The sequence below is a fragment of the Streptomyces sp. NPDC045778 genome, from assembly GCF_056431945.1.
The window spans coordinates 1-46,210 of sequence record NZ_JBWKJZ010000049.1; the positions used below are offsets into that span (position 1 = coordinate 1).

45 protein-coding genes are annotated in these 46,210 nt (G+C 70.5%); 17 read left to right on the plus strand and 28 right to left on the minus strand.

Annotation, left to right across the window (positions count from 1 at the left end; all coding sequences use genetic code 11):
• Positions 1-770 precede the first annotated feature (770 nt).
• Positions 771-1,466, plus strand: a complete 696-nt coding sequence (locus tag AC07GB_RS36955; protein ID WP_478853435.1) for a TetR/AcrR family transcriptional regulator — start codon at positions 771-773, stop codon at positions 1,464-1,466.
• 41 nt (positions 1,467-1,507) lie between these two features.
• Here the strand turns inward: AC07GB_RS36955 and AC07GB_RS36960 are convergent, their stop codons facing one another.
• Entirely contained in the window at positions 1,508-1,897 is a 390-nt protein-coding gene (locus AC07GB_RS36960; RefSeq protein WP_478853437.1) for a cupin domain-containing protein, read from the minus strand.
• Positions 1,898-1,977: 80 nt separating this feature from the next.
• A complete protein-coding gene (locus tag AC07GB_RS36965; protein ID WP_478853439.1) occupies positions 1,978-3,096 on the minus strand; it encodes a serine hydrolase domain-containing protein in 1,119 nt (372 codons plus the stop codon).
• 188 nt (positions 3,097-3,284) lie between these two features.
• Between AC07GB_RS36965 and AC07GB_RS36970 the strand changes: the two genes are divergently transcribed.
• Complete coding sequence (locus AC07GB_RS36970; protein ID WP_478853441.1) at positions 3,285-3,944, plus strand: TetR/AcrR family transcriptional regulator; 660 nt, start codon at positions 3,285-3,287, stop codon at positions 3,942-3,944.
• A gap of 90 nt (positions 3,945-4,034) precedes the next feature.
• Here the strand turns inward: AC07GB_RS36970 and AC07GB_RS36975 are convergent, their stop codons facing one another.
• The 4 genes from AC07GB_RS36975 to AC07GB_RS36990 all read right to left on the minus strand — a co-directional run bounded on the left by AC07GB_RS36975 (position 4,035) and on the right by AC07GB_RS36990 (position 9,322).
• On the minus strand, positions 4,035-6,011 hold the full coding sequence (locus AC07GB_RS36975; RefSeq protein ID WP_478853443.1) for an ABC transporter ATP-binding protein: 1,977 nt from the start codon (positions 6,009-6,011) through the stop codon (positions 4,035-4,037).
• 193 nt (positions 6,012-6,204) lie between these two features.
• Complete coding sequence (locus tag AC07GB_RS36980; protein ID WP_478853445.1) at positions 6,205-7,821, minus strand: NUDIX domain-containing protein; 1,617 nt, start codon at positions 7,819-7,821, stop codon at positions 6,205-6,207.
• A 62-nt stretch (positions 7,822-7,883) separates the two neighbouring features.
• Positions 7,884-8,348 carry an NUDIX domain-containing protein gene (locus tag AC07GB_RS36985; RefSeq protein WP_478853447.1) on the minus strand — a complete coding sequence of 155 codons (465 nt, stop codon included), beginning with the start codon at positions 8,346-8,348 and terminating at the stop codon, positions 7,884-7,886.
• Positions 8,349-9,127: 779 nt separating this feature from the next.
• A complete protein-coding gene (locus tag AC07GB_RS36990; protein ID WP_478853449.1) occupies positions 9,128-9,322 on the minus strand; it encodes an SH3 domain-containing protein in 195 nt (64 codons plus the stop codon).
• A 432-nt stretch (positions 9,323-9,754) separates the two neighbouring features.
• Here AC07GB_RS36990 and AC07GB_RS36995 point away from each other — a divergent pair, with 432 nt between their 5' ends.
• Positions 9,755-10,447 (plus strand): VOC family protein, encoded by a 693-nt coding sequence (locus AC07GB_RS36995; protein WP_478853451.1) that lies wholly within the window; start codon positions 9,755-9,757, stop codon positions 10,445-10,447.
• Positions 10,448-10,680: 233 nt separating this feature from the next.
• Here AC07GB_RS36995 and AC07GB_RS37000 read toward each other — a convergent pair whose 3' ends face one another.
• Both AC07GB_RS37000 and AC07GB_RS37005 read right to left on the minus strand, forming a co-directional pair.
• Positions 10,681-11,016 (minus strand): histone-like nucleoid-structuring protein Lsr2, encoded by a 336-nt coding sequence (locus AC07GB_RS37000; protein ID WP_478853453.1) that lies wholly within the window; start codon positions 11,014-11,016, stop codon positions 10,681-10,683.
• Positions 11,017-11,309: 293 nt separating this feature from the next.
• Positions 11,310-11,612, minus strand: a complete 303-nt coding sequence (locus tag AC07GB_RS37005; protein ID WP_478853455.1) for a hypothetical protein — start codon at positions 11,610-11,612, stop codon at positions 11,310-11,312.
• A gap of 939 nt (positions 11,613-12,551) precedes the next feature.
• Between AC07GB_RS37005 and AC07GB_RS37010 the strand changes: the two genes are divergently transcribed.
• Entirely contained in the window at positions 12,552-12,905 is a 354-nt protein-coding gene (locus tag AC07GB_RS37010) for a hypothetical protein (RefSeq protein ID WP_478853457.1), read from the plus strand.
• Between the two features lie 597 nt (positions 12,906-13,502).
• Positions 13,503-13,916: a hypothetical protein gene (locus tag AC07GB_RS37015; protein ID WP_478853458.1), complete on the plus strand. Its 414-nt coding sequence runs from the start codon at positions 13,503-13,505 to the stop codon at positions 13,914-13,916.
• Between the two features lie 104 nt (positions 13,917-14,020).
• Here AC07GB_RS37015 and AC07GB_RS37020 read toward each other — a convergent pair whose 3' ends face one another.
• From AC07GB_RS37020 to AC07GB_RS37035, 4 genes are all read right to left on the minus strand, one after another.
• Positions 14,021-14,647 carry a LysE family translocator gene (locus AC07GB_RS37020; RefSeq protein WP_478853459.1) on the minus strand — a complete coding sequence of 209 codons (627 nt, stop codon included), beginning with the start codon at positions 14,645-14,647 and terminating at the stop codon, positions 14,021-14,023.
• A 44-nt stretch (positions 14,648-14,691) separates the two neighbouring features.
• Positions 14,692-15,180, minus strand: a complete 489-nt coding sequence (locus AC07GB_RS37025) for a hypothetical protein (RefSeq protein WP_478853461.1) — start codon at positions 15,178-15,180, stop codon at positions 14,692-14,694.
• A 129-nt stretch (positions 15,181-15,309) separates the two neighbouring features.
• Complete coding sequence (locus AC07GB_RS37030; protein WP_478853463.1) at positions 15,310-15,768, minus strand: NUDIX hydrolase; 459 nt, start codon at positions 15,766-15,768, stop codon at positions 15,310-15,312.
• 110 nt (positions 15,769-15,878) lie between these two features.
• Positions 15,879-16,757 carry an alpha/beta fold hydrolase gene (locus AC07GB_RS37035; RefSeq protein WP_478853465.1) on the minus strand — a complete coding sequence of 293 codons (879 nt, stop codon included), beginning with the start codon at positions 16,755-16,757 and terminating at the stop codon, positions 15,879-15,881.
• A 303-nt stretch (positions 16,758-17,060) separates the two neighbouring features.
• On the opposite strand from AC07GB_RS37035, the gene AC07GB_RS37040 reads away from it, so the two are divergent.
• Positions 17,061-18,239 (plus strand): acyl-CoA dehydrogenase family protein, encoded by a 1,179-nt coding sequence (locus tag AC07GB_RS37040; RefSeq protein WP_478853467.1) that lies wholly within the window; start codon positions 17,061-17,063, stop codon positions 18,237-18,239.
• 55 nt (positions 18,240-18,294) lie between these two features.
• On the opposite strand, the gene AC07GB_RS37045 is transcribed toward AC07GB_RS37040, so the two are convergent.
• Together AC07GB_RS37045 and AC07GB_RS37050 are read right to left on the minus strand one after the other, a co-directional pair.
• The gene (locus AC07GB_RS37045; RefSeq protein ID WP_478853469.1) at positions 18,295-18,510 is read right to left on the minus strand and encodes a hypothetical protein; all 216 of its coding nucleotides are present in this window, start codon (positions 18,508-18,510) and stop codon (positions 18,295-18,297) included.
• 131 nt (positions 18,511-18,641) lie between these two features.
• Positions 18,642-19,562, minus strand: coding sequence for an RNA polymerase sigma-70 factor (locus tag AC07GB_RS37050; RefSeq protein WP_478853471.1), 921 nt, complete (start codon positions 19,560-19,562; stop codon positions 18,642-18,644).
• A 180-nt stretch (positions 19,563-19,742) separates the two neighbouring features.
• Between AC07GB_RS37050 and AC07GB_RS37055 the strand changes: the two genes are divergently transcribed.
• On the plus strand, positions 19,743-20,228 hold the full coding sequence (locus AC07GB_RS37055; RefSeq protein ID WP_478853473.1) for a carboxymuconolactone decarboxylase family protein: 486 nt from the start codon (positions 19,743-19,745) through the stop codon (positions 20,226-20,228).
• A 508-nt stretch (positions 20,229-20,736) separates the two neighbouring features.
• Here the strand turns inward: AC07GB_RS37055 and AC07GB_RS37060 are convergent.
• Positions 20,737-20,937 (minus strand): hypothetical protein, encoded by a 201-nt coding sequence (locus tag AC07GB_RS37060; protein ID WP_478853475.1) that lies wholly within the window; start codon positions 20,935-20,937, stop codon positions 20,737-20,739.
• A 115-nt stretch (positions 20,938-21,052) separates the two neighbouring features.
• Here AC07GB_RS37060 and AC07GB_RS37065 point away from each other — a divergent pair, with 115 nt between their 5' ends.
• The 3 genes from AC07GB_RS37065 (at position 21,053) to AC07GB_RS37075 (ending at position 22,672) form a co-directional block, all read left to right on the plus strand.
• Positions 21,053-21,418, plus strand: coding sequence for a VOC family protein (locus AC07GB_RS37065; protein ID WP_478853477.1), 366 nt, complete (start codon positions 21,053-21,055; stop codon positions 21,416-21,418).
• A gap of 16 nt (positions 21,419-21,434) precedes the next feature.
• The gene (locus AC07GB_RS37070) at positions 21,435-21,704 is read left to right on the plus strand and encodes a DUF1905 domain-containing protein (protein ID WP_478853479.1); all 270 of its coding nucleotides are present in this window, start codon (positions 21,435-21,437) and stop codon (positions 21,702-21,704) included.
• A 233-nt stretch (positions 21,705-21,937) separates the two neighbouring features.
• Positions 21,938-22,672, plus strand: a complete 735-nt coding sequence (locus AC07GB_RS37075; RefSeq protein ID WP_478853481.1) for a dienelactone hydrolase family protein — start codon at positions 21,938-21,940, stop codon at positions 22,670-22,672.
• Between the two features lie 114 nt (positions 22,673-22,786).
• Here the strand turns inward: AC07GB_RS37075 and AC07GB_RS37080 are convergent, their stop codons facing one another.
• The 4 genes from AC07GB_RS37080 to AC07GB_RS37095 form a co-directional block, all read right to left on the minus strand.
• Positions 22,787-23,314: a DinB family protein gene (locus tag AC07GB_RS37080; protein WP_478853482.1), complete on the minus strand. Its 528-nt coding sequence runs from the start codon at positions 23,312-23,314 to the stop codon at positions 22,787-22,789.
• Between the two features lie 256 nt (positions 23,315-23,570).
• Positions 23,571-24,332, minus strand: coding sequence for a MerR family transcriptional regulator (locus tag AC07GB_RS37085; protein ID WP_478853484.1), 762 nt, complete (start codon positions 24,330-24,332; stop codon positions 23,571-23,573).
• Between the two features lie 149 nt (positions 24,333-24,481).
• The gene (locus tag AC07GB_RS37090) at positions 24,482-25,483 is read right to left on the minus strand and encodes a lysostaphin resistance A-like protein (protein WP_478853486.1); all 1,002 of its coding nucleotides are present in this window, start codon (positions 25,481-25,483) and stop codon (positions 24,482-24,484) included.
• A 266-nt stretch (positions 25,484-25,749) separates the two neighbouring features.
• Positions 25,750-26,673, minus strand: coding sequence for an endo-beta-N-acetylglucosaminidase H (locus AC07GB_RS37095; protein ID WP_478853488.1), 924 nt, complete (start codon positions 26,671-26,673; stop codon positions 25,750-25,752).
• 307 nt (positions 26,674-26,980) lie between these two features.
• Here AC07GB_RS37095 and AC07GB_RS37100 point away from each other — a divergent pair, with 307 nt between their 5' ends.
• Entirely contained in the window at positions 26,981-27,985 is a 1,005-nt protein-coding gene (locus AC07GB_RS37100; protein ID WP_478853490.1) for a Rieske 2Fe-2S domain-containing protein, read from the plus strand.
• A 181-nt stretch (positions 27,986-28,166) separates the two neighbouring features.
• On the opposite strand, the gene AC07GB_RS37105 is transcribed toward AC07GB_RS37100, so the two are convergent.
• Positions 28,167-29,018 (minus strand): oxidoreductase, encoded by an 852-nt coding sequence (locus tag AC07GB_RS37105; RefSeq protein WP_478853492.1) that lies wholly within the window; start codon positions 29,016-29,018, stop codon positions 28,167-28,169.
• 286 nt (positions 29,019-29,304) lie between these two features.
• On the opposite strand from AC07GB_RS37105, the gene AC07GB_RS37110 reads away from it, so the two are divergent.
• The 5 genes from AC07GB_RS37110 (at position 29,305) to AC07GB_RS37130 (ending at position 33,956) form a co-directional block, all read left to right on the plus strand.
• Positions 29,305-30,195, plus strand: a complete 891-nt coding sequence (locus tag AC07GB_RS37110; protein WP_478853494.1) for a helix-turn-helix transcriptional regulator — start codon at positions 29,305-29,307, stop codon at positions 30,193-30,195.
• 176 nt (positions 30,196-30,371) lie between these two features.
• Positions 30,372-30,710: a hypothetical protein gene (locus AC07GB_RS37115; RefSeq protein ID WP_478853496.1), complete on the plus strand. Its 339-nt coding sequence runs from the start codon at positions 30,372-30,374 to the stop codon at positions 30,708-30,710.
• Positions 30,711-31,126: 416 nt separating this feature from the next.
• The gene (locus tag AC07GB_RS37120; protein ID WP_478853498.1) at positions 31,127-32,287 is read left to right on the plus strand and encodes a type III polyketide synthase; all 1,161 of its coding nucleotides are present in this window, start codon (positions 31,127-31,129) and stop codon (positions 32,285-32,287) included.
• A complete protein-coding gene (locus AC07GB_RS37125) occupies positions 32,227-33,417 on the plus strand; it encodes a cytochrome P450 (protein ID WP_478853500.1) in 1,191 nt (396 codons plus the stop codon). The genes AC07GB_RS37120 and AC07GB_RS37125 overlap by 61 nt, the downstream gene beginning before the upstream one ends.
• Positions 33,411-33,956 carry a cupin domain-containing protein gene (locus AC07GB_RS37130; RefSeq protein ID WP_478853520.1) on the plus strand — a complete coding sequence of 182 codons (546 nt, stop codon included), beginning with the start codon at positions 33,411-33,413 and terminating at the stop codon, positions 33,954-33,956. The genes AC07GB_RS37125 and AC07GB_RS37130 overlap by 7 nt, the downstream gene beginning before the upstream one ends.
• Positions 33,957-34,184: 228 nt before the next feature.
• On the opposite strand, the gene AC07GB_RS37135 is transcribed toward AC07GB_RS37130, so the two are convergent.
• The 4 genes from AC07GB_RS37135 to AC07GB_RS37150 form a co-directional block, all read right to left on the minus strand.
• Positions 34,185-35,411, minus strand: coding sequence for an MFS transporter (locus tag AC07GB_RS37135; RefSeq protein ID WP_478853502.1), 1,227 nt, complete (start codon positions 35,409-35,411; stop codon positions 34,185-34,187).
• Between the two features lie 12 nt (positions 35,412-35,423).
• Positions 35,424-36,539 (minus strand): pyridoxal phosphate-dependent aminotransferase, encoded by a 1,116-nt coding sequence (locus AC07GB_RS37140; RefSeq protein WP_478853504.1) that lies wholly within the window; start codon positions 36,537-36,539, stop codon positions 35,424-35,426.
• Entirely contained in the window at positions 36,539-37,441 is a 903-nt protein-coding gene (locus AC07GB_RS37145) for a pyridoxal phosphate-dependent decarboxylase family protein (protein ID WP_478853506.1), read from the minus strand. Before AC07GB_RS37145 ends, AC07GB_RS37140 begins: the two co-directional genes overlap by 1 nt.
• Before the next feature lie 382 nt (positions 37,442-37,823).
• On the minus strand, positions 37,824-39,854 hold the full coding sequence (locus AC07GB_RS37150) for a trypsin-like serine peptidase (protein WP_478853508.1): 2,031 nt from the start codon (positions 39,852-39,854) through the stop codon (positions 37,824-37,826).
• Positions 39,855-39,964: 110 nt separating this feature from the next.
• On the opposite strand from AC07GB_RS37150, the gene AC07GB_RS37155 reads away from it, so the two are divergent.
• Positions 39,965-40,570, plus strand: coding sequence for a hypothetical protein (locus AC07GB_RS37155; RefSeq protein ID WP_478853510.1), 606 nt, complete (start codon positions 39,965-39,967; stop codon positions 40,568-40,570).
• Positions 40,571-41,200: 630 nt separating this feature from the next.
• Here the strand turns inward: AC07GB_RS37155 and AC07GB_RS37160 are convergent.
• The 4 genes from AC07GB_RS37160 to AC07GB_RS37175 all read right to left on the minus strand — a co-directional run bounded on the left by AC07GB_RS37160 (position 41,201) and on the right by AC07GB_RS37175 (position 46,105).
• Positions 41,201-41,593: an STAS domain-containing protein gene (locus tag AC07GB_RS37160; RefSeq protein ID WP_478853512.1), complete on the minus strand. Its 393-nt coding sequence runs from the start codon at positions 41,591-41,593 to the stop codon at positions 41,201-41,203.
• Between the two features lie 119 nt (positions 41,594-41,712).
• On the minus strand, positions 41,713-42,669 hold the full coding sequence (locus AC07GB_RS37165) for a hypothetical protein (RefSeq protein ID WP_478853514.1): 957 nt from the start codon (positions 42,667-42,669) through the stop codon (positions 41,713-41,715).
• A gap of 1,630 nt (positions 42,670-44,299) precedes the next feature.
• Positions 44,300-45,358 (minus strand): helix-turn-helix domain-containing protein, encoded by a 1,059-nt coding sequence (locus AC07GB_RS37170; RefSeq protein ID WP_478853516.1) that lies wholly within the window; start codon positions 45,356-45,358, stop codon positions 44,300-44,302.
• 105 nt (positions 45,359-45,463) lie between these two features.
• Positions 45,464-46,105, minus strand: a complete 642-nt coding sequence (locus tag AC07GB_RS37175; RefSeq protein ID WP_478853518.1) for an HAD family hydrolase — start codon at positions 46,103-46,105, stop codon at positions 45,464-45,466.
• Positions 46,106-46,210: the final 105 nt, after the last annotated feature.

Below are 46,210 nucleotides of genomic sequence, written 5' to 3' on the forward strand. Positions count from 1 at the left end.
CCCCCCCCCCCCCCCCCCCCCCCCCCCCCCCCCCCCCCCCCCCCCCCCACCCCCGCCCCCCCCCCCCCCCCCCCCCCCCCCCCCCCCCCCCCACCTGCCGTACTCCTCGCGTGCAGCCGTCACACGGGTGCCGGCTCACCGTGGCTCTTTACCACCGCCCGGCGGCCCACTCGGCGATGCGCTGGCCGAGCCATGTCCCGAGCCCGCGCAGTACGCCCAGGGTGACCTGGAGCGTTCCAGCGCGAACACCCCGCCCGGGTGTTCCCTCCGGTGGGTGTGGCTCGCGCCGGTCGGGTACCTGCTCTGATCGTCCCATCGACCTCTCCTGGTTTCCGTTGAGCTGCTCCTCGGGCTGCCGGTCAGTGGCGCCCGTCAGAGTGAGAGGAATCCCGGGTCGGCATTACGCGGATTGCACCCGTCTTGTGGCGAGAGGCCAGAGGCAGCGCGGTGACCTGCGAGAACACGACTGCCGAAAGGAAGACCGATCAGAAACCCGCGGCACCTCTCGCCCCGTTGCCGCGACGCGGGGCACTGCCGCCCCACCCGAAGGCACCCACGAATTGTCCGAAACAGCCATGCCGGTGTGAGCTTTCACGCCGATGTGGAGTGAGGGCTGTGAGGCGTACTGCGGCCGCCGAAGCGGGCGGCTCCGGCGTCGACGCCCACCACCACGCATGGCGCCTTTCGTTACGGCCAGCACTCGGAGCTGAACCGCTGGGGCGGGCATCGAGCTGGCTAGGGTGGTGGCCGACAAGGAGGGACAGCACGCTGTGAGCAGCAAGGACCAGACAGAGGCCGGCGGCACGCGCCGGCCGCGGCGCAAGGCCGGGGCGACCGCGCCCGGGCCCGCGCGGGAGGGCGCCCCGCACCCCGGCGGCAGGCCGCGCGACCCGGCGATCGAGGAGGCGATCCTGCGGGCCACGCGCGCACGCCTGGCCACCGACGGGTACACGCGGATGACGATCGGCGACGTGGTGGCGGACGCGGGCGTGACACGCCCGACGCTGTACCGGCGCTGGGCGAACAAGCGCGAACTGGTGGTGGACGCCCTCCACTACGGCCTGCGCAAGCAGCGCGAGGCCTACCCTCCCCTGGACGTGGACGGGATGACGCCCGTGGAGGCGTTCACCGAGGCCGTCCGGCGCCTGGACCCCCGCTACCACAACGAGCGGGCGATGGAGCTGCACGGCAACTTCATGGGCGAGGCCGAGCGCGAGCCGGAACTGTTCGAGCAGATGCGCGAGCACGGCAACAAGCCGCGCTGCGAGGAGCTGCTGCGCACCCTGGAACGGCTCCAGGAGGCCGGCGCGGTGCGCGAGGACGCCGACCTGGAAACCCTGGTCGTCCTGTGCTTCGGCAGCTACTTCGGCGACTACCTGCGAACCGGGGCGAACACCCCGGCCGACCACGCGGACCGCGTCGTGGCCGTGCTGTGGCCCACCATCCGCGCGGACGACCATGGGTAACCCCCGCCCGACGGGCCGGCGAAGGCCCTGACCAGCCGTGGCTAGGCTTCCTCCCGCCTCTGCAAGCGGCTGCCGCGCGGCAGGGTGAGGGACATGATGTCGCTGGGGCGGTCCAGTGCGATGCGGTGCCATCGCCCGCGCGGGACGACGACCGCCGTTCCGGCCGCCAGCTCGACCTCCTCCTCCTTGTCCCCCGGCTGCTCCGGACGGAAGTAAAGACGTATCCCGCCGGTGAGACAGGACACGAGTTCGTCCGCCTCGGTGTGGATTTCCCAGTGGTCGCCGTGGACATCGGCGTCGGTCTCCACGTGGAAGGTCATCAACTGCCAGCCGTCCCGCTCGGAGTCGAAGACGGGTTGCACGGCGCGTACGTCACCCCCGTGGTCCAGGTGAATGAAGGAGGAGAAGAGATCGATCGGTGCTGTGGTCATGGTCATGGGAGACACCCGTTCGTGGAAGGTGGAAGGTAGAAGGTGGAAGGCGGCGGGGTGGCCAGCGGTCGGCGGGCCTGTCAGCCGTACATCGCCACGCGGTAGAGCGTCGCGAGCGCGTCGTCGATGGGGTGGGGTTGTGGCCTGCCGGCGGCGTCGAGCTTGTTCCACCTCTGGAGATTCATCGCGACCGCCATCTGCCGCTTGCCGTCGGCGCGGGTCATGGCCAGCGCCCCGCCGCCCCAGACCGTGCCGCCGTGGCCCCAGAAGGTGCCTTGGCCGGGGCCCTCCATCGGATACAGGCCGAGGCCGTAGTCGATGGTCTTGCCCTCTTGGGAGACGATCGGGACGGTACGTCGCATCTGTGCCAGGGACGACGGGCTGACGATCTCCCCGGCCAGCAGCATGCCGAAGAAGCGGTTGAGGTCCGCGACGGTCGATATCAGCGAGGCAGACGGCCCCACCCATGACATGTCGTAGACGCTGTAGTCGCGCGGCGGGTCGATCATGCCGAACCACGCCTCGTACAGCCGCGAGTGCGGCCCGTCGACGTACGGTCCGGCGGGGAGTTCGGTGTCCTTGAGCCCGGCGCGCTCGACGATGTCCCGAGTGATGTGCTGCTCGGCCGTGGCGCCGGTCACCTCTTCCAGGAGTTGGACGAGGAGCAGGTAGTTGGTGTTGGAGTACAGCCCCAGGGGACCGCCGGGGGTGCCGACGGCGGGGGCGGTGACCCCCATCTCGATCAGTTCGGCGGGTTCGAACCGCGTGAACCGGTGGTCGTCCAGGCTCTGGGGCCCGGTGTCCGCCAGGGCGGGGAACGCCTTGAGGGAGGGGTAGGCGTACGGCAGGTACTCGGCGAGGCCGCTGGTGTGGTTGATCAGCATCCGGACCGTGATCACGGCCCCGCGCTCTCCGGGGACCAGCTTCGGGAGGTAGTGGCCGATCGGTGTGTCGAGACCGATCCGTCCGGCCTCGGCCTGCCGCAGCACCGCGGCGGCGGTGAAGGTCTTGGTGATGCTGCCGACCCGGTGCCGCATGTCGGCGGTGACGGGACGGCCGGTGTCGACGTCGGCGACCCCGGCGGCGCCGCGCCAGACCTGGTCGCCGTCACGCACCTCGGCGAACAGGCCCGGCATTCCGGCGCGGTGGACGTCTTCCATGGCGGCGTCCAGCGCCGCGGGATCCAGCGTGTTCCTCACGACATGCGTCCTTTCGCAGTGCGCGGGTCGAGCTGCGCATCGGTCGCCCGACCCGGGTGACAAGGGCACGCGTGGCACGGCGGCCCGCATGCTGCCAGGCCGCTCGGCACACTCATGTCCTCATTATGCACGCGGTGCGTGCAACACCAAGTGCATAAGTTAGACTCCAGTCCGACGAGAGGGGCGAAATGGCAGGTCGAAGGCGCTGGTCAACCGAGGAAATCCTGGACGCCGCAGCGGAGTTGCTGCGTACGGGCGACACGGACTCGTTCAGTGTGCGCAAGCTCGCCGCGGCCCTGGGGACCGATTCCTCCAGCCTCTACCGGCACTTCCGCAGCAAGACCGAACTGCTGCGCGCGGTCGCCGACCGGATCCTCCTGGCCTCCATGGAGGGTTACCGCCCCGAGGGCGACTGGAAGCAGCGCATCACCGCCCTGGCCCTGCGCGTCAGAGAGGCGTTCGGCCGACAGCCCCAGCTCGCCGCGGTCTGGGGGCGGTACGCGTCGGGCGGCGCCGGTTCCCGCCTCGTCGCGGAAGAGGTGTTGCAGGCCCTGCGCGCGTCGGGGCTGCCCGACGAGGAGATCCCGGTGCGCTACCACCGCCTCGCGGTCCTCATCGCCGCGCTGATCACCTCCGAGGCCGGAGTCAGCGCCATCACCCCGGACGAGTACGAACAGGGCATGGAGCACTTCCGCGTCGCGGTACTCGGCGCCGATCCGGAACGCTTCCCCGCCCTGGCCCACTTCGCCCGCGACGTCCGCCCCCTCGGTGCGGACCGCCAGGCCGCGTTCGAGGAGATCCTCGCGGCCCAACTGGCCCACATCGAGGCGGCGGTTCCCCCGAGCTGAGCCGCCCGTCTCCGCGTGGGGCGCTGACGGCCCGGGAGATCGCGATCCAGCTCGGGCACCGGCCGTCACGGCCGCGCGCGTGGCGGCCGCTCACCCGCCCGCCGCAGCGTCGGGATCTCCCGGCGCCGCGGCCCGGTCGAAGGCGCTGGATTGCAGGAGGTAGGCCTTGCGGAAGGCGCCTTCGCCGGTGCGGGGGTCCATGAGCTGGTCGAAGGTTCCCTGTTCGATGACGCGGCCGTGGTCGAGGACGACGATGGTGTCGGCGTGCCGGACGCTGTGCAGGCGGTGGGTGACCAGGACGACGGTCTGCCCTTGGGCGGCCAGCGCGTGGATCCGGTCGAAGATCTTCTGCTCGGCGACGGGGTCGAGGGCGCTGGTGGGCTCGTCCACGACGAGTACTTCGCCGGCGCGGTAGTGGCCGCGGGCGATGCCGACCTTCTGCCACTGGCCGCCGGAGATCTGCTGTCCGCCCTTGTACCCGCGTTGCAGCAACGTGCCGAGTCCGGAGGGGAGTTCGTCGATGACGGCGTCGGCCCCCGAGTACCGGGCCGCTGCCATGATCGGTTCGTCGTCGAAGGGGCGGCGGGGGCGCCCGATGCCGATGTTCACGCGGGCGGTGAAGGGCCACCGGTAGAAGTCCTGGTTCACGGCGGCGACGCGCTCGAAGATCTGCGCCCGGTCGGCGCGCGCGGCGTCCACATCGTCCCACCAGATGTACCCCTCGTCCGGTGCGTAGAGCCCGCAGAGCAGCTTGACGAGGGTCGACTTGCCGGAGCCGTTGCTGCCCACCAGGGCGATGGTCCGGCCTGCGGGCAGCACCAGGTCCACCCCGGCGAGCGCGGGAGTGTCCTTGCCCGGGTAGGTGAAGGTCACGCCGTCGAAGCGGATCTCCCGCACGCGGGCGGGAAGGCTCTGCCCTTCGGCGGGGATGGCGCGGCGTACGGCCTCCTCGCACAGCCGCTCGTAGTCGCCGACGAACAGGCTCTCCTGGTGGACGTCGGAGATTTGCAGCACGCAGCGGCGCAGCGCGTCGGAGCCGGTGCGGATGGCGAGGACCGCGGTGCCGGCCACGGAAAGGCGCATCGCCCCGGTCCATAGCAGCAGGCCGAGCATGCCGTAGGCGAGCGCGGTGGCGGCGCCCGTCGCGGCGGCGGCCAGCAGGCCGGTGCGGGCGTCGAGCCGGGCCAGCCTGGCCTGCTCGCGTTCACTGGTGTCGGCCATCCCCTCGAAGTGTTCGAGCAGGAACGGGCCCATCGCGTGCAGGCGGATCTCCGGGGCGGCGTTCTGGTCGATCAGGAGCCGCACCAGCAGCTGGGCGGCGCGAGCGTGCTGCACGAACTGGTGGAAGCTGACGTACCGCCTGCGTGCCTTCGTCATCGCTCCCCACGCGCTGGGCAGGGTCATCGCGACCAGCAGCGGCAGCAGCGCCGGGTGCAGGACGGTCAGGACGCCCGCCGCGGCGACGAGGGAGATCAGGGCGTTGACCACGCTGGTGGTGTACTTGACCATCCGGCGGGCGGACTCCGCGCCCCAGGCGGCCGAGTCCAGGAGCCGGTGGAACTCGTCGTCCTCGATCGACTTCAGCTCGACGCGGGAGACCAGGGCGAGATAGCGCTCGGTGGCCACACGCTGGACCTTCGGCTCCAGGATGCCGGTCGCCGCGGTCGACGCCGCCGAGCACAGGGCCCCCGCCACCGCCGCGCCGGAGACGACGGCCAGGGCGGGCAGGGCGTGGGTGATCCGGTCGGTGATCGCCCCGGTGGTCAGCAGGTGCCCCAGCACGGCGTTGACGGCCACCAGGGACACGGCTTGCAGCAGGCCCGAGCCGACCTCGGCCACGGCCACGGTACGCAGCGCGCGCCGGTCCGCCCAGCGGGCCAGCCGCATGGCGGTGAACACCAGCCGGGGAAGACTGCGGGCCATCGACCACAAGGACAGGCGCAGCCAGGAGCCGTGGTGGGCGTTCCAGCCCATGTCGTACTCCAACTGCCCGCCGAACAGCAGCCGTTCGGAGGCCGACACCTGGTCCTGGTCGCTGTCGGGCTGCCGGGGGGTGTGTTTGCTCATGGCAGCCTCCAGATCACGGCAGGGGCCTTGGACGCGGTCGTGCGGGCCGGGTGGGGTGCCAGAAGTGCACGCCCGGCCCGCGGCAGAGGGTGGGCCACTGAAGCTCCTTCGTGGTCAGTGGTGAGGCAAGAGGCCACCGGGCGGGGGGCGCGGCGGCCTGGGCGGAGGGCGGCGCGCCGGGGCGCGGGGGGCGTCACCATGGGGCCTCCTCGTGGGCACCGCCGCCCAGCCACCGGTCGACGACCGCACGCAGATACGGCGGCACCGGGCAGTCACCCAGCTCGCGCGGGGCGACGAACCGCAGGCCTTCACCGAGGGCCAGGCCCTCGGGTGGGCCGTCGTAGGGGATGGCGAAGACGCTGATGAGGCGGGGGGTGGGGGGCGAGAGGGGCCCCGAGCTGTGTCCCGGGCTGGGCCCCGGGCTGTGTCCCGGGCTGGGCCCCAAGCTGTGTCCCGGGCTGGGCCCCAAGCTATGTCCCGGTCTGAGTCGCTGTGAGTCGCTGAAGTCCCACACCCGCTCCACCAAGCGCGGCTGGCGGACCCGCGGCCCGATGTCCTCGCGCAGCCCGCACAGCCCGCGCAGCCCGCGCACCACGGCCTCTTCGGGGAATTCGGCGCCCTCCACCACAACACCCGGCGGCGACCAGCGACCCGGTCGGCAGGGCGCGTACTCGTCGCACTCACGCAGCAGCAGCTCACCGCTGCCCGGCCGGTACACGAGGGCCACCGCGCCCTCGGCCAGGGCTCGGCCGTTGACCAGCTCCACCGCTCCTGCCGCGCTGGTACGCGCCGCCAGGCAGGCCTGGACACGGGGCGCGAGCCCGTCGGCGAGCAGGCCGGTCAGGGACTCACCGTCCGCGAGCCGCCACTGGTCCAGCTCACCGTCGGGCAGGCGGATCGCGGCCATCTGCCGGGCGGCCGGCACCCCGCCGTCGTAGACGTACACGGTCTCCGCAGGGTGCGGCGGGCGCCGGATCCAGTCGCAGGCCAGCAGCGGCCCGACGTCGACGCTGATGCCGAGTTCCTCACGGACTTCGCGCGCGGCGGCCTCTCGCGGTGTCTCACCGACGTCGCTGTCGACGGCACCGCCCGGCAGCGACCACCGGCCGTCCCGGCGGTGGACAGGGCGCACGATCAGGAGGTCCCCGTCGGCGTCCGTGCACAGTACGGCGGCCGCGGTCAGGGACTTGGGGCGTACGGCGATGTAGTCGGCCGGGCTCAGGCCGCCGGAGGTCTCCAGGCTCGCCCGGTCCGCGAGCCCCATCCCCGCGGAGGAACCGCGATGAGGCGTGCCCTCCTCCAGATGGGCCACGCTGCCGCCGCGCAGGGCCGCGACGGCTGCGCGCACCCGGCATCCGACCGGTCGCGGCAGCCGCCCGGCCTCACGGGGCGCCAGCCAGCGCACGGCCCGCCCGTCTCCTGTGACGTCGTACAAGCGCGCAAGGTGTGTCTCGGTGAGCGGCCCGGCATGAAAGACGTGCTCCACCTCCACGGGCTCCATGGGCCCCGCGGGTTCCACGAGTTCCATGGGTTCCACGGACCCCACGGGCTCCACGGGCCCCTCGGGACCGCCCTCGCGCGGCTGCCGGTGATCGACAGCCAGGAGCCGTCCCGCGCCGACACCCTCCAACCCCAGCTGCCCGGCGAGCACGCGCGCGGCGGCCTGCCGTGGCGGCTCCTGGGCGAGGACCGGCCCGCCGGGCAGCTCGCGGACGAGCCCGTCGCCGCGGGACCTCTCGACGACCAGGACGCGGCCCGCCTCATCAAGGACGACCACGCTCGCGAACACCCCCGGCCCCGAGGACACCATCGGCACACGATCACCGTCCCGCCCGGAGGAGACCTGCGGGCCTGACGGACGCGAAGCACCCCTCATGTTGAATCCCTCGTGACGAGACTGATGTTGGCTCGCAGCGCCCCTACGACGAACTGCCGCAGGAGCGCCCGCGTGAAGGGGTGGGCCTGCGCGGGAGGTTCACCGGGATCGGCCCACACCAGCGCGGTGTGCCGGCTCGGCTCGCAGTTGCGCGGCTCGCCCGTCCAGGACTGCGTCATCAGCAGCAACGCCAGGCGACGCCGCCCGTCCGGGGTCTGGAGGTGCGCGGTGCAGGCCAGCTCAAGAGCGTCGGGCTCGACGCGCACACCCACCTCCTCGCGCACCTCCCGGCACGCCGCCTGGTCGTACCACTCGCCGTCTTCGAGGTGCCCTCCCACAAGGGTGAGTTGCCCGCGATACGCGGGCTCGGCCCGGCGCAGCAGGAGCACGCGGCCGTCCTGCCGGTAGAGCAGGACCAGGACCTGGACGACGCTCGTGTACGGCGTGGAGGCTCGGGTCATGCCAGTACCCTCAGCCCTGCCCGGCCCTGGCGGGCGGCGCGCTGTTCCCGACCGTCGCCCACGCCACCGGCGCGGCCCGCCGTCCGTGTTCCGGGAGGAAGCAGGAGGCGCACGGTTCGTCGGGCAGGACAGCTCTGTTCGAAACTCTGCTGCTCGCCGGTGCGGTGCGTGCTGCGGTGCATGACGCCTCCCAATTGACGTGACGCTCGGACAGGTGCTCGGACTAACGTCCGTGAGCGCGACACGTTCGGGGGTGGCGAGGGCGAAGTTTTCGATCGAATGTGCGCTTCTGGCGCCCAGGGCTTGCGTGAACGGGCTCTCACCTGTGTTCGATCACGCAGATGGGTGTTTGACTGTCAGGCGAACACGAATCAGTGATTGCGCGGCATCATGTGCGGAACTCATACGGCTCCAGGAGTCCCACGACCAGCTCCGCGAACAGGTCCGACAGCTTGAGCAGGCCGTCACCCCGCACGCCCTCGTGGACGCTCTTGTGGTGCGCCGTCGGGTAGATCCCGCCCGAGGGGGCCTGACGGGTGCTGCGCGGGTCTGACGGCGGCGGGTCGATAGGCGGGCATGCCGACGCCGCCGCCTGCGCCGCCCCCGCACCACGTGCGCGAGAGGGGAACAGACGGCGGCGAGCGCCCGATGCCGAACAACGCTGGAGCGGATGCCGAGTTCAGACGACTGGTCCGCCGCATGGCCCGCGCGAACGACCGTGGCGGTGCCAACCGCTTTCGGCACCGGAGAACTGCGTTACGCCGCCAGGCCGAGCAGCATCAGCAGTCCAAGTAGGCCGTGTGGATCCAGACCCCCGTGGCGCCGCCCCACAGATCACCCATGACCCAGTTGCCTTGGCGCCCCTTGTGGTTGAGCTTCTGCCCCTTGTCGACCTGCCCCAGCACCGGGTACTCCGGGCCGGGCCCGCCCCTGAAATTGACCCCGTTGTCGTTGACGGTGCATACAAGGGCCACGGAATTGTCTGGGGCGGACGTTCCACCCGCCTTCGACGGCACCTCGGCAGCTGATGCCGTAACGGCGGACACTCCCGTCAGACCGATGATCGCTGCGGCGACAACTGCTGCGGCTCGTTTGGCCACGTCAACTCCTAGCTCCGGGAAACGCTTGCGGCCGGACACTGCCCCAGAGCGACAACACGGCATGTCCCGCCCTCGCTCACGCGGGTGGCAGACTCCCGGCGATCCACCCGTGGGATGGATCTCGCGCACCGCTCACGCCAGGAAGTGAGCCGACGGCTTCCCCCGGATCCCGCTCGCGCGCGCGTCGGGCCGTATCCCGCCGATACGTGGCTAGTCGCCCACGCCACAGCCCACAGCCCGCAGCCCGCAGCCCGCAGCCCGCAGCCCGCAGCCCGCAGCTGACGACGGGACTGCAAAGATGTGGTCATGGAGCGGATATTGAGCCGGCAAGAAGCATCGGACGCGGTCAAGGATCACGGGTGGCGCTACATGCTGGGCGCCTTTCAAACCACGGTTCCGGTCGGGACGTTGGCTGAAGGGATCAGCCTGGCGGCGGACGCTGTCGCGGCGTGTGGCGACGATGCCGATCGCCATCTCCAAGTCGATGTCCGCCCCGCTCTGGCCGCCTTCACTCTGCAATCGCTGGACCGCGCAGCGGTAACCACCCGGGATGTCGAACTCGCACATCAGATCTCTGCCACCGTTGACAAATCCGGGTTTCTGACGGAGCCCGGACTCGGGCCGGAGGCACCACGGTCGGTCCAAGTCCTGGAAATCGCCATCGACGCCCTGGACATCTCCGGCATTCGACCGTTCTGGAAGGCCGTGTCGGGCTATGCCGATGAAGCGGGCGCCGACGGGCCGCAGGATCCGCTCGTCGACCCCGTCAGGCAGGGCCCGGCCATCTGGTTCCAGCAAATGGACCGCGCGCGTCCGCAGCGCAATCGCATCCATATCGACATCAGTGTTCCGCATGACGAGGCCCCCCGGCGGATCGAAGCCGCGCTGGCAGCGGGGGGCCGACTCGTGTCCGCGAGCCGCGCCCCCGCTTTCTGGGTGCTTGCCGACCTGGAGGGGAACGAAGCCTGCGTCACCACATGGCAAGGCCGGGACAGCTGACACGACGTACTGGTCGCGGCGATTCGTCAGGCCCCACGGCGCGTTCGACATTGACGGAGCCCAGGCATGCCGTGCGCGAAGATCCCCCTCAGGAGGGCCGGGCCCGGCGGCCGGAGCAATGACCCCGTGAAACCCGTAGTGAAGATTCTTCATGCCCGGAGGTAGATGACCTGAGACCTCCGGGCATGAAGACCGGCCGAGTGAGCGCAGCGACGAGGGCGGACGTACGCAGGTCAGCGAGAAGCGTCGAAAGCGTCCCGGATCTCCTTGGGAACGCGACCGCGATCGTTCACCTCATAGCCGTTCCCACGAGCCCACGCACGGACTTCTTCAGCGCTGGGCCCCTCCGCGGCGGCGCCCTTGCGCGCCCGGCCCGCCTCCTTCGTCCGGCCCGTCTTCCGGCCGCTCTCGATGAACGGCCGGAGCGCGTCGTCGAGTTTGTCGTAGTTCTCCGGAGTGAGGTCGATTTCGTAGTTCACGCCGTTCAGGGAAAACCTGTGCGTACTGACCTCCTCCGACTCCGCACCAGTGAGGTCGTCCGAGTAAACAGTCACAATTTTCTGAGCCATGGCCGGATGTTACCCAGCCGCTCCGGGATAGGGGGACAGAGGGTCGGGTTTGGTGGTCTCTTTCGGGAAGAGACCGGCGGCCTCGGCGATGGCGCTGGTACGCGAGCATCGTCCGGATGAGCCTGCGCCGAGCTGGAACACACCTGGGAGAAGGCGCTACGACACCTCCACCGGGCTCGCCCCGAACTCGCTCACAACCGGAGGGAAGATCGCTCAACAAACGGTGAGAATTCTCAGGCATTGCGTGACGGGCCGATCACCGGGGGTCGGTGTACTCGCCCTGCGCGGCCGGTTCAGCGGCAGAGATCCATGAGGGTGTCATCGAAGTCCGGGAACTCCCGTGCCGCCTGCGCAATGATCCCAGTCGCGGGTGCGCGGCGGCCTGGTGCGAACTGTTCAGCGACAGCCGTCAGCTCGCGATGAGGGCGCGGCACCCACTCGGGCTCGTACGAGGTGGCTGCCTCCCAGGGCCCGTAGCCGCCGGCCAGAAGCCACAGGAAGGCGCCCAGGTCGCACGCGCCGACGTCGGTCTCCCCTTCGGAGCCGAGGAAGACGACAGGCTGCTCGGTCAGCGCCTGGCCGGGGCGGATCAGCACGTGAGCACAGGCTGACGACGGGGACGGAGCGCAGCCCGAAGCTGCACCGGGGCAGCTCGACGGCCGGGCGGCGGCTGAATCGGGTCGGGCCGTCCGCGACCCGAGCCACGGGCGGGGGCGGAGCCGACGCGGGCCCCCGCGAAGCAGGGGTGTCATCGAGGACGTCGGCCTGGCCCATAGGCACTACCTCTGTTTGGAGACGCAGGCCCACAGGGTGGCTTCCTCCGGTGTCGGGCTGGGGCAGGGCCAGTATGCGTCAGTGCTCGACGGGGCTTCGGAGGGCGTGGGGCGGACCGGGTCCGCCGCTTGCCCGCCCCCGCCACCCAGGTAGAGCGTGAGGGCACCGCCGACGACTACGAGCGCCGCCCACCCGGTCACGGCCCAGAGCCACCATCGCCTCCGCACTCGCCGCCCCCTCCGCGTTCGGGCCTCTACGCCGGCAGTCTGCCAAGGGGGGCGACGGGTCGACGAGACCTTCTTCGGTCCGTCCTCCAGCTCCAGGTGTGCGGAAGGCTGCGCGCGGACGCCGAACCGGCTCTGAAGGAGTCCGCCGCCCGGAGAGCGGGGCCCTGCGCGAGCTGTGCCACACTCCAGGGCGTCGTATTCAGCACGATGGGCCCGGACAAGGGAAAAGAAGATGCGCAATCGGTCGAAGAGACGGGTCGCCGGCTTAGGGCCTGTCCGGTGGGTCGGCGTGGAGCAAGGAGCGGCGTCTGGTGCGTGCGATCGCAAGGCGCCGGGATGTCCTCGTAGCGGAGCTACTAGGGCATTTCGGCAACGCGGCGAGCGTGCGTGCCAGGCGTCGCGACGCCGCGCCGACCCATCGGACAGGCCCTAGGAGCGTCCGTCTCTGTCCTCCTGCTGGTGGCCGGGTGCGGCGATGACCAACCCGGGAGCACAAAAGGCAAGGCCGAGACCAAAGCCTCGGCCTCACCGGGCTTGAAGCAGTCGGCTGTCCGAGCAGATCTGACGGCTGCCGTCGAGGACGCGGGGGCGGGACCGGAGACGGACATACCTCTGGACGAGGCCATGCCGGAGTGCGCGGCAGGCTGGACCACGTTCTCACCCACGACCGAGGCACAGGTCGACACGGCCGTGAGCACGCTTCGCGATCTCGGGTGGAAAGTCACCGGGCGCCGCACTCATAAGGAGTCCGGCCTGACCTCACTCACCAAGGGGCCCTGGAGCCTTCAAATAATGCACCGCACGCCTGAAGGCGGCGACCACCTGTCACTGCTCGCCCTGCGCGAGAGCCAGGCATGCGAGGAAGCAGCGGGCAGGGCCGGCTACTGAAGTGGGGCCGGTGAGGGTGGAGGGCGGCACTGCGCCAGCGGCCTGCGCGCATGGACGGTGGGTGCGGCCGCCGGTTTCCTGGCCGACCACCAGGCCCTCTTCGACGAGGCCGAGCAGGCCCAGCAGAGGAGAGGCCCGCCGCGACGGGGGAGCGCGGCGGGCCCGGTTCTCAGTGTGCCCGCAGGGGCGGGGGCCATGTATGCCATGCGGTGAATTGGCTGAGCGGCACCTGTGCGCACCCGCGCTACTTCATTCACATGACGCCCCAACAATCTTCAGCAGGTGCCAGCTATGACCCGTAATAACGCGTAATGGCGCACCAGGTGCCCGCCTCGCCCCACCTCCACCAGAACCCGCACTGACCTGCCCGTCCACGACACGGCGGCTCCGCACCAGCATTTCTCCGGGCTCCGGGCCCCGGGGCCCACCACCGGACAACCAGGCCCCTTCACCCAAAAGGCGGAAAACGCAAGGCAACACCTTTCATGGGCAATAGCTCGCAATTATGTTGCCTTTTGCACGAAAACGGGACACAGTCCTGGCCGGGGCCACAGCGGCGCCCGGTGCTCTCGCGCTGCCCCCTCGGAAGGGATGCACGTGCGCTTCTACCGCCCCTTGGCCACCGCCTTGGCCACGGCTGCCGTTTCTCTCGCCTTGACCGCCCCGGTCCACGCCAGCAGTGCAGTCGTCGCCACTCAGGCAGCGACGGTGAACCTCCGCACGCTCACCTGCTACGAGACCGAAGACGTTAACCACGGTGACGACGTCTATCTCCAGATCAACGGCAGAACCGTCTGGTCGTCGGCCGACTCGATTGATTGCGACCACAACGCCCCCAGGGCACTGCCGGTCAATCGGCTCGCCACAGCAGGCGACACGGTCTCCCTGTACGACAAGGACTTTCCGGACGCCGACGACCACCTCGGCACCGACACGGTCGAAGGCGAGCGCGGCACGCTGACCTTCAACCTCGACGACGCCCTCTACACCTTGGACTACGGCCCGGCCTGAGCCCGAGCCATGAGCGCGTTCAGGAACTAGCGCCGGCAGCCGGCCACTGTGAGGGGTGACCGGCTGCACGGCTGGATCTGATCGCCGGCCCATCCCGGCCCGGCTCAGCGCGCCGCCACTGTTCGAAAGCCGAAGGCGACCAGCACGGTTCCTGCCAGGCAAGTCATGCCACGCCGAAAACGTGGCGTGTCGGTCACCGTGCGCGCGGCGGGGACCACGTAGGACCAGAAGAGCAACCACGCCAGCACGACGGCAATATGAGCGAGCACGAGGGCGGCGATCTGGGGCGCGACGGGGCGGCTGGGGGTCAGGAACTGCGGCGCCAGGGTGAGATGGACGGATGCCGCCTTCGGATTGAGGACGTTGGACCAGAGCCCTTGGCCAAATCCTCCTAGCGGGGCCCGTGGCAGGTGCCATCGCCTGCGTGTCGTGGGTTCTACGGCACGTCGTGCTGAGCGCCACGTGGCCACGCCCAGCCAGATGAGGTAGATGCCACCCAGGAACTTCACCAGCGTCAGCGCCCGGGCCGATGACATGACGAGGGCGGACAAGCCGGCCGCAGCACACGCCGCATGGACCAGGAGCCCGCACGCCGACCCGAGCGCGGCGCACACACCCTCGGAGCGCGAACCCGCGATCACCCGCTGCGTGACCAAGGTGAAACTCGTGCCGGGCATCAGTGTCAGGGGCGCGATCGCAGCCACGAAACCGAGTACCAGGTGCCACTGCACACAAGAAGCCTACGGCGCCCAACTGCCAGCGGCCACGGCCCCGCTCAGCGCTGGAGCGTCTCCCGCGCGCCCGCCTCCGCCCGCGCGCGGTACTCCCCAAGGAACCTCACCACGAGCAGCGAGCCCACCGCCGCCACGGCGCACGCGCCGGCCACAGCGTTGAGCCACGTATAGGGGCCGCTGCCGGCGACGACGCGGCCATCGCTGAGCAGGCAATCGAAGCCCAGCGGGAAGTAGGACGGTTCGTGCCCGGCGAGTCGCTCCAGGGAGCCGGGAGGGAGGGAACGGCAAGGAACGGCGGGCGAGGACCCCGCGCCCGACTCGGCTTCGTTCGCATCCCACTGGACCAGCCCGAGCCCGAGTGCGTACACGATGACAGCTGCGGCCGCCATCATGCCCGCGCTCCAGCGCAGCAGGTCCCTGCCCCAGTCAGGTCGGCGCCCGGGAAGGGCGACTGACAGCAGTTTCACCACGGCCACAACGGCCCAGCACGGTATGGCGAACTGGGCGCCCACCATCAGCAGGACGAACACGCACCAGCCGCCTCTCCGACACCCCTAGGCTCCGGCAACGGCCTGGCTGCCGTCTCGTGCGCAGACGCCACGTCGTGCCGGTCGGTTCTCCCACCCCGCCGACCGCCTGGGCAACAACAGCCCCGGGTTTCAGCGAAGACGGGTGACGGTGGTCCAGCGTGGGTCGATGCGGCCCACCCAGGCGTCCTGGTCGTCAGCCAGGGGCCGCTCCAGCGGGAGCGGAAGGAACCGGCAGGCGAAGAGGAGACCGGCGTCCCCGTCCTCGCCGCCGACCCGGTGCTCCCATGCGTCGGGCGTGTCCGCGGGTACCTGGAGGTGGAAGAAGCTGGTGCGTCGGGGCCGCCCCGTCTCGGGGTGCGGCTTGTCCTCCACCGCGATCCGCCGTACCACCGCGGCGGCGGTCAGCAGACCGCTCTCCTCTGCGACCTCCCGAAGGACCGCGCCCTCCAGGCCTTCGCCGGCTCTGACCCCGCCCGCGGGAACCTGGGTGCCGGCCTCGGGCATGTGGGTGTGGTCGAACACCAGCAGTTCGGGAACCGCGCGATACCGGATCACGTACGCGGCGACGCGGATTCTGGGCTGAATCATTCCGGCATTGTCCGTGATCCGTTCCCGGCAGTCGGTGCCGGTCGCCGGGTACGAGGTCGGGGCACGGCCCTTGCCTGAAAGGGTGAGCCGCCGCCGGGCCCCGGGGCCGGTCACGGCTCGGCGGGCTCGGCGACCCGCGGCGGGCTGTCGGCGTCAGGCAGTCGGCGGAGCGCGTCGGAGCAGGTGAGGTCCACCACCGGGACGACGGACGACGAGTGGCGGGTGGGCAGGCGGTGACAGCCTCGCGGGACGACGTGGAGCCGGGCGGTGGGGATCCGCTCGGCCAACCGGCGTGAGTGGGCGGGCGGTATGACGGGGTCGTTCTCCCCCACCAGGATGTGTACCGGAACCCGCCGCAAGGCCTCGAACTCAGTGACGTCGTAACGCATCAGCGCTTTGAACCACCGGGCGGCGACATCGATCGGCGGCTGCGTGCTCAGCCTCGGCTCCCAGAGGTTGTGCAGGCGGAGTGCCACGCCGGGGGCGTACACGCACACGGTGGCCATGACGTGGCGCATCAGGCCGACCATGCGCGTCGGGAGCGGATACCCGGCGCCGGCGAGGTCAAGGCCGCCGCTGCTGGTGGCGGCCAGCAGAACCGCGGTGATCTTGTCCCCGACGAGCCGGGGGCGGGCCGCGGCCAGCGCGAGAACGGCCGCGCCGCCCATGGAGTGCCCGGCGACCGCGACCGGAACGTCACCGGGTGCGGTGGCGGCGATGACGGCCTGGAGGTCGTCGGCCAGCAGAGGGATCGCCGGCGGGGCGGTACCGATGGTGGAACGGCCGTGTCCGCGCTGGTCGTAGCGCACGATGAGCGTGCCGGGGCGGACCAGCTGCTCCACGGTCTTGTCCCAGATGGCGGAGGTCGCCTGCCAGCCGTGCGCCAGGACGAGCACCAGGTCGGGGTCGCTGGGCCCGCGGAGGTACAGGGCCAGGCGGGCGCCGTCGGGCCGCGGCAGGCTGACGGGGGTGCAGGGGATATCGAGCACGGACGTCTCCTCGATGCCGACGGCGGCACGGTTCGCCGGACGGATGGTGGTGGCGGCACAGCGAGCCCCCTCCGTGCGGCGGGGCCTGCCGGGTCAGACCCCGCCCGCTGATGAGAAGGCTCACCGACAACAGACGCAGGAGGACACCGTGCTGGTTGTACGGGGCCTGGGCTGTCGCCCCGTGGTGGTGAACCGGACGGGAGCCCTCCGCGCTGGTACTTCACCGCCAGTTGCGCTACGGGCGTCGGCCCGCCTGGCGGCGCGTGAGACGATCGGCAACCAGGCCGCGAGGAGAGGAATTCCATGGGGGACAAGGGCCGGCTGCATGTCAGTGCGGAACTGGCGGGGGTGCTGGAGCGGATCGACGCGCTCGGGGGGATGCTCGATGAACGGGCCGATGCCGCCGAGGAGTTGGGCAGACTGCCAAAGGACACAGCGCAGGCGCTGCTGGACACCGGGATCGTGCGGGCGGAGCTTCCCCTGAGCCTGGGTGGGTACGAGTTCGCGCCGCGGCAATTGATCGAGACGGCGGAGCGGGTGAGCTATCACGATGCCGCGGCCGGGTGGACCATGTTCGCGCTGCAAATGATGACCGGGACGACTGCGGCGTACCTCGCCGAGGACGCGGCGGCCGCCCTGTTCCCCGACGTTCCCAACGGGAAGTACGCGCTGCTGTCCGGGCACGGCACACGCCCCGGCCGGGCCGTCCCCGTGGAGGGTGGTTACCGGGTCAGCGGCCAGTGGCAGTTCGCCTCCGGGATGGCGCACGCCACCCACATCCACAGCGCGATCCAGGTCGAGGGCACCGGTGAGCTGCGGGTCCTGGCGATGCCGAAGGCGCAGGTGACCCTGGACGGCAACTGGGACGTGCTCGGCCTTCGCGCGACCTACAGCGTCGACTACCACTGCACCGACGTGTTCGTACCGTACGAGTACACCTACGTCGCCACCACGGACACCCCGGTCAACGGCGGCGCCCTCTACCGCCTCGGCCTGGTCAACATGTCCGCGATCGGACACACGGGCTGGGCCCTGGGCGTAGGACGGCGGCTCCTGGACGAGCTGAAGCGGGTGGCCGCGGCACGGAGTGGTTCGCGGGGCGCCGCGGTCGACACCTCCCAGTTCCACGCCGAGTACGCTACGGCGGAGGCCCGGCTCCGGGCGGCCCGGTCCTGGGCCTTCGACGTCTGGCAGGACGTCGAACAGACCCTTGACCAGGGCGAGTTGCCGACCACGGAGCAGCACACCCTGATCCGCCTCGTGCTGAACCACGCGACCTCGACCGCGTCCGGTGTGGGCCGCACCGTGCACCGCTGGGCCGGCTCGGCGGCCATCCGCCGCGGCCCGGTCGACCGCTTCCTGCGCGACCTCGGGACGGGCACGCAGCACATCACGTCGAGCCCGGTCGTGCTCCAGAACTGCGGCAAGTGGCTGAGCGGAGCCCGGCCGGACGCCCGGTGGGACTTCCTCGACCTGGCCTGACCTGACTCGATGGGTGAAAGCCCCGCGCACGCGGCTACGAGGCCCGCACCGCGCGCTATTTGCTGTTCCTGTGGGTGCCCGGCTGGATGATCTCGTCCAGCACCAGGCGCACAGCCTCGAAAGCCGAGGACCGGATGGTCAGACCCAGTCCATCGGTCTCGTCGGACGCGGCCTTGGCCGCCGCGTCCAGCTGCTGTTCCTCACGAGCAGCCCAGTCGCGCGCGACCTGGATACGCCGCAGCAGTTCCTCAGCATCCACCACATCGGCCATGCGCGGACCTTACTCCCGGCTGCCGCACGGCACCACCGCTTCCTGGGCGGCCGGTAATTGCGTAGGACCTCATCGACGGGATGGGGTACGGGCCTCCCGTTGCGGCGCCGGCCCAGGCGGCGGCCCCGGCGTCAGCGGCCCATCGCCGTCTCGCGGTCCATGCGTGACAGCTTCTCGGGATTGCGGACGGCGTAGAGGCCGGTGATGAGGCCGGCGTCCAGACGGAGGGCCACGACCGTGTCGATCCGGCCGTCGCGACGGAGGATCAGGGCCGGGTGGCCGTTGACGAGGGTCGGTTGCAGCGGGGCGCCGCTGAGCCTGGCCAGGACCGCGGTCACGTCGGCCACGCCCACCACCGGTTCCACGGCGGCCCGGACGACTCCGCCGCCATCCGTCAGGAGGACGACGTCCGGGGCGATGATGCCGAGGAGCCCCGTCAAGTCACCTGTTTCAACGGCTTGTTGGAAGGCGGCGAGCGCGTCGCGGGTCTGGGACGGGGAGACCGTCTCGCGAGGGCGGCGCGCGGCGACATGGGCGCGGGCGCGGTGCGCGATCTGGCGGACGGCGGGCGGGGTCTTGTCGACGGCCCGCGCGATCTCGTCGTAATCCAGGTCGAAGACCTCCCGCAGCACGAACACGGCACGCTCGGTCGGCGCGAGGGTCTCCAGTACGAGGAGCATCGCCATGGAGACGCTGTCCGCCAGCTCGACGTCATCGGCCACGTCGGGCGCGACGAGCAGCGGCTCGGGCAGCCACGGGCCGACGTAGGACTCCTTGCGGCGGCGGAGTGTGCGAAGGCGGGTCAGGCACTGGCGGGTGGTGATGCGGACCAGGAAGGCGCGCGGGTCGCGGACTGTGGCGTGCTCGACGCCCGACCAGCGCAGCCACGTCTCCTGGAGGACGTCCTCGGCGTCGGCCGCCGAGCCCAGCATCTCGTAGGCCACCGTGAACAGCAGATTGCGGTGGGAAATGAAGCTGTCCGTGGCCGTAGCCGTGGCTTTGGCCGTGGCCGTGGTCGCCCCCGTGTCGATACCGGCATCCCTGTCCACCATCGTCAGTTCCCAACTTCTGTCTCTATACGTGTGGTGCGTGTCGTACACGGGACGCCGCCGGCCTCGGTTCTGTGACAGCCGCGCCCCGTAACCCACGTCACATCTGCCCCGTGTCACAAGAGCGCGGCGACCGGCACCTTATGGGCATCAGCCACACGATTCCACGAGTGAGGAAACCCGATGGAAACCCGTTTGAACCTGTTCGACACCCAGCTCGGCACAAAGATCGGCAAGCGGATCTACGCCGTCAGCCAGGTCATCCACGAGTCGGCGCTGCCCAAATCCACCCAGGAGTTGGTGCAGCTGCGAGCCAGCCAGATCAACGGCTGCGGCTTCTGCGTCGACATCCACGGCAAGGACGCCGCCGCAGCCGACGAGGACGCGGCCCGGCTCAACCTCGTCGCCGCCTGGCGGCATTCCACCGTGTTCACCGACGCCGAGCGGGCCGCGCTGGCCCTCACCGAGGAAGGCACCCGCATCATCGACGGATACGCGGGGGTCACTGACGAGACCTGGGCCGAGGTGCGCAAGCACTACGACGAGGAGCAGGCCATCGCTCTCGTCTCCCTCGTCGCCATGATCAACGCGACCAACCGGATCGGCGTGATCCTCAACAACCAGGGCGGCTCCTACGTGCCCGGCGACCTGAGCACCGTCGCCGGCTGACGCACCGGGACCGGCCCCGTTCGAAGGAACGGGGCCGGTCCCGGCCGTACAGGAGCGGTCGGGAATCAGTGCAGCCCGCCCCTGTCATCGTCCTCGTCCTCGTCCAGCTCCTGCGTATCCGGGTTGCGCGACGGGCGCAGGGGCCTGCGGCAGGGCCTCCCGCCGATCCTGGTCCAACGGTCCACCCTGCGCGTCATCGACGGCATGCACCGGCTCCAGGCGGTGATACTGCGCCGCGATGACGAGATCCCACACGCCCCTCCGGGAGATCGCGAGGGAGGCAGGCATCTCCGTCGGCACCGCGCACGACGTACGGGCGGCACTCCGAGGCGAGACAGGGGCGTACGCGCTCGGTTCGAACTCCGTCGGCGGGGCCGGGCAGCGGCATACATCAGCCTCGGCTCGGACGCCGGCCCCTGAAGGGACACCACCACGGGGCCCGGGCGTGCAGGCCGCACAGCGCCAGCTGCTGAGCAGCTGGCGGAAGGGCCCTTCTGCGCGGCTGACCCTACGGGGGAGGCTGCTGCTCCAGTGGCTCGGCGTCCTGGCCCTCGACAGCGGGCAGTTGGGACAGTTCGTCGAGTCCATGCCGACTCACCGGCTTGCCTCCGTCGCACAGCTCACCCAGGACTGTTCCGTCTCCTGGCAGGAACTCGCCAGGGAACTGGAGCGTCGTACGAACAAAGTCGACGGGGGGGTAGTGCCGCATCAGGCCACGCTCGCCCTGGCGACGGCCCTCATTCGGTCTAGCTTCGCAGCCAGCGATGAGTTTTCCCGCCTGCCCCCGTCCTACCTTGTGAATGTCAAGGAAGCGGAGGCATGGGATGAGCAAGGGCACCCACATCACGCAGGTGGCCGCGGTCGGGGTCCGCGTCACCGATCAGCAGAAGGCAATCGATTTCTACGTCGATGAGCTGGGCTTCGAAGTACGCCGGGACGTACCTTTCGGCGACGGGCGCTGGATCGAGGTGGCGCCACCCGGGGCGGCGACGACTGTCGCGCTCGTTCCCGAAGGGCTCCCGGCCGGCATCCGCCTCACGACCCGGGACGCCGACGCCGACCACGCGGACCTGCGCGCACGCGGCGTCGACGCGGATGCGGAGGTCCTGCGGATGGGGCCCGCGGTGCCGCCCATGTTCGCCGTGCGGGACCCGGACGGAAACAGCCTCATCCTCATCGAAGACTCCTGAACAGGCGGTACCCGAGATGGACAAGCAGTTCACCGCGACCCTGCGGAAGAGCCCGAGCAAAGGCGGCTGGACCTACGTCGTGTGGCCCGAGTCGGTCGAGTTCTTCGGCACCCGTGGCCTGGTGAAGGTCCGGGGCACGATCGACGGTCATCCGTTCCGAAGCTCCTTCATGGCCCTGGGGGACGGGACGCACAAGCTGCCTGTGAAGGCGGAAGTGCGCAAGGCGATCGGCAAGGAGGAAGGGGACACCGTGACCGTCCACCTGCAAGAGAGAGTCGACGGCTGACGTCAGGAGCGATCGTTCTGCCGTGGGAGGGCGGGCCCTCTGGATCGGTCCCGCGAGAAACCGTTGGCGGGACCACGGCGACCACTGCTACTTTTCCGGAGGCCGTGCGAGAGAACGAGGAGGTGGTACCCGTGAACGCTGTATCGACATGGGTGCTCTCCTCCGGGGTCACGGTCGGGCGATAGGTCGTCGCCCGGGAGCGCCGTCTGTGAGCCCTCCCGAAAGGCACGACCATGCACTTCGCTTCCGAACAGCGCCTCGATGACGATGTCGTCGAGCGTGAATTCACTCTCGGCGAGATTCCCGGCATCCTGTGGCTCCCCGCGTCCGCGCCGACGCCGACGCCGCTGATCCTGCTCAGTCCCCCTCCCGTCGGGCTGCGCAAGGCCTATCCCCGCCTGGTGGCCCGGGCCCAGCACGCTGCGGCCGACGGCTTCGCCGCGGCCACCATCGAACTGACCGGCAGCGGCGACCGGCCCCGCCTGCCCGCCGCCGAGCAGGCCCTCGCCGATCTGCGCCGGGCGCTGGAGGCCGGCGAGCGGGTCAGCGACGAGGTCATCGACGCCCTCATCCTCCCGCTCGTCGACAGGTCGGTCCCGGAATGGCAGGCGGCCCTGGACGCGCTCCTCGCGCTGCCCGAGATCAACGGCCCGGTCGGGTACTCAGGGGGCGTGATCTCCATCGGCACCCGCCTCGCGGTGGTCGAGCCGCGCATCTCGGCCGCCGTTCTGTTCGCCGGGAGTTTCATCCCTCGCGCCATGTACGAAGAGGCGCGCCGGGTCACCATTCCGCTGCACGTTCTGCTCCAGTGGGACGACGAGGGCAACGACCGGCAGGCGGCCCTGGACCTGTTCGACGCCTTCGGCTCCAAGGAGAAGACTCTGCACGCCAATATGGGCGGGCACACCGGTGTCCCGCGGTTCGCGGGAGAGGCCGCGGCCGAGTTCTTCATCCGGCATCTGAGGTAGCCGCACAACCGCCCCGACCGGCCGGCACCAGCCATCGGCGGTACCGGCCGGTCGGGGCGGTACGAGGCGTGGACGCCCAGATCTGCGCGGCCCGTCCCACCGCGCAAGCACGTCTCACACGCCGGTGACTCCGTCGATCTGCTCGCGAAGGAGATCGGCGTGACCGTTGTGCCGTGCGTATTCCTCGATCATGTGCGTCATGATCCAGCGCAGGGATATCGTCTGATCGCCGACGATACGCGCCTCCTGCTCGGACAAGCGGCCGGAGTCGTCGAGGGATGCGTGAGCGATCAGCTCACGCCCTCGTGCGATCTCCGCTTGCCAGATAGCCGTCGCCTCGTCGATGCCTCGTTCCGGCTCAAGGGCGAAGCCGTAGAGGCCGTCCTCGCCGAAGACCGTCGACAAGGCCTGACCCGCGAACACCTGCTGAAACCACTTGCGCTCCACCTCGGCCATGTGCTGAACGAGGCCGAGCAGCGTCATCGACGACGGTGACGCGGCGGCGAGCCGTAGCTGATCGTCTCTCAGGCCCGCGCACTTCAGGGCGAGCGTCGCACGGTGGAAGTCCAGCCATGCTTCCAGCATGGCTCGCTCGTCAGCGTGCGCGGGCGGGATCGACCGTCCATCCGGTGTCGTGTTCATGAGCCCACCCTGGCAACAGCGGCCGTGGGTCATGACCGTCTTCGCTGGCGACGAACACACGTTTCGCCCGCCTCCCACCGCGGCACAGTGGCATCAAAGCGCGCTGAGACCGGGCTTGCCGGGTCGTACGAGCGCCGCCCACGACCTCTCCCGCTGGCCGTCCCGGCCCTCGGGAGGACCACAGGGCCCGTCGGCGCTCCAGCGGTCGTGCGCCCGAGCTGCCAAGGGGTCCTGTCACCTCCCCCCGCGACAGGGCTCAGCGCAACCGAGTCGCGGCGTACGCCTCGATCGCGGACCGCTGGTACGCGGCCAGGCCCGGCGCGATCCCCTCGTACGCCGCACGCCAGTGCTCGTTCTCCACGCAGGTGCGCCCGATCGCGCGGTACTCCTCGGCGGTGGCCGCCCGGATCCGGGCCAGCGTCCGGTACTGGGTGTCGACCTCGGCCTGCACCGCGGCGGCGTCAGCGGGCAGGCCGGCGGCCAGCAGCTCCGCGAGGCGGACCAGCTGCGCCGTGCGCTCGCGCTCCTCGGCCACGCGCTCGGCCTCGCTCGACGCCGAGGCGTGCCGTTCGACGGCCTCGACCAGTTCGGGGAAGTCGTACAGGACCTTCATGCACTGTGCTGGCCGGATGCCCACGAACAGGTTCTCCGGCCGACTGATGGTGGTCATGACATTGCCGTCCCTTCTTGACTGTTCCAGTTCGGTGATCGTGCGGGAGACGGTGGCGGCCAGGGCGTCGATCCGGTCGCGTTCGGCGAGCAGCTGGCGGTGGTGGCCCCGCAAGGCCTTCAGCTCGTCGACCTGCGCGGCCAGGATCCGACCGATCTCGGGCAGCCCCAGGCCCAGCTCCCGCAGTACGAGGACCTGTTGCAGCCGCAGCAGCTGGCGCTCCTCGTAGTAGCGGTGGCCGTTGGCTCCGATCCAGGCCGGTGGCAGCAGACCGATGTCGTCGTAGTGCCGCAGCGTCCTGGCCGTCACACCCGACATCCGGACGACCTCCGCGATCGGCCAGGCCATCGCCGCCTCCCCCACAGGTGCCTCACCGAGCCGGGAACTCCGGCTCTGCTCACGACGTTAGAGGCTTACGCTGCGGCAGCTTCAAGTCCCCGGTGACCGTGCTTCGCAGCGTCATGACGTACGGGAAACGCGGGGGTCGGCCCGAGCTGTCACGGGGTCCGGCGGTTGAGTGCGTGCCGGTCGGCGAGCCGTGCCACGGTCAGGCAGTACAGCAGGGAGAAGACCACCTCGAGTACGAGGGCCTGCCAAGGGGCGTCGGCGGCGGTGCCGTTGTCGGCCAGCTCGCCGAAGGCGGCGGCCAGGCCTATGGCCAAGGCGTTGTTGGCGGTGTGGAGGGCGATCACGGCCTCCAGTCCACCGGTGCGGACGACCAGCCAGCCCCACCACAGCGCGGAGTAGAACAGCAGGGCGAATCCGGTGGGCTCCCCCAGGCCGTGGGCCAGGGCGAAGAGCAGCGAGGCGAGCGTGACGCCGGGCCATGGGGACCGCGTGAGGCGTCCCGTGAGCTGGACGAGCCAGCCACGGAACACATACTCCTCGGCGGCGGCCTGGAACGGGATCAACGTCCACAGCACCACAAGACTCAGCACCAGCATCGGCCAGCCGGGATAGCCCTGCCGGGGTGCCGGGGAGCTGTCCGCGTCCCAGGTCCACACCAGCAACAGGCCCAGCTGCGCGGCCATCACGGGAACGGCCACCACGGCACAGCGCAGGAGCCAGCCCCAGCGCAGACGGCCGGTGACAGAGGAGATGGTGCCTGCCGGGCGGCGGCCGAAGCGGCGCACGCCCACCAGGACCGCGGGGATGGCGGCTCCCAGTGCGGCCAGTTGCAGAGCCGTGTCGACGAGCGGGGACGCGAAGACCCGGTCACCGTCCGACGCGGCCGGGCCGGCGTGCAGCGCGTCGGCGAGGATGACGCCGACCACGTAGACGCCGAGGAGGGCCCCCGCGACCAGGACCGTGACCAGCAGAAGCTCTCCCCACCAGTCACGCCTGGTGGCCCGGCCGTTCCTGCCCTGCGCGTGGTAGGGCGTGCCGGGCGGGGCCGGGATGAGGCCCGGCTTCGATTCGAGGGCGGCCGGAGGCCATTGCTCCCAAGGGGAGTTGGCGTGGTGCGGGGGCTGGTCGTGTGCGGCGGGGGTGCGGGGCATGGGGGCTACAGCTCGCATTGAGGTATGAGGCCCGTGGCGCGGGCCTGGGGGTGTCCATGATCCATCTGCCGCTCTGTGCGCTGCGGCTTCCGGCTGACCGCGGCCGGCTCAGCCGCAGATCGCCCGAGGCCGGCTCGGCGGTCGGCCGCGTCCAGCCCGCACACCGCACCTCCGACAACGTTGTCGAAGGCGCGGCGTGCGTGATCACGGCCTACGGAACGCGGGCTGCCCCGCAGGAGTACCGCAGGCCCTGGCGGGCGGTCGCCTTACGGCGTGTAGACGGCGTCACTGCCGTACAGCTCCCTGGTGAACGCGGAGATCTCGGCGCTGCGGTCGGCGCCGTTGAGGTTGTACGTCAGGTACACGCCGTACCCCTCACTGACGGTGCGGCGGGCCAGCGCGGCGGACGTGCTCTGCGAGGTCCTGCCGATCTCGACGGCCGCCGGCGAGAGCTTCGACTTGGGCAGGGCGATGCCGGGGACCTGCCAAGTGCCGTAGTACGGGTTCCAGGCGTAGTCGAACTTGGACGAGACGTCGACGCCGCCGTAGGAGAGGCGCGACGCGGACGGGCCGATGTTGTAGAGGCTGATGATCTTGTTCGGCATGTTCGCGCGCAGCGCCGTCACCAGGTGCACGAACGAGCTGGCGTTGGGCTGGCCCGTGCCGTTGTTGCCGTACTCGGCGTACTCGTCGTCGAAGTCGATGCCGTCGAGGCCGTACTTGGTGACGGTGTCCGACAGCTGCTTGGCGAACGCCGAAGCGGCCTGCCGGTTCGGGAAGTTGGCGAAGCCCGCGCCCTGGTGGTTGCCGAGCACCGAGAGGACGACCTTGATGCCCTTCTGCTGCAACGGCCGTATCTGGGTGGCGGCGTTGTCGAGGACGCGCTGTACGTTCTCGTTGAAGTGCAGGTACGCGGCCTTCTTGCTCGTGTCGTAGTTGATGTTCGCCGCGAAGATCACGGCGACGTCGAAGACGTTGCCGCCGCCCTTGGCGAGGGTGTACTTGCCGACGTTCAGCATGCTGTTGTCGTTCACCTCGACGTACGCCACCGAGGTGGGCCCCTGTTTCACGGGAGGCGGGGCGGGGGACGCTGCCGCGCCGGTCGAGGTGGTCGCGCCGAAGGCGAGGGCCGCGACTGCCGAGAGCGCGAGCGCGGCCGCCCGCGCTCTGCTCCGTACCAGAGTGAACATCGTTGATCGGTCTCCCATCGCGTGGGTCGGCGCCCGACCTGTTCGAAAGCGCCGAGTGAGCGCTCTGAGTTTTCCGCTCCTGTGAGCGAATCCCAAGAATCGAACGCGATCTCTTCACGATTCCTCCGCATCTCGCGTCGCCGTCCGGCACGCGTGGGCCAGGGAGCCCCCCGGCGCAGCCGAGCTGTCGTCACGCTGGGCGTCAGGAATGCAGTGGAGCATGGCCGCGATACGGGCTCCCGCCCCGGCCCCGCGAGGGTGCGGCTGATCGCCCCGCGCATGGTGTGGCTGATCTCCGCGAACTCGAATGGTGCGAGGCGGACGTTCCCGCGAGGTCAAGCCAGGACGGGTCGTGATCCGCAGGTTCACGGGCGAGGACGTGGTCATCTACCGCACCGAACGCGGGGCGGTGCACGCCACGCGCCCCTACTGTCCCCACTTGGGCGCGCACATCGGCCACGGAGGCTGTGTCGAGGGGGAGCTGATCGTCTGCCCCTTCCACGGCTTCGCGTTCGACGCCGAGGGGGCGGTGGTGCGTGCCGGTCCCGGTTACACCGGCCTGCCCGTCCAGGAACGGCTGGCCGTCCTCCCCTGCCAGGAGGTCAACGGCGGCATCTTCGCCTGGTCCGGCGGCTCTTCGGGCCGCCCTCCCTCCTGGTACCTGCCCTCGGTTCTCAAGCACCCCGCTTCCACCGTCAGATTCATGCGTAACGAAGCGGACTCCCACCCGCAGGAGATCTGCGAGAAAACCGTCGACATGGGCCACCTCGCGCCCCTGCACACATTCGACGGCGGCAGCATGGTGGCACCGCCGGTCCCCGACGAGCACCGGCTCACCCTCACGCTGCGCGCCGTCCACGCGTATCCCCCGTTGGGAAAGATCGCCGCCGACCTTTCCTTCACGCTCTACGGCCTCTGCTTCATCCACATGGAGATTCAGGTGCCCGCCCCCGGCGTGGACATCGACGTCGTCGTCTCTCCCCACCCGGTCGTCCCCTGGCACCTGGAACTCCTGATCGGCACCACGGTGCCCCTCACGAACGACACCGGCCCCCTGAGCCGACTGCCACGCGTTGCCTCCCGGCTGCCCTGCGACGCGATGGCGCGGATGAATCTCTACGCCTTGGCCCGTGACTCGGACGCGGACCTCCCTGTCCGGAACGCCAAGGTCTACACCGACCCGCCCCGTCTCGCCCGCGGCGATGGCCCCATCGGCCCGTACCGGAAATGGGCGCAGCAGTTCTACTCGCGCCCCTCCGATCCGCCGGAGTCACACACCACGCGTGAGGAACGAATCGGTGACGCCGACTGATCCAGTACCCCACCGCCGACTCCCGGCTCGTGCCCCTCCCGAATCTGGCGAACGCAAACGCCGAACCGGCCGGCGGGGGCCTCGTACCCGCTGCCGTCCCCTTCGGGTACCGGTGTGCTCGTGTCGGCGAGCACACCGCCAACCTCGAGGAAACGCGCCGACGCCCCGTCAGCGCGTGAGGTCAGGACGGTCGGCTGACGTCGTCGAAGTCGGTGGAGGCCGAGAGGTCGGCCCATGCGAGCATGTCGCGCTCGAAAGCCTCGCGTCCAGCTCGGACGAGCCGCAGCGCGTCGTTGCCGAGCAGCAGGCGGGCCGGCGGCTGCTCGGCCGCCACCATGCGCAGCACCGCGGCCGCGGCCTTGTCCGGGTCGCCCGGCTGGGTCCCGCTGCCGTTCACACGCCGGGCGCGTATCGGCTCGAACAGCTCGTCGTAGTCGGCGATCGCGCGGGGCGAGCGGATCATCGAGCGGCCGGACCAGTCGGTCCGGAAGCTGCCCGGCTCGACGGCGGTGACGTGGATGCCGAGATCGGCGACCTCCTTGCCGAGGGTTTCGAGGATGCCCTCCACCGCGAACTTGCTGCCGTGGTAGAAGCTGAGACCGGGCATGGTGACGAGCCCGCCCATCGAGGTGACAGCGATGATGTGGCCGCGGCGGCGCTCCCGCATGTGCGGCAGTACGGCCTTGATCACGGCCACGGTTCCGTAGACGTTGACCTCGAACTGACGGCGGAGGTCGTCCATCGACGACTCCTCGAAGAGGCCGTCATGTCCGTACCCGGCGTTGGCGACGAGCACGTCGACGGGGCCCAGGTCGCGCTCGGTCTCCTCCACCACCGTGGCCACCGTGTCATGGTCGGTCACGTCCAGGATGCGGGCGTGCGCGTCGCCGTCGAGCGCCTCGAAGGCCCGCGCGTCGGCGGGCGTGCGCACCGTGCCCACCACCCCGTGGCCCGCGGCAAGCGCCGCGCGACCGAGTGCGCGGCCAAGGCCGGTGCTGACGCCGGTGATCAGGAATGTCTTGGTGTCCGACACAGGAGTTCCCTTCGTACGTTTGCGAATAGCGGCCGACCGGGGCGGTTGGGCCCTGGCCGATGTGAAGAGAGGCCGACCGGGACAGCTGGGCCCTGGCCGATGCCAAGAGATGCCGGCCGGGACGGTCGGACCCCGGCCGGTCTCGACACGTTCCACTTCAGCACCGGAATCGGCCGCCGAGCGGCTTGCGGGGGGTCCGCTACGCCCCGGGGACAGCCGGACCGGGGGACTGCCAGTCCCCCTCTCGCAGGCCGTCGGGGCGATCTCGGCCCCTATCGTGAACGGCATGGACCGCAACGCAGCTCTCGCCGAGTTCCTCCGCTCCCGGCGGGCACGGATCACCCCGCGCCAGGCAGGCCTGTCCGACGACGGCGGCTCCCGGCGCGTGCCAGGACTGCGCCGCGAAGAGATCGCGCAGCTGGCGGGTGTGAGCGTCGACTACTACGTACGCCTGGAACGCGGACGCCGCCTGAACGTCTCCGAGGCCGTCCTCGATGCCATCTCCCGCGCGCTACGCTTCGATCCCGTCGAGCGCGCCCATCTGTTCCAGCTCGCCAAGCCCGCCACGGGCAGGCCCCGCCGCACGGCGACGCGTCCACAGCCGGTCCGCCCGGGCCTTCGCGACCTGCTTCGGATCCTCGACCACACCCCCGCCCTCGTCCTCGGGCGGCGCCTGGACGTGCTCGCGTCCAACCAGATGGCACGGGCGCTGCTCACCGACTTCGACACGCTGCCGCACCGCGAGCGGAACCTGGTGCGGTTCATGTTCCGCGACGAGACCGCCCGCTCGCTGTACACCCACTGGGACACCCACGCCCGGGACATCGTGGCCTCGCTCCGGCGCGACGCCGGACGCCACCTCCACGATCCCCTGCTCGCCGAACTCGTCGGCGAACTCTCCATCACCGACGAGGACTTCCGCCGCTGGTGGGCCGACCAGAACGTGCACCGGCACACGCACGGCAGCAAACACTTCCACCACCCGGTCGTCGGCCCCCTCACCCTCAACTACGAGTCCCTCACCCTGCCCGCCGACCCGGACCAGCGGCTGAGTGTCTACACCGCCGAGGCAGGCTCCAGTTCCGAAGAGGCGCTTGGGCTCCTGGGCGCGTGGATACGTCAGCCCGAGACCCCGCACGGGGAGCGCGCAGATCGTGGGGCCCCGGCCGGTCCGTGAGGAACGGTCGGCGCGTGAGCAACGGACGGCGCGTGAGGAACGGACGGCGAGGACCGGACGGCGCGTAAGGATCGGACGGCTCGTCGACAAAGCGGTGTCGGACATGGCTCGCGGCCCGGTCGAATTTCTGCGTAAAGGCCGTCAATTTGTTCTAGCTCTATGGAACGATCAGCGGCATGGAGATTCTTCGGAACACATTCCTTGTCTTCCACCTCTTCGGGTTCGCCGCGCTTCTCGGTGGTCTCTTCTTCCAGCTGCGGGGGAAGGACCCGGTGACGGGCAGCTACATGCTGAGCAGCGCGGTCGTGCAGCTGGTCACCGGTGCGGGGCTCATCTGGACCCGGATATCCCTGGACCTGTCGGTGCCGCACGCGAAGATGGCGGTGAAACTGGCCCTCGACATCCTGGTGGCGGTGACCGCAATGGTGGGGATGCGCAATAAACAGCCGTGGGCTTTCTATGCCGTCGGGGTGTTCACGGCGGCTGCGGCGGTCGTGGCCGTCGTGTGGAAGTAGTTTCCTTTTCGGCGCGGCTGGCGGCCGGCGGCCGGCAGGGCCAGGCCGAGGACGTCGAGCGCACGCACCTCGGCAGAGCCCTCTCAACTCCCCGCGCAGAAAGCCCGCGTGATGGGTAATCACGGCATCGTCGTCCACCTCGTCCACCTGCCACCTGGTGTACGGCGAGCCGCGTCGCCTCACCGGGCGCGGTTGCCCGGCCGCGCACGTCAGGGCCGGGCCGCCAAGAGGGCGCACGCACCTGCACAGTTGGGCCCGACAGTGTGCCCCTCACACGCATTTTCGGCTCATCCCCTTTGGGAGTGATGTCGCTGATGATACGAATCATGCTTTCCTTGAGGGAACCACCGCACAACTCCATCAACATGGCCTTCGTGTCGGTTCGTCGGCCCTTTGGCAGGGAGGCGACTCTCGTCATGGCAGTGCTCTGCAGACCGGTGACCGAGGTACCGGAACATCCCCTCACCATGGACGACACACTGGAGATCGCCAGGACGCTGCACCGGGACCACCCCGACCTGGCACTCGTCCTGCGATTGATCTCGAACACGGGGGTGCGCCGGCGCCACCTCATCCAGCCGGTCGAGCGCGTGCTGGAACACCCCGGTTTCGAGGCACGCAACTCGTTGTTCTTCACCGAGGCGAAGAAGCGGGTGCCGCGCGTCGTCCGGCGCGCTCTGGAGCATGCCGGGCTGAGGGCCGACCAGATCGATCTGCTCGTCTTCGTCTCCTGCACCGGTTTCAGCATGCCCTCGCTCACCGCGTGGCTGATCAACATGATGGGGTTCCGCCCCCAGACCAGGCAGCTGCCGATCGCCCAGCTGGGCTGCGCGGCCGGCGCCGCGGCGGTCAACCGCGCGCACGACTTCTGCACGGCCTATCCCCAGTCCAACGCGCTCGTCGTGTCCTGCGAGTTCTGCTCGCTCTGCTACCAGCCCGTGGACCTGAGCATCGGATCGCTCCTGTCCAACGGGCTGTTCGGGGACGCGGTCGCCGCCGTGGTCGTGCGGGGCGAAGGCGGCTGCGGCATGCGCCTTGAGCGCAACGCCTCCTACTTGATCCCGGGCACCGAGGAGTGGATCTCGTACGCGGTCCGCGCGACCGGGTTCCACTTCCAGCTGGACCGGCGGGTGCCGGGCACCATGGCCCCGCTCGCACCGGTCCTGGCGGCCCTGGCGGAACAGCACCGGTGGAACGCCTCCGAGCTGGACTTCTACCTCATCCACGCCGGCGGACCCCGGATCCTCGACGACCTCAGCCGCTTCCTGAAGGTGCCCGCCGAGGCGTTCCGGCACAGCCGGGCCACGCTCACCGAGCACGGCAACATCGCCAGCGCCGTGGTCCTTGACGCGCTGGGGCGGCTCTTCGACGAAGGCTCGGCCGAGGAAACTCACCGGGGCCTCCTCGCCGGCTTCGGGCCTGGCATCACCGCCGAGATGACACTGGGCAGTTGGACCATGTCAGCCGGCCAGGACCGACCGTCCGCACCGACACGCCAGACACAGGAAGGGGACCCATGTCCGAGCCCGTCTTCTGGACCGTCGACGCCCTCAACGAACTGGACTTCGACCCGGTGATGCGCCGCAGCCTGCGACTGCCCGAGCTGGGCCGCATCAAGCTGCCGCACGGCGAAGGAGACGCCTGGCTCACGGGCAAGTACGCGGACGTCACCAAGGTGACCTCCGACGCGCGGTTCAGCCGCTCCGCCCTGCGGGGCCGCGAGGTCACCCGGCTCGCCCCCCACGCCATCCCGCTGGACGACGCGGTCGGCTTCGCCGATCCGCCCGAACACACCCGGCTGCGGCGGTCCGCCTCGTCCGCCTTCACCACACGCCGGATCGACCAACTGCGCCCGCGCGCGGAGGAGATGGCGCACCAGCTCCTGGACGCGATGGACCGGCAGGGGCCTCCCGTGGACCTGATGGAACAGCTCACCACCCCTTTCGCACGGGATGTGATGAGCGAGGTGATGGGCGTCCCCGAGCAGGACCGGGAGCAAGTAGCTCTGTGGACCGAGCAGATCATCACGTCCCGCCTCGGCCGCGAGCACAGCGAGCGGGCCAAGCGGGAGATCCGCGCCTACTTCGACGCCCTCGCCGCCCGTCGGCTCGCCTGCCCGCAGGACGATCTGCTCAGTCACCTGATGGAGGCGGAGCGGGAGGGCACCGCCACCCGCGCCGAGATGGTGGCCTTCGCGGTACTCATGCAGATCAGCGGATTCACCGCGGTCCGCTTCAACTCCTCCACCATGTTCTACGTCCTGCTCACCCGGCCGGAGCTGATGGAGCGCCTGCGCACCGAACCGCAGGTGCTGCCGGGTGCGGTGGAGGAGCTACTGCGCTGGGTGCCGCACCGCAACGGCGTCGGCCAGTCCCGGATCGCCACCGAGGATGTCGAGGTGGGCGGGGTGACGATCCGGCGCGGCGAGGCCGTGTACTCCTCCTACCTCGCCGCCAATCGCGACCCGGCCGTCTTCGACCGCCCCGACGAACTGGACTTCGACCGCCACCCCAACCCCCACGTGTCCTTCGGCCACGGACCGCACTACTGCGTCGGGGCCGCCCTCGCACGCGTGGAGGCGCAAGTGATGCTACGGGCGGTGGCAGACCGCTACCCGACGCTGCGCCTGGCCGTACCGGCCGAGCAGGTCATCTGGCGGCTCGGCGAGTTGATCCGCGGTCCGCGCGCCCTGCCGGTCGCCTGGTGAGCCGCGACGGCCTGGTCCTGCCCCCGGGCGGCGGACGCACCCTGACCAGCCCGGCCCAGCACGTCACCTTCAAGATCACCGGCGAGCGGTCGGCCGTCGGCTCCCTCTTCGAGGTCCTCGTCCCGGTCGGCTTCGACGTCGGCGCCCACCTGCACACGCGCAGCGAAGAGTTCTTCTACGTCCTGGAGGGCGAGGTCGACCTGTTCGCCTTCGAGCCCACCGTGCGCACGGCGGACAACTGGCGGGCATGGCGCTCCAAGGACGGCGGCCAAGCGGTCCGCGGCGGTCCCGGCACCCTCATCCACATCCCGCCCGGCTGCCCCCACGCCTTCAGCAACCCCGGCCCCGCCCCCGCCCGCATGCTCTTTCAGGCCGCGCCGCCACCCGGGCACGAGCACTACTTCGAGGACCTCTTCGACCTCCTCACCCGTAAAGCCCCGGCCACCCCCGAAGCAGTCCAGGAACTACGCGAACGCCACGACGTCCACCAGCTCACCCCACTCCACCCCGGCCAGCCTTTGCAGGTCCCCTCCCGCTGATCCCCCAGCGGGAGGCGGTGGCGTGCGGCTGTGGTCCGTCGCGCGGAATACTCTGCGGTCATGAGGGAGAGAGGGATGAAGGAACTGGCGTTGCCTCCCAACTGGCGGGGGTCTCCTTCACGCACCACGACGGGTACTTGGTCACCCCTGGAGCGCTGCTGCGTGCCCCGGCCCTGGGGGGCCTGACGGTCGACCGGGTGCTTCAGTACGTGAGCACCGAACCAAGGCTCACCCCGCATGACCGACGGTTTCATCGACGACCTCACCCCGTGCCGAAGGCCCCCGCAGACGACGGCCCCCCGCGAGCGCCACCCCGAGAGCCGCCGCCCCGGCCACGCACGGCACGGCGTAACCCGCCTCGGCGCCCCAGTCGTCCACGACCCAGCCGGAGGCCGAGGACCCCACGGCGAGGCCGATCGCGAGGCCGGTGCCGGTCCAGGACATGCCCTCGGTGAACTGGCCCGGGGGCACGTGCCGTTCCAGGAGCGGCATGGCGGTGATCATGGTGGGGGCGATGCACAGGCCCGCCACGAACAGCAGCGCCGCGAGGGCCCCCAGGCTGTGCGCCCACAGCAGCGGCAGCACCGTGACCGCCATGGCGCACACCCCCGCGAGCCAGTTCGCGTACGGCGTGCCCTTGAGGTGCACCAGGCCGAGGACGATCCCGGCGGCGCAAGAGCCCATCGCGTACGCGGCGAGCACCAGGCTCGCCGCCCCCTTGTGGCCGCGCTCCTCCGCGAACGCCACCGTGACCACGTCGACGGATCCGAAGATGACCCCGATGGCGACATAGGTGGCGACGAGCACCTGGAGCCCACGGGAGCGCAGCGCCAGGCCCCCTCCCCCGCCCTGCCGGGGGTGCGGGGCGGGCTCGGTGGCGCGCTGGGCGGTCAGCCACAGCACGCCGGCCGTGAGGAATCCGCCCGCGAGCACCACGCCCGCCTGCGGGAACCAGGCGGTGGACAGGCCGATGGAGACGATGGGGCCGACGATGTAGCAGACCTCGTCCACCACGGCCTCCCACGCGTACGCGGTGTGCAGCTCGCGCGGTGAACCCCGGTGGACCTCGGCCCAGCGGGCCTTGACCATCGAGCCGACGTTCGGCGCGCAGCCGATGCCCGCGGCGCACCCGAACAGGGCCCACTCGGGGGCGTCGTGGCGCAGGCAGAGCAGCAGCCCCGCCACCGCGACGACAGCGACGAGGGTCACCGGGCGCAGCACCCTCGCCTGGCCGTGCCGGTCCACCAGGCGCGACGTCTGCGGGCCGATCACGGCGGCCGCGAGCGCGAAGGCCGCGGCCAGCGCTCCGGCGAGGCCGTAGCGCCCGGTGACCTGGGAGACGAGCGTGATGACGCCGACACCCATCATGGAGAGCGTCATGCGCCCGAAGAAGCCCGCGGCGGTGAACGAGGCCGCGCCGGGCGCGGCGAATATCTTCCGGTAGGGGTTGGACACGGATGCTCCGGTTCAGGCGGACGTGTCCGGCTCCGCCAGGGCGGAGCGCAGCGCGGAGGTCAGCAGAGGTACGTCGCGGGTGTGCGGAACGCTGACCCGCGCCCACCCCCCGAAACCCAGGCCCGCCGCGTCCCTGATGTGGATGCCGTGGTGGCCGGCGAGGCGAGCGACGACGGCCGCGGCCTCCTCGGCGTCCTCGCCCAGGCGGGCGAGCACGAAGTTGGTCTGCGAGGGCAGGCTCTCCACACCCAGGTCCGCGAGCCCGGACGTCAGCTCCCGACGGGCCGTCGCGCAGGCGTCGACCACGGTCCGCAGGTGGTCCTGGTCGGCGAGGGCGGCGGCCGCGGCGGCGAGAGCCACCCGGTTGGTGTTGTACGGAAGGGCGGTGCGGATCGCGGTCATCGCCGCGACGAGGTCCGCGTCGCCGAGGGCGTAGCCGCAGCGCAGGCCCGCGAGTCCGTACGCCTTGGAGAAGGTGCGCAGGACCACCACGCCCGGCCGCCCCAGATGCGCAAGGCCGCTGCCGAAGTGCCCGGCGTCGGCGAACTCGGCGTACGCCTCGTCCAGGACGAGGAGCGCCCCGGCGTCGGCGCACACCTCGACGAGGGTGGTGACCTGGTCGGCGGTGAGGGCGGTGCCCGTCGGGTTGTGCGGGTTGCACACCAGGACGCAGGCCGCGTCGCGCGCCGCCTCGCACACGGCGTGCAGGTCGACCCCGCTCCCGTCGGCCAGCGGCACCGTGGTCACCGTGTGGCCCACGGTCTCCAGGGAGGCCGCGTACCCGGCGAAGGTGTTCGCGGTGATGACCGTCGGGCGGTCCGCGTCGGCGGTGGCGAGGGCGACGAGCAGAATGATCTCGTCCACTCCGTTGCCCACGACGACCTGGTGCCCGGCCAGGCCGTAGTGCGCGGCGAGGCGGCCGCGCAGCGGTTCGCCGTCGGAGTGCGGGTACCAGTGGGCGTGTTCGAGGGCGGCGCGCGCCGCGTCCATGGCCTTCGGGGAGGGGCCGAGGGGGTTCTCGGACAGGGCCAGGCGCAGCACGTCACGCGGGTCGTGCGCGACCGGGCTGGCGCTGAAGGGCGTCAGCGTGCGGAACTCCCGTACGGCATGAGTGGTGTGACGTGCCATCACAGCTCTCCCTTGTCGAACAGGGCGCCGAGTTCCAGGACGTAGTCGAGGACGCCGGTCATGTGCTGCTCCTCGATGCGCGGGTTGGCCGCCATGAACCGCATCGGGTACAGCGTCGCCCCGTACTTCAGGACGCCGGTGTCGTCCGGCAGGCCGAAGTGGTGCAGGTGCCAGGTGCCGTCGGCGAGCATGCGCTCGTGGATGCGCAGGTTGGCCTCGTTGATCCGCTCGATGTCCGGGGCGGTGACATCCACGTCCTCGGGCACGTACAGGAAGGTGACTGCCATCATGTCCACCGGGTGCAGCCGGATCAGGCGGTCGTGGGCGTCGACGAGGTCGGCGAAGCGCCGCGCCGTGTCGACGCGGTCCTCGGCGAGTCGAGCCAGGCCCGCGCGGCCACGCGTGCGCATCATCATCCACAGCTTCAAGGACAGCCAGGCCTTGGTGCCGACGAACGGCGTGACCTGCCCGAAGTCGAAGTCGTCACCCATGATGAGGCCCGAGTGGCTGGAGATGGCGCGCAGGCTGCCCGGGTCCCGGACCAGGACCGCCCCGAGGCTGTGCGGCACGCCCATGACCTTGTGCGGGTCCACGGTCACGCTGTCGTAGTCCGCGATGCCCGCGATGAGGCCGCGCAGTTCGTCGCTGAAGGCGCACAGCAGGCCCCAACAGGCGTCCGCGTGCAGCCAGATGGACTCGTCGGCGGTGCGCACCACGTCGCGGACGCCCCGCAGGTCGTCGACGGTCTGGGTGCGGCTGTCCCCGGCGTACGCGACCACGGACATCACCCGGCCGGCGTGCTCGCGCAGCGCGCGGGACCCGACGGCGGGCCGCCGCGCGCGGCAGGGGCGCACGGTGCCTGGCGGGCGCTGCGCATGGTGGTTTCCCCGGGCCGCGTTCACGCGGCCGAGTGTTCACACGGCGGGACGGTGCCGTCCGCGCGTGCCGGTCACGCCCGTGGCGTGCCCCCCTGTCCCTGCCTCAACTCTCCCCCTGATGACGGCGCGGACGGTGGTCAGGCCCACCCACGCACTTAATGATCATCTGTCATGCGCGCGCCCATGTCAGCAGACTCCGCGTAAAGAAACCTTTGCCCTCAGCGATCAACCCCGAGGGGTGCCGCCGCGTGTCCTGACGCAGGTGAAAGGCCCCGTCCTGGCACGCGAGGACCCCCGTCCAGGCATACGAAGGGCCCCTCCCCCGCAGGGGAAGGGGCCCTTCAGTGCCGTGGGGCCGGGTGACCGGGTGACCGGGTGGCCGGGTGACCGGGTGACCGGGTGGCCGTTACGCGGGCGGGTACACCAGCGTGATCTCCCGGTTCAGACCGGTCTCGTCGGCGTCCGGGTACATGGAGACCTCGCCGTCGGACCAGCGCACCAGGAAGTCGTCCGGGTGCTTGTTCTCGGTGTAGTCACCCGCGCCGAGGACGGTGGCGTGCGTCCAGAGCCGGTTGGGCTTCTTGACCTGGACTTCGCCGTGGAAGCCGTTCTGGTCGATGTCCTTGTAGAGCGTCAGCTCGCCGTCCGTCCAGCGCACCATGAGGTCGTGCTGGTCGTTGCCGGTGAAGTCGCCCGAGGTGATCGTCGAGGCGTGCGTCCACGTGCCGTTGGGCGCGGCGAGCTTCTTCTCGCCGTGGAAGCCGTCCTTGTTGAGGTTGGTGTAGAGGGTGACCTCACCGTCGCTCCAGCGGACCACGAGGTCGTCGGTCCACTTGTTGTCGGTGGTGTAGCGGCCGCCGGTGATGGAGGTGGCGTGCTTCCACAGGTCGTTGGGCTTCTGGAGCTGCACCTCGCCGTGGAAGCCGGCCGCGTCGACGTCCGGGTACAGCGTCAGCTCGCCGTCGGACCAGCGCACGATCAGGTCGTCCGTGTCGGCCCCGGAGAAGTCGCCCGCGGCCATGGTGACGGCGTGCTTCCATGTGCCGTTGGGGCCGGTGAGACGGATCTCCTTGTCGAAGTTGTCGTTGTCCTCACCGGCGCCGCGGTACAGGCTGACCTCGCCGTCGGACCAGCGCACCACCAGGTCGGAGTAGTCCCAGGTGCCGGGGTTGCCGTCGGTGAAGTAGCCGCCGGCCATGACCTCGGCGTGCTTCCACGTCTCGGCCTTGCCGAGGACGCCGCGCCCGGCCGGGGGCTTGTTGTTCACCGCGTCGTCGTACAGCGCCTTGGCGTCGCCGTCCAGGTAGGAGCTGTACGAGATGTCGTCCACGTCGCCGCCGGTCTTCCAGCCGCCGATGACGCCGATGATGCCGAAGCCGCTGCCGCGCTTGATCAGGAAGGGGCCGCCGGAGGCGCCGCCGGAGTACTTGTCGCAGGCGATGCGCAGGAAGCTGCCGGGGATCTTCGGGTCGGTGCTGTTGTAGCGGACCGTCTTGTCCGTGCAGTCCAGCGGGCGCTTCTGGTTGGCGGGGTATCCGATGAGGCGGACCGGGTTGTGCTCGTAACCCGCGTTGATCATCAGCTCGGCGCCGCCGACGACGTCCTCGACGTTCTTGCCGCCGCGCGGCTCGAGCACCAGGAAGTTGAAGTCCAGGTCGGCCGCGGCGTCCGGGCCCTTGGACAGGTACCGCTTGTCGACGTAGATGCGGCCGGGCTTGACGGTGAAGGCGCCGTGCGGCTTCTTGCCGTCGTCGTACTGCGGGACGAACGTCAGGTTCTTGCGCGCGTCCTGGTCGTCGAAGCAGTGCCCGGCGCTCATCACGATGTTCTTGCCGGGGCTCTTGACGACCGTGCCGCCGCAGAAGCGGCCGGTGTTGGTGCCGTCGTTCCAGAAGAAGGTGCCCACGATCGGCAGGCCCTCGAAGGGCTTGCTGGCCGAGCGCGTGAACCGCTTCGGGGCCGCGGACGACCCGGGCTTGCGGGTCGTGTCCTCCTCGACGGGCTCGGCGGCGCGCATGCGGGCGGGCGTCCAGTAGTCGTCGGCGTCGGCCGGGGTGAACGCGCGGGCATCGTTGTCACCGCCCGCCGGAACGGGGGTCGGGGGCGCGGTCCGGGTCTTCGGCGTGGCCTTCGGGTCCTTGGGCTTGGCCGTCGGGTGCTTCGAGGCCGAACGTGTGGGCTTCCGCGCGTCCTGCGAGGCGGCGCCCTTGGAGGCCGCGTCCTTCGAGGCGGCGTCCCTCGACGCGGCGTCCTTGGGCTTCGGTACGAGAGTCGGTACCGGAGGCTTACCCTCCGGCGTGGGCTCGGTCACCGACGCCGCGTCGGTGGCCTTCGCCCTGGGCGACGGATCGCCGGGGTCCGCCTGCGCCGGGACCCCCGGCAGCAGGATCAGGGCCACGGCTCCCGCCGCGGCACCCAGCGCTCTGCGCACGTGCATGCTTGTTTCCCCCCACATGAATGAGACGCCTGTCACCCGGTATGGCGTGACTGCGTCAAGGTCGGCCAAGATCGTATGGCCATCGCGCACCAAGGGAAGGCAAAGCCTTTATGAGCAACTTCACAGGGCCGTCGGGACGAACGGGAGCGGCCGCGCTGGCCGCGTCCGCCGCGTTCGCCCTGGTCATCGGGGTGTCGGGCGCGGCCCACGCCGAGCCGCTCCCGTTCCCCGGGCGGGGCTACGCCTCGGTCGGCGGGCCCGCCACGCCCGGCGGCCTCGTGGACCTCACGGTCAAGGAGCGCCCCGGCAACCCCCGGCCGACGAAGGTGGAGGTGTCGAGCCCCGCCCTGAACGACGGCACGGCCATGGGGGACACGGGCGCGGCCTGGGTCGGCGCCGGCCGGGTCAAGAAGGGCGTCCGGCCGGGGACTTACCCGGTGACGTTCACCCTCCGCCACAAAGAGGCCGACTGCGTCGGAGTGGGCGAGGAGGACTACACGTGCGACTACCCGGCGATCACGCTGCGCGAGAAGGTGACGATCGCCGAGCCCAAGTCCGAGTCGAAGCCCGCGTCCGAGTCCAAGTCCGAGGATGACCGGGACGAGGACGACGGTTCACGGTTCGGCGCCGGCATCGCGGTCGGCGCCGGGTCGGCCGTCGCTGTCGGGGGGCTGTTCGCCGCTGCCGTGGCGTGGCGCCGCAGGCGCGGGGTCTGACGTCTGGGCGCGGGGTGCCGCAGGCGCGGGGCCTGACGTTCGTAACGTGGTGGCCCGGTCGTTGTCCCGCGTACGCCCAGGTGCTTCTTTGCGGAACGGGCCCCGCCGCAGAGGAGGGAGCACCCCTCGGTGGGGCCCGTGCAGACGCACAGACACCGCTGCACCCTGCCCGCCCCGACGCGACGTCCATCCACGGGGAACCCGCCACGGCACCGGGCAGCACTGATGCACCCGGCGTACGCAGCCCCGCCGGCGCGCGCCACCGCACCGGCCGGACAGGGTCAGCCCGGCCGCCCACACCGTGGCCAGCAGCCGCGTGGCCGCGTCCCGCTCGCCGCGGGGGATCGCGGGCGCGCGGCGCCGGATCTCCACCGTGGCCCGTTCCATCAGGGCCGGATCGAGGCGACAGCGGATCTGCGTACCGGCTTCGATGAGGAACCCGGAGTATACGGCCATGAAGATCCGGGCCGTCTCCGAATCCCGCTCCAGCCCCTGCTGCGCCTGGTCGTTGAACTGGGCGATCAGCCGCAGATGGTCCCCCAGATGACTCATCGGGGTCCCCCGCCTGAACGGGTGGTCAGGACCTGTCATGATCCGCGCTCCCGCCCGGCTGCCGAGCGCGGCCCGACGTCAGTCGGGATCCCGGGCGCCGCCCACGTCGTCGACGCTCACCGCGTCGCACAGGGCCTGTTCAACGCTGCTGTAGAGGGCGACCTGTCCGTCCAGGCCCACCATGCGCAGGACCTTGCGGGGCAGCGGGGCCGAGACCACCACGCGCAGCGGCGTGAACCGTTCACGGGTGGCCAGTCGGAAGTCCTCAAGGACCGCCACACCGGCCATGGTCAAGAAGCAGGCCCCGGACCAGTCGGCGATCACTGAGGAAATCCCGCCGCTTGCCCGCGGCCCCAGACGGCGACACACGTCCCGCAGAAGTTCCTGGATCTTCTCGGCGTTGCCGATGTCCACTTCCGGCGGCAGTCGCACGATCAGGCAGCTCTGTTTCTGTGAGATGTGAAGTGTCATCCTGACCGCCCTCCATACGGTCCAAGTCGCCGACAGACGACGCCACTTCGCGGCTCACCAGCAGTATGCCCACCCCCGGCCTGGCCCACAGCCGCTCAGCCGTCCTTCGCACGGATGAGCTACCGCGTTGGCCACAGCGTGCTCGTCCTGTGAAGGGCCTCCGCCTTTCGCGCGGCGGCCTCGGCCAGGCTTCGCACGAGTTCGGGGTCCGGCAGGTCGCGTGTGCCGCCCAGGCTCACGTTGATGACCACGGTGCCTTGCGCCACCGAGATGAGAAAGTTCTGCTTGCCGAACTGCTCCCATCGGGTCGCGTAGTAGCCGTCACCGACCGCACGATCCAGGGTCACCTTCGTGACGTCATCGCCCTTCGGGCCGACGACGAACCGATCGACCGCCTCGGCTGCGGCGGCGGCACTCGTGAACCCGCCCACCCGGAAGTCCGCGATGCGCCCGCTCGGATCCTCGTACTCAGCCTCGGCGGTGTACCTCAACTCATCGCAGGTGGACGGCTCGCCGGGGCAGTCACCCGTGATGGCCGGCGCCTGTCTGGTACTCCAGCTGCCGTACCGGTCCAGGACCTCATCCGGGATCACATCCACCAGCTGCTGCTTCGACAACACCTCCTCCTCGGCGTGGGCCTCAGCGCGTGAGTCGTCCGCCCTGAACAACTGCATGCTGCCGAGAACACCAAGACCCAGCAGGATTGCGAGCCCTACGGCTGCCGCGGTGACGTGGCTGTCGCGGAGCCTGTTGCTGTTTCCGAGGTTCAACCCGCCGGTGGCCTGGGTGGTGGCCGCGGGCGTGTCGGCCAGCGCGTCGGCCAGAGCCCGCGCGAACTCCGGATCCTCGGCCATCACGTCCCGTAGGACGGCCCGCAAGGCGTCTGCGACGGCGGGGTCCTCAGGGTCGGCATCGACCCCCGCAAGGGCCTCACGGCCCCGTTCCGACCTCGCGAGGCGCTCACGTACCAGTGTGGAGACGGTCCGACCGACGTCAGCGCCCACTCCGCCGCTGCCTCCGGACGCCAAGCCGGTCAGGACCCGCGCCGCACTCGCCGCCACATCCGATATCGCCATCGCTCCCCCTTGCCATGCGCCTCACGGCAGTCGGCCTCGGAGGTGAACCTAGTGCAGGTTCCGCTGCCAACCTGGCGAAAGCGCTGCGCATTTGGACACCCAGGGCTTCACCGGCACGTGTCGGGCGGCGGTCATCGGGCAGCCCGGCGGGAATCGCTCCAGGTCACGGGCAGGCGGCGCAGCGGCAGGGTGATCCACCCAACATGTGCCAGAGCCGCAGGGCTGATCACGCCCCCCGCTTACTGCGGGCAGCCGTCGGTGTGTCGGTAACTGATCTCCGTCCCGCGTCGGCTCTTCCAGAGGTGCGGTTGCCACAGTTCATCGGGGCGCATGATGCTCAGGCAGTCCATGCACCAGACCGCTGGGCGGCCGATGCGGCGCCGGGCTTCCACGTGCGCGGCGCGCAGGGTCCCCACGGTGGAGCAAGGGGCGTGCTGGAGGCAGGCCGCGCAGCCCAGCAGATGGTCGTGCCAGTCGACGCATGTCGCCACGGACCGGAGGTGGGCCGCGTAACAGGGCTTGCAGGCGTGCGGCCACCAGTCCCGCTCGGCGCCGTGGCTGCCGCAGATGTCGACGCCGTCGCCGGGGAGCAGGACCGTGGGACACCACAGGCAGACGGCACCCTGCCGCTGCTGAACGGTCAGGGCGGGTCGCGCTCGACGAGGGCGAGCAGCAGGTTCTCGGCGATGCCGGGCGCGCTCACCGGCGCCTCCGTGCGTGGTCTCGGCGCGCGGCTGCCCTGGCCGCACGAAGGTCTCGGCTCAGCTGGTGGGCCCCTCGGCAGGGCTCCCCCTTCCATCCTGTGCCGCAGCGTGGGCAGGTGCGCAGGTGGTCCAGGAGCCTGAGGTACGCGCGCTCCGCACGGTCCTCCAGCGGGGACAGGCCGGCGGTCATCATCAGCCCTCCGCCCCCGAAGAGTCGGCCAGAGCAAGCGATCGGCTACTCGGCATCATGCTCCTTCCTCCACCGCGTGCTGAGGACGTGCTGCACCGCGCTCCGAAGCCGTTCCACATCGGTGAGCACCCGGGTGGCTGACGGCTCCACCGTCCAGTGCAGGGAAGGCTCCGATGCTCCCAACGGAGGCACGACGACGTACGTGGCCAGCCCGCACGCCACGGTCTGAGGCAGCCTCCAGCCCTCCGTCGATCGCGGGGCGACGAGGAAGTAGTGGATCCGCGTCCAGGGGTCGCAGATCACGGCTCCGCACCTATCGCCCAGGGTGGCGATGGTCCTTAGACCGAGCGTTCGGGGCGTACGGACAGCGTCGAAATGGGTGCCTGCCTCGACGTGCCAGACCATGCCTGTTGGGGGCAGCCACGGCAGTTGTGCTCTCACCGCAGCTCTCATGCGGCACCCCCCGAGAGGCACCAGCCGCACCGCACGATGGGCCATATGCGGCCTTGAAGCATGGCGCTCCCGGCCGGTGAGAGGCGCCTGCTGACGGCGCCGCAGTACCAGCACGCTCGACCGTGTAGGCGGGCGATACTCACCCGTCCCTCGACGCGGATCAGCGCGACGGCTGCACTCCTGGCCATCCTGGCTCCCACCTGCCTGAACTCCGTGGACAGACAGATGATGGGCGCCTACAAGGGGCACAAGGACTACAAGGTGTATCCCCTCGGCTGGGGCCCTAGACGGCGCCGATCCACTCCGCGAAGGCCGTCAGGTCCTCGGCATCCGCGCGCCGCAGGCGCCGCAGCGTGGCTGCGGTCTCGCGGGCCCAGGGGTGCCCCCGGGTGTGCTGGGGGGCAACAAGGCGGGCGACCTGCAAGCTCTCCCACGCGTCGTCGATCAGTCCGGACCACAGCTGGGCGCGCGAGAACTCAATCCAGAAGCTGGACTGCCGCTCGGCTGGGAGGTCGTCAGGTGGGGTCCATTCGCTGGCTACGTCGAGGGCGCGGCCAACATGGAGGTCGGCAGCACTCGCGTCATCGGCTCGACCGGCGACGACCGCAGCACGCATGTGGAGGGCGCCTAGGACTGCGTTGGCCTCGCGGCTGGATGGTGGCGGCGTCGCGTCGATGGCCTGTTCCAGAGCGCGCAGGCCGGGTGCGTGGGCGCGGGCGGCGAAGAACGTCTCGGTCCGGACGTAGGCGGTGCTGGCTTCGACGAGCGGGTCCTCGGCCTGTCGGGCAGCCCATCGCATCAGCTCGATGAGGCGCGCAGAGAGGTCATGGTGCCCGTACTTGTAAGCGACGGCGTCGGCGGCGCGTGCGATGCCAACAAGTAGGCGGGCGGTTTGCTGCCGGTCGGGGCCCGTCGCGTGGTGAAGGGAGCACAGGGCCTCGCCGAGGAGGGTGGGGGCGGCGCGCGCGATGCGGGTGTACTGGGCGGCCAGGCGCCAGTCGACGGCCTCGTCGGCCGCGGCGTGCAGTTCCGCGAGCGTTCGGCGGGGCGGCCCCATGGGGATGTCGTATCCAGCGATGGACGCGGAAATGGCCGGGATAGCCATGCCGATGCGGCTCAGGGCGATGGTGTCGCCGGTGGCGAGGCGCCCCGGGTCCACGCCCAGAGCCGCCGCGATGCATTCGAGGGAGTCGTCGCTGGGGGCCCGGGCACCCCGCTCAATGCCCTTGATCATGGCGAGAGAGAGGTACGCGGTGCGGGCGAGATGGGCCTGAGTCATCCGGCGCGCGTGCCGGATGGTGGCGATGCGACGGCCTACCTCGCGCTTGCTGTCGGCGGGCATACTGGCTCCAGTTCGGGGCGTCCACTCCGAACCGTACCCGCGTGGACACACGCCGGATACGCGAACGGCCCCGCCTGCTCGTGCTGGTGGGGCCGTTTGTGTGGCTCAGTCGGCGATGATCGAGGTCAGCTCGGTGAGGGAGTCGATGCGCCAGTCGGCCGCTGCCACGACCTCCGGGTCCTCCGCCCACAGGTGACCCCACGGCCCGCGACGGATGTGCGCGGCCCTCAGGCCGGCGCGCTTGGCCGGGTACACGTCGTTGGCGGGGTGGTCACCCACGTACACGGTCTCGCGCGGTACGGCTTGTGCGACCTCCAGCACCCGGGCGAAGAACCCCGGGTCGGGTTTCGCCACTGCCCATTCCCCGGAGGTCACGATGAGGTCGGCGGGCAGGTCCAAGCCGCGCAGGATCTCGCCGGCGCGCTCGGTCTGGTTCCCTGCGATGACGACGCGTACGCCGAGCTTGCGGAGTCCGGAGAGGGCGGGCCGGACATCATCGTAAAGGTCACTCTCGTCGAGGAACTCGCCGTGCCCTGCGGCCTCGCGAGCCGCGTACTCGGCAGCGATGTCGATGCCGGGGCGGGCCAGACGTACGGCGTCGGCGTTGTCGCGGCCCTGCGCGACGACGGCGCCGACGAGCGCGGAGAGGGTATGGCGAGGGGTGCCGAGCCAGTCCGCCCACGAGTTCCAGTAGCGATCGTCTCGGGTAATGGTCTCGCCGACGTCGAAGACGATGGTCTCAATCACCCCTCCGAGACTAGGGCCTGTCCGGTGGGTCGGCGTGGAGCAAGGAGCGGCGTCTGGTGCGTGCGATCGCAAGGCGCCGGGATGTCCTCGTAGCGGAGCTACTAG

Excerpts from the sequence above, each read along its gene's own strand:
- AC07GB_RS37045 (WP_478853469.1), bottom strand. The coding sequence starts at position 18,510 with ATGGCCGATGTGGTGGATGCTGAGGAACTGCTGCGGCGTATCCAGGTC.
- AC07GB_RS37095 (WP_478853488.1), bottom strand. The coding sequence starts at position 26,673 with ATGTTCACTCTGGTACGGAGCAGAGCGCGGGCGGCCGCGCTCGCGCTC.
- AC07GB_RS36995 (WP_478853451.1), top strand. The coding sequence starts at position 9,755 with ATGGAGCGGATATTGAGCCGGCAAGAAGCATCGGACGCGGTCAAGGAT.
- AC07GB_RS37090 (WP_478853486.1), bottom strand. The coding sequence starts at position 25,483 with ATGCCCCGCACCCCCGCCGCACACGACCAGCCCCCGCACCACGCCAAC.
- AC07GB_RS36975 (WP_478853443.1), bottom strand. The coding sequence starts at position 6,011 with ATGAGCAAACACACCCCCCGGCAGCCCGACAGCGACCAGGACCAGGTG.
- AC07GB_RS36970 (WP_478853441.1), top strand. The coding sequence starts at position 3,285 with ATGGCAGGTCGAAGGCGCTGGTCAACCGAGGAAATCCTGGACGCCGCA.
- AC07GB_RS37165 (WP_478853514.1), bottom strand. The coding sequence starts at position 42,669 with ATGGCGATATCGGATGTGGCGGCGAGTGCGGCGCGGGTCCTGACCGGC.
- AC07GB_RS36985 (WP_478853447.1), bottom strand. The coding sequence starts at position 8,348 with ATGACCCGAGCCTCCACGCCGTACACGAGCGTCGTCCAGGTCCTGGTC.
- AC07GB_RS37170 (WP_478853516.1), bottom strand. The coding sequence starts at position 45,358 with ATGCCCGCCGACAGCAAGCGCGAGGTAGGCCGTCGCATCGCCACCATC.
- AC07GB_RS37120 (WP_478853498.1), top strand. The coding sequence starts at position 31,127 with ATGGCAGTGCTCTGCAGACCGGTGACCGAGGTACCGGAACATCCCCTC.
- AC07GB_RS37155 (WP_478853510.1), top strand. The coding sequence starts at position 39,965 with ATGAGCAACTTCACAGGGCCGTCGGGACGAACGGGAGCGGCCGCGCTG.
- AC07GB_RS37160 (WP_478853512.1), bottom strand. The coding sequence starts at position 41,593 with ATGACACTTCACATCTCACAGAAACAGAGCTGCCTGATCGTGCGACTG.
- AC07GB_RS37075 (WP_478853481.1), top strand. The coding sequence starts at position 21,938 with ATGCACTTCGCTTCCGAACAGCGCCTCGATGACGATGTCGTCGAGCGT.
- AC07GB_RS37030 (WP_478853463.1), bottom strand. The coding sequence starts at position 15,768 with ATGATTCAGCCCAGAATCCGCGTCGCCGCGTACGTGATCCGGTATCGC.
- AC07GB_RS36960 (WP_478853437.1), bottom strand. The coding sequence starts at position 1,897 with ATGACCACAGCACCGATCGATCTCTTCTCCTCCTTCATTCACCTGGAC.
- AC07GB_RS37150 (WP_478853508.1), bottom strand. The coding sequence starts at position 39,854 with ATGCACGTGCGCAGAGCGCTGGGTGCCGCGGCGGGAGCCGTGGCCCTG.
- AC07GB_RS37115 (WP_478853496.1), top strand. The coding sequence starts at position 30,372 with ATGGAGATTCTTCGGAACACATTCCTTGTCTTCCACCTCTTCGGGTTC.
- AC07GB_RS37060 (WP_478853475.1), bottom strand. The coding sequence starts at position 20,937 with ATGCGGCACTACCCCCCCGTCGACTTTGTTCGTACGACGCTCCAGTTC.
- AC07GB_RS37100 (WP_478853490.1), top strand. The coding sequence starts at position 26,981 with ATGGTGCGAGGCGGACGTTCCCGCGAGGTCAAGCCAGGACGGGTCGTG.
- AC07GB_RS37140 (WP_478853504.1), bottom strand. The coding sequence starts at position 36,539 with ATGGCACGTCACACCACTCATGCCGTACGGGAGTTCCGCACGCTGACG.
- AC07GB_RS37085 (WP_478853484.1), bottom strand. The coding sequence starts at position 24,332 with ATGGCCTGGCCGATCGCGGAGGTCGTCCGGATGTCGGGTGTGACGGCC.
- AC07GB_RS37125 (WP_478853500.1), top strand. The coding sequence starts at position 32,227 with ATGTCCGAGCCCGTCTTCTGGACCGTCGACGCCCTCAACGAACTGGAC.
- AC07GB_RS37065 (WP_478853477.1), top strand. The coding sequence starts at position 21,053 with ATGAGCAAGGGCACCCACATCACGCAGGTGGCCGCGGTCGGGGTCCGC.
- AC07GB_RS37040 (WP_478853467.1), top strand. The coding sequence starts at position 17,061 with ATGGGGGACAAGGGCCGGCTGCATGTCAGTGCGGAACTGGCGGGGGTG.
- AC07GB_RS37055 (WP_478853473.1), top strand. The coding sequence starts at position 19,743 with ATGGAAACCCGTTTGAACCTGTTCGACACCCAGCTCGGCACAAAGATC.
- AC07GB_RS37080 (WP_478853482.1), bottom strand. The coding sequence starts at position 23,314 with ATGAACACGACACCGGATGGACGGTCGATCCCGCCCGCGCACGCTGAC.
- AC07GB_RS37000 (WP_478853453.1), bottom strand. The coding sequence starts at position 11,016 with ATGGCTCAGAAAATTGTGACTGTTTACTCGGACGACCTCACTGGTGCG.
- AC07GB_RS37070 (WP_478853479.1), top strand. The coding sequence starts at position 21,435 with ATGGACAAGCAGTTCACCGCGACCCTGCGGAAGAGCCCGAGCAAAGGC.
- AC07GB_RS37110 (WP_478853494.1), top strand. The coding sequence starts at position 29,305 with ATGGACCGCAACGCAGCTCTCGCCGAGTTCCTCCGCTCCCGGCGGGCA.
- AC07GB_RS37050 (WP_478853471.1), bottom strand. The coding sequence starts at position 19,562 with ATGGTGGACAGGGATGCCGGTATCGACACGGGGGCGACCACGGCCACG.
- AC07GB_RS36980 (WP_478853445.1), bottom strand. The coding sequence starts at position 7,821 with ATGGTGTCCTCGGGGCCGGGGGTGTTCGCGAGCGTGGTCGTCCTTGAT.